At 58.7% G+C, this 57,671-nt stretch carries 43 protein-coding genes and 11 pseudogenes (1 of these 54 only partly in view); 29 read left to right on the forward strand and 25 right to left on the reverse strand.

The genetic code is table 11. The features are described 5' to 3' along the window. From ACVJGD_RS40450 to ACVJGD_RS40475, 6 genes are all read right to left on the reverse strand, one after another. On the reverse strand, nucleotides 1–372 hold the start of the coding sequence (locus ACVJGD_RS40450; protein ID WP_456639359.1) for an LLM class flavin-dependent oxidoreductase. The gene continues 657 nt to the left of window position 1, outside the view; only the first 372 of its 1,029 coding nucleotides appear in the window; it begins with the start codon at nucleotides 370–372; its stop codon lies off the left edge, out of view. A gap of 302 nt (nucleotides 373–674) precedes the next feature. After that, nucleotides 675–1,793: a histidinol-phosphate transaminase gene (gene hisC / locus ACVJGD_RS40455; protein ID WP_456639360.1), complete on the reverse strand. Its 1,119-nt coding sequence runs from the start codon at nucleotides 1,791–1,793 to the stop codon at nucleotides 675–677. Between the two features lie 462 nt (nucleotides 1,794–2,255). Beyond that, nucleotides 2,256–2,969, reverse strand: a complete 714-nt coding sequence (locus ACVJGD_RS40460; RefSeq protein WP_456639361.1) for a MerR family transcriptional regulator — start codon at nucleotides 2,967–2,969, stop codon at nucleotides 2,256–2,258. 137 nt (nucleotides 2,970–3,106) lie between these two features. Further along, nucleotides 3,107–3,319 carry a hypothetical protein gene (locus ACVJGD_RS40465; RefSeq protein WP_456639362.1) on the reverse strand — a complete coding sequence of 71 codons (213 nt, stop codon included), beginning with the start codon at nucleotides 3,317–3,319 and terminating at the stop codon, nucleotides 3,107–3,109. A 746-nt stretch (nucleotides 3,320–4,065) separates the two neighbouring features. Further along, a complete protein-coding gene (locus ACVJGD_RS40470) occupies nucleotides 4,066–5,010 on the reverse strand; it encodes a LysR family transcriptional regulator (protein ID WP_456639363.1) in 945 nt (314 codons plus the stop codon). Between the two features lie 776 nt (nucleotides 5,011–5,786). Continuing rightward, nucleotides 5,787–6,731 (reverse strand): LysR family transcriptional regulator, encoded by a 945-nt coding sequence (locus ACVJGD_RS40475; RefSeq protein WP_456639364.1) that lies wholly within the window; start codon nucleotides 6,729–6,731, stop codon nucleotides 5,787–5,789. 895 nt (nucleotides 6,732–7,626) lie between these two features. Here ACVJGD_RS40475 and ACVJGD_RS40480 point away from each other — a divergent pair. From ACVJGD_RS40480 to ACVJGD_RS40550, 15 genes and pseudogenes are all read left to right on the forward strand, one after another. Continuing rightward, nucleotides 7,627–8,253, forward strand: coding sequence for a NodA family N-acyltransferase (locus tag ACVJGD_RS40480; RefSeq protein WP_456640541.1), 627 nt, complete (start codon nucleotides 7,627–7,629; stop codon nucleotides 8,251–8,253). Next, complete coding sequence (gene nodB / locus ACVJGD_RS40485) at nucleotides 8,250–8,909, forward strand: chitooligosaccharide deacetylase NodB (protein ID WP_456639365.1); 660 nt, start codon at nucleotides 8,250–8,252, stop codon at nucleotides 8,907–8,909. The genes ACVJGD_RS40480 and nodB overlap by 4 nt, the downstream gene beginning before the upstream one ends. Nucleotides 8,910–8,924: 15 nt before the next feature. Continuing rightward, nucleotides 8,925–10,280 (forward strand): chitooligosaccharide synthase NodC, encoded by a 1,356-nt coding sequence (gene nodC, locus ACVJGD_RS40490; RefSeq protein WP_456639366.1) that lies wholly within the window; start codon nucleotides 8,925–8,927, stop codon nucleotides 10,278–10,280. Further along, the gene (gene nodS / locus ACVJGD_RS40495) at nucleotides 10,255–10,932 is read left to right on the forward strand and encodes a nodulation methyltransferase NodS (protein WP_456640542.1); all 678 of its coding nucleotides are present in this window, start codon (nucleotides 10,255–10,257) and stop codon (nucleotides 10,930–10,932) included. The genes nodC and nodS overlap by 26 nt, the downstream gene beginning before the upstream one ends. 19 nt (nucleotides 10,933–10,951) lie before the next feature. Next, entirely contained in the window at nucleotides 10,952–12,661 is a 1,710-nt protein-coding gene (gene nodU, locus ACVJGD_RS40500) for a nodulation protein NodU (protein WP_456639367.1), read from the forward strand. Nucleotides 12,662–12,670: 9 nt separating this feature from the next. Next, entirely contained in the window at nucleotides 12,671–13,585 is a 915-nt protein-coding gene (gene nodI, locus ACVJGD_RS40505) for a nodulation factor ABC transporter ATP-binding protein NodI (RefSeq protein WP_456639368.1), read from the forward strand. A 3-nt stretch (nucleotides 13,586–13,588) separates the two neighbouring features. Continuing rightward, nucleotides 13,589–14,377: an ABC transporter permease gene (locus tag ACVJGD_RS40510; RefSeq protein WP_456639369.1), complete on the forward strand. Its 789-nt coding sequence runs from the start codon at nucleotides 13,589–13,591 to the stop codon at nucleotides 14,375–14,377. Between the two features lie 458 nt (nucleotides 14,378–14,835). Continuing rightward, nucleotides 14,836–16,884 (forward strand): carbamoyltransferase family protein, encoded by a 2,049-nt coding sequence (locus ACVJGD_RS40515; protein ID WP_456639370.1) that lies wholly within the window; start codon nucleotides 14,836–14,838, stop codon nucleotides 16,882–16,884. Between the two features lie 367 nt (nucleotides 16,885–17,251). After that, a complete protein-coding gene (locus tag ACVJGD_RS40520) occupies nucleotides 17,252–18,244 on the forward strand; it encodes a nodulation protein NodZ (protein WP_456639371.1) in 993 nt (330 codons plus the stop codon). A gap of 406 nt (nucleotides 18,245–18,650) precedes the next feature. After that, nucleotides 18,651–18,794 carry a hypothetical protein gene (locus tag ACVJGD_RS40525; RefSeq protein ID WP_456639372.1) on the forward strand — a complete coding sequence of 48 codons (144 nt, stop codon included), beginning with the start codon at nucleotides 18,651–18,653 and terminating at the stop codon, nucleotides 18,792–18,794. 1,153 nt (nucleotides 18,795–19,947) lie between these two features. After that, nucleotides 19,948–20,775 carry an SDR family NAD(P)-dependent oxidoreductase gene (locus tag ACVJGD_RS40530; protein WP_456639373.1) on the forward strand — a complete coding sequence of 276 codons (828 nt, stop codon included), beginning with the start codon at nucleotides 19,948–19,950 and terminating at the stop codon, nucleotides 20,773–20,775. A gap of 300 nt (nucleotides 20,776–21,075) precedes the next feature. After that, entirely contained in the window at nucleotides 21,076–22,830 is a 1,755-nt protein-coding gene (gene nifA / locus ACVJGD_RS40535; RefSeq protein WP_456639374.1) for a nif-specific transcriptional activator NifA, read from the forward strand. A 635-nt stretch (nucleotides 22,831–23,465) separates the two neighbouring features. Further along, entirely contained in the window at nucleotides 23,466–24,308 is an 843-nt protein-coding gene (locus tag ACVJGD_RS40540; RefSeq protein WP_456639375.1) for an electron transfer flavoprotein subunit beta/FixA family protein, read from the forward strand. Between the two features lie 160 nt (nucleotides 24,309–24,468). Next, nucleotides 24,469–25,770 (forward strand): FAD-dependent oxidoreductase, encoded by a 1,302-nt coding sequence (locus tag ACVJGD_RS40545; protein WP_456639376.1) that lies wholly within the window; start codon nucleotides 24,469–24,471, stop codon nucleotides 25,768–25,770. Between the two features lie 27 nt (nucleotides 25,771–25,797). Continuing rightward, nucleotides 25,798–26,060 (forward strand): annotated as a pseudogene (locus ACVJGD_RS40550) (ferredoxin family protein). A gap of 486 nt (nucleotides 26,061–26,546) precedes the next feature. Here the strand turns inward: ACVJGD_RS40550 and tcuC are convergent. From tcuC to ACVJGD_RS40580, 6 genes and pseudogenes are all read right to left on the reverse strand, one after another. Then, on the reverse strand, nucleotides 26,547–27,902 hold the full coding sequence (gene tcuC, locus ACVJGD_RS40555) for a tricarballylate/proton symporter TcuC (RefSeq protein WP_456639377.1): 1,356 nt from the start codon (nucleotides 27,900–27,902) through the stop codon (nucleotides 26,547–26,549). A gap of 586 nt (nucleotides 27,903–28,488) precedes the next feature. Next, nucleotides 28,489–28,821, reverse strand: a complete 333-nt coding sequence (locus ACVJGD_RS40560; protein ID WP_456639378.1) for a hypothetical protein — start codon at nucleotides 28,819–28,821, stop codon at nucleotides 28,489–28,491. Between the two features lie 56 nt (nucleotides 28,822–28,877). After that, complete coding sequence (locus ACVJGD_RS40565) at nucleotides 28,878–29,408, reverse strand: hypothetical protein (protein WP_456639379.1); 531 nt, start codon at nucleotides 29,406–29,408, stop codon at nucleotides 28,878–28,880. A gap of 689 nt (nucleotides 29,409–30,097) precedes the next feature. After that, nucleotides 30,098–31,016: pseudogene (locus ACVJGD_RS40570) on the reverse strand (nucleotidyl transferase AbiEii/AbiGii toxin family protein). After that, on the reverse strand, nucleotides 31,003–31,854 hold the full coding sequence (locus ACVJGD_RS40575) for a type IV toxin-antitoxin system AbiEi family antitoxin domain-containing protein (RefSeq protein ID WP_456639380.1): 852 nt from the start codon (nucleotides 31,852–31,854) through the stop codon (nucleotides 31,003–31,005). Before ACVJGD_RS40575 ends, ACVJGD_RS40570 begins: the two are co-directional and overlap by 14 nt. Before the next feature lie 322 nt (nucleotides 31,855–32,176). Next, complete coding sequence (locus ACVJGD_RS40580) at nucleotides 32,177–32,473, reverse strand: LexA family protein (RefSeq protein WP_456639381.1); 297 nt, start codon at nucleotides 32,471–32,473, stop codon at nucleotides 32,177–32,179. 42 nt (nucleotides 32,474–32,515) lie between these two features. On the opposite strand from ACVJGD_RS40580, the pseudogene ACVJGD_RS40585 reads away from it, so the two are divergent. Then, nucleotides 32,516–33,064, forward strand: a pseudogene (locus ACVJGD_RS40585) (IS630 family transposase); the annotation flags it as partial. A gap of 498 nt (nucleotides 33,065–33,562) precedes the next feature. On the opposite strand, the gene tnpC (ACVJGD_RS40590) reads toward ACVJGD_RS40585, so the two are convergent. The 4 genes from tnpC (ACVJGD_RS40590) to ACVJGD_RS40605 form a co-directional block, all read right to left on the reverse strand. After that, nucleotides 33,563–35,161, reverse strand: coding sequence for an IS66 family transposase (gene tnpC, locus ACVJGD_RS40590; RefSeq protein WP_456632543.1), 1,599 nt, complete (start codon nucleotides 35,159–35,161; stop codon nucleotides 33,563–33,565). A 100-nt stretch (nucleotides 35,162–35,261) separates the two neighbouring features. Then, complete coding sequence (gene tnpB, locus ACVJGD_RS40595; RefSeq protein WP_259192484.1) at nucleotides 35,262–35,615, reverse strand: IS66 family insertion sequence element accessory protein TnpB; 354 nt, start codon at nucleotides 35,613–35,615, stop codon at nucleotides 35,262–35,264. After that, on the reverse strand, nucleotides 35,596–36,042 hold the full coding sequence (gene tnpA, locus ACVJGD_RS40600; RefSeq protein ID WP_456632542.1) for an IS66-like element accessory protein TnpA: 447 nt from the start codon (nucleotides 36,040–36,042) through the stop codon (nucleotides 35,596–35,598). Before tnpA (ACVJGD_RS40600) ends, tnpB (ACVJGD_RS40595) begins: the two co-directional genes overlap by 20 nt. 168 nt (nucleotides 36,043–36,210) lie before the next feature. Beyond that, complete coding sequence (locus tag ACVJGD_RS40605; protein WP_456639382.1) at nucleotides 36,211–37,383, reverse strand: IS110 family RNA-guided transposase; 1,173 nt, start codon at nucleotides 37,381–37,383, stop codon at nucleotides 36,211–36,213. 81 nt (nucleotides 37,384–37,464) lie between these two features. Here ACVJGD_RS40605 and ACVJGD_RS40610 point away from each other — a divergent pair. Then, nucleotides 37,465–38,076 (forward strand): annotated as a pseudogene (locus tag ACVJGD_RS40610) (IS630 family transposase); the annotation flags it as partial. Nucleotides 38,077–38,128: 52 nt separating this feature from the next. On the opposite strand, the gene ACVJGD_RS40615 reads toward ACVJGD_RS40610, so the two are convergent. From ACVJGD_RS40615 to ACVJGD_RS40630, 4 genes are read right to left on the reverse strand one after another with little or no spacing between them, the layout of a single operon-like run. Continuing rightward, nucleotides 38,129–39,031 (reverse strand): NAD(P)-dependent oxidoreductase, encoded by a 903-nt coding sequence (locus ACVJGD_RS40615; protein WP_456639383.1) that lies wholly within the window; start codon nucleotides 39,029–39,031, stop codon nucleotides 38,129–38,131. Nucleotides 39,032–39,049: 18 nt separating this feature from the next. Next, complete coding sequence (locus ACVJGD_RS40620) at nucleotides 39,050–39,730, reverse strand: HAD family hydrolase (protein WP_456639384.1); 681 nt, start codon at nucleotides 39,728–39,730, stop codon at nucleotides 39,050–39,052. 7 nt (nucleotides 39,731–39,737) lie between these two features. Next, nucleotides 39,738–39,962, reverse strand: coding sequence for a hypothetical protein (locus ACVJGD_RS40625; protein ID WP_456639385.1), 225 nt, complete (start codon nucleotides 39,960–39,962; stop codon nucleotides 39,738–39,740). Then, on the reverse strand, nucleotides 39,950–41,359 hold the full coding sequence (locus ACVJGD_RS40630; RefSeq protein WP_456639386.1) for a hypothetical protein: 1,410 nt from the start codon (nucleotides 41,357–41,359) through the stop codon (nucleotides 39,950–39,952). The genes ACVJGD_RS40625 and ACVJGD_RS40630 overlap by 13 nt, the downstream gene beginning before the upstream one ends. Nucleotides 41,360–42,493: 1,134 nt before the next feature. On the opposite strand from ACVJGD_RS40630, the pseudogene ACVJGD_RS40635 reads away from it, so the two are divergent. The 10 genes and pseudogenes from ACVJGD_RS40635 to ACVJGD_RS40680 all read left to right on the forward strand — a co-directional run. Continuing rightward, nucleotides 42,494–42,607, forward strand: a pseudogene (locus ACVJGD_RS40635) (transposase); the annotation flags it as partial. 23 nt (nucleotides 42,608–42,630) lie between these two features. Further along, a pseudogene (locus tag ACVJGD_RS40640) lies at nucleotides 42,631–42,972 on the forward strand (DDE-type integrase/transposase/recombinase); the annotation flags it as partial. Between the two features lie 132 nt (nucleotides 42,973–43,104). Then, nucleotides 43,105–43,635: a VirK family protein gene (locus ACVJGD_RS40645; RefSeq protein WP_456639387.1), complete on the forward strand. Its 531-nt coding sequence runs from the start codon at nucleotides 43,105–43,107 to the stop codon at nucleotides 43,633–43,635. Nucleotides 43,636–44,211: 576 nt separating this feature from the next. Next, nucleotides 44,212–45,292, forward strand: a pseudogene (locus tag ACVJGD_RS40650) (IS630 family transposase). A 34-nt stretch (nucleotides 45,293–45,326) separates the two neighbouring features. Beyond that, on the forward strand, nucleotides 45,327–46,304 hold the full coding sequence (locus ACVJGD_RS40655; protein WP_456640543.1) for an NADPH:quinone oxidoreductase family protein: 978 nt from the start codon (nucleotides 45,327–45,329) through the stop codon (nucleotides 46,302–46,304). A gap of 30 nt (nucleotides 46,305–46,334) precedes the next feature. Next, entirely contained in the window at nucleotides 46,335–46,739 is a 405-nt protein-coding gene (locus ACVJGD_RS40660; RefSeq protein ID WP_456639388.1) for a nitroreductase family protein, read from the forward strand. Between the two features lie 355 nt (nucleotides 46,740–47,094). Continuing rightward, entirely contained in the window at nucleotides 47,095–48,588 is a 1,494-nt protein-coding gene (gene ltrA / locus ACVJGD_RS40665) for a group II intron reverse transcriptase/maturase (RefSeq protein ID WP_456632680.1), read from the forward strand. Nucleotides 48,589–48,677: 89 nt separating this feature from the next. Then, nucleotides 48,678–49,982: an IS701 family transposase gene (locus tag ACVJGD_RS40670; protein ID WP_456639389.1), complete on the forward strand. Its 1,305-nt coding sequence runs from the start codon at nucleotides 48,678–48,680 to the stop codon at nucleotides 49,980–49,982. Nucleotides 49,983–50,178: 196 nt separating this feature from the next. Further along, nucleotides 50,179–50,274 (forward strand): hypothetical protein, encoded by a 96-nt coding sequence (locus tag ACVJGD_RS40675; protein WP_456640544.1) that lies wholly within the window; start codon nucleotides 50,179–50,181, stop codon nucleotides 50,272–50,274. Nucleotides 50,275–50,587: 313 nt separating this feature from the next. Then, nucleotides 50,588–51,004 (forward strand): annotated as a pseudogene (locus tag ACVJGD_RS40680) (enoyl-CoA hydratase-related protein); the annotation flags it as partial. Between the two features lie 485 nt (nucleotides 51,005–51,489). Here the strand turns inward: ACVJGD_RS40680 and tnpC (ACVJGD_RS40685) are convergent. From tnpC (ACVJGD_RS40685) to tnpA (ACVJGD_RS40695), 3 genes are read right to left on the reverse strand one after another with little or no spacing between them, the layout of a single operon-like run. Next, entirely contained in the window at nucleotides 51,490–53,232 is a 1,743-nt protein-coding gene (tnpC, locus tag ACVJGD_RS40685; protein WP_456632752.1) for an IS66 family transposase, read from the reverse strand. A 44-nt stretch (nucleotides 53,233–53,276) separates the two neighbouring features. Continuing rightward, nucleotides 53,277–53,624 (reverse strand): IS66 family insertion sequence element accessory protein TnpB, encoded by a 348-nt coding sequence (tnpB, locus tag ACVJGD_RS40690; protein ID WP_456632751.1) that lies wholly within the window; start codon nucleotides 53,622–53,624, stop codon nucleotides 53,277–53,279. Beyond that, nucleotides 53,621–54,142 (reverse strand): IS66-like element accessory protein TnpA, encoded by a 522-nt coding sequence (gene tnpA, locus ACVJGD_RS40695; RefSeq protein ID WP_456639390.1) that lies wholly within the window; start codon nucleotides 54,140–54,142, stop codon nucleotides 53,621–53,623. The genes tnpB (ACVJGD_RS40690) and tnpA (ACVJGD_RS40695) overlap by 4 nt, the downstream gene beginning before the upstream one ends. A gap of 349 nt (nucleotides 54,143–54,491) precedes the next feature. Between tnpA (ACVJGD_RS40695) and ACVJGD_RS40700 the strand changes: the two are divergent. After that, nucleotides 54,492–54,890, forward strand: a pseudogene (locus ACVJGD_RS40700) (type IV secretory system conjugative DNA transfer family protein); the annotation flags it as partial. A gap of 213 nt (nucleotides 54,891–55,103) precedes the next feature. Here ACVJGD_RS40700 and dctA read toward each other — a convergent pair. Together dctA and ACVJGD_RS40710 are read right to left on the reverse strand one after the other, a co-directional pair. Next, on the reverse strand, nucleotides 55,104–56,426 hold the full coding sequence (gene dctA, locus ACVJGD_RS40705; RefSeq protein WP_456639391.1) for a C4-dicarboxylate transporter DctA: 1,323 nt from the start codon (nucleotides 56,424–56,426) through the stop codon (nucleotides 55,104–55,106). A gap of 250 nt (nucleotides 56,427–56,676) precedes the next feature. Next, nucleotides 56,677–56,808, reverse strand: a pseudogene (locus ACVJGD_RS40710) (beta-ACP synthase); the annotation flags it as partial. Between the two features lie 329 nt (nucleotides 56,809–57,137). On the opposite strand from ACVJGD_RS40710, the pseudogene ACVJGD_RS40715 reads away from it, so the two are divergent. Continuing rightward, a pseudogene (locus ACVJGD_RS40715) lies at nucleotides 57,138–57,384 on the forward strand (LysR family transcriptional regulator); the annotation flags it as partial. Nucleotides 57,385–57,671 lie beyond the last annotated feature (287 nt).

The following is a 57,671-nucleotide window of genomic DNA, read 5'->3' on the forward strand; positions in this document are numbered from 1 at the left end:
AAAGTAACCCCATTCGATCGGAAGAGAGCCGCGCCCGATGCCAAGTTCGAGCCGACCGCCGCTCAAATGGTCGAGCATACAGATCTCCTCGAACGCGCGCAGCGGATGATAGAGGTTAAGCAGCATCACCAATGGGCCAACACGAAGTTGCCGGGTGCGCTGCACGACGCTCGACAAGAATAAGTTCGGCGATGGTCCTCTCCCATGCGGCGTACAGTGGTGCTCTGCCAGATGATATGCATAGAAGCCAAGGCGATCGTATGCCTCGGCCAGCATAAGGCGATCGGCGTATTGTCGCCCGATATCCCTGCCGTCCTCGTCCAGGTGATCGAAGATTCCGCAGGTTAGTTTCGAAGGAAAGACATCTTTCACTCGAGTGTCTCCAAGTGCAAGTGTGAAGGCGAGAGGTCCGCTCGTGTCCCGCCGCCCGGGCGGTCATGAACGCGAATATGTTTTGTATGGCCGAACATTGGTTCTCCTCTGTTGTGTTCTTCGCACGTTCACGATGCTACTGATCGCGAGGTGAGTGTCTCCGCTTCGACGCCGACACCTTGTGTTGGCAAGAAGGAGATCGATCCGTTGTCACTGCTCGCCAGCACAACAGATCTTTGCCGTTGACACCAGCCGCTCTCATCTTTCTCTGTACGATCGCCAGAATTGCGCAAAAGCAGACACTAACGCTGCGCAGCGAGCCGTCTTCGTGCGTCTGATTTTTCAGATATGTCAGTGACCGCCGCGAGAAACGCATCCATTTGGGTTGTTGTGCCGATGCTGACGCGGATGCAGCTTTCAAGACCTTTATCGGGAAAGCAGGCAACAAGCATCTTTTGCTCTTCCAAGGCGGCCTGCCACCATCTTCCATCTTGTCCCGCCGGCACACGCGCTAGCAGAAAGTTGGTCTGGGAGGGCGTTACAGAAAAACCAAGTTGCGTCAGTGCGGTCGCAACTCGCTGTCTTTCGTGCCTGATGTGTCTATGGTTCTCTTCGTAAGCGTCGCGATGCGCAAGAACGCTGATGCCAACCGCGTGGCCGATCACATTCATGTTGAAGACGTTCTGGATATTTCGAAGCCTCCCAATAAGCTCGGGATGGCCGAACCCGAAGCCTATGCGAAGACCAGCTGCAGCGTAGCTTTTCGAAAGTGTTCTTAGGATCAGGAGATTCGAATAGCGACTGACGAGACGTAGGCCGTTGTCGGGTGCAAAGTCGACATATGCCTCATCCAGAACGATTAAGCGGTCCGATTCTGCCAGGAGGCATTCGATCTCGGCGACAGGAACGAAGGTTCCGGTCGGATTGTTCGGATTAGCTAACAGAATGAACTTGGCATCTTTTGCCGGACCGAAGACCAGTTGTTCAATTGGCAAGGACTGAGGGTCTTGAGATCCGATTTCAATAAAGTGGGCGCCCTGCAACATGGCAAGTTTGCGGTTGAATGAGAAGCCTGGCGACATCATTGCCACCCTGTCGCCCGGGGCAAGGAAGGCTCTGTAGATCAGCCCGAGAAGTTCAGACGATCCATTGCCGGCGATCACATGATCCGTCGCAACGCCGTAAGCATTGGCAGCCGCTTCCCTCAAGCTGAGGTTGTCATCTTCTGGATAGAGGTGCTGCCGCTCAAGCGCAGCAACTGCGCCTTGCATTACGATGGCTGGCAACGGAAATGGATTCTCATTCGTGTTTAGCTTCACGTAACTCGCGTCCGGAGCTGGCCGGCCGGCCGGCAGAGCATCCAATTGACCCGCGACCGGAGAGAGAGAAGAGAGCACACTTCGCAATTTTGTATCCGACATAGTTTCCTCCCTTTGATCCGCCAAAGGTAGTTGCAGTTCTCACCGTGCGAGCCCGTTAGGCGGGCAACTGGTTCTGCCGTTCCTGACCATGCGAAGGCGTCGCTTAGTTATGAAATAGCGCAAGCCGTGAATGCTTGGAGGTGGCCTACAAGGCGCAGCTGGCCGAGCGATCCGGCGATCCACAGTTGCCCCCGGGTCGTGATGCCGGAGACTGTGGCTACCGAGTCGGATCGTACAATTTGACGCTACGTACGATTCAAGCCCCTCGAAGGGCACGTCCCGCGAATGTGTCCAAAATCTTGGCTCGAAGAAGTAGCGGTGATACAAGAACAGGAAGAGAACTGCGATTCCTCAAGCCATCAGGTGCGAAGCACTGCTGCGGTTAGCTGGCGCTGAGAGTCGCATTCATTCTCATCTGGATGAAGATCAGCGCCAGCGGTGCACGCAGTATCCACGGAAGCTTCAGCGTGACTCATCCTGCAAGGCGGCAAGTGCGAGGTCTAGATACTGCATTAGGCTGCGATCCCAGCCAGCCAGATTGCGTGGCGCGCTCAATCGCGCAAGAACCTTCAACATCGTTGAAACGGTCGGATCAACACCAGCGATTTCAGTAATAAGCGAAAGCGCTTGACGCGCAACAGCATTTGCCCGTTCGCTGTAAGGAGGCTCGCCCCGATCCACACAATCGCGCAGCTCGTCGCGAATCGTCCGCCACCGCTCCTCCCGATCTGCGCTTAGAACGCATGTGCATGGTAGCACCTGGGCGGGTCTCTCAACTCGCGACATTGCATCTAAAGTGGCCGGCAGCTCGTCCACGCTGACTTGCACTTCACCGTGCGTCGTCATGTTGCGCAGACGATCTCGTAACAGCGTCGTACGCGCAACTTGAAGTTCAATCCGCTCCAAATGACTCCGCAATAGGTCAGTCAGCGAAGTTCTGCCCTCAATCGCTCTGCGGATATCGTGAAGGGAGAAGCCAAGCTCACGTAGCGCTCGGATTTGATAGACTCGATTGAGGCTTTCGCCGTCATATATTCGGTGACCGCCGTCCGTGCGCTCAGACGCAATCAGTAAACCCGTATGCTCGTAGTGATGCAGAGTGCGTACCGTTACACCGGTCGCCTCTGCAAGTTCGCCAATGCGCCATCGACGCCTTCGTGGTGTAGGTTTGATCATGTGTCCCAATTGCAAGCCTACAACCTGACGTCGGGTAAGATTCAAGCTATTTCAATGATCTAGCTGAATCTTCTTTGATTCTGGAGCGAGGAAGATGGCTCTTCCAGCAAGGTGGCTCTCCTCAGAGCGCCGCTTCGTCAAGCGGCAGAGGCAATGGCGTCCATCAAATTGATCAGGGACGCCAACTCGGCCTCGCCCCCAGCTGCCCGTTCCAGAACAAGCTTAGCAATTGCCGTTCGGTTTTCAGGACTTCGCATGGATGGTGGTAACGCGGCGATTGCTTCATCAAACATCTTTCCCAACACCGAGAGGTCTTCCGAATCGTAGACACCACTGCATTGCTGCAACATTCGCTTCCTCGTTTATGGTTGCGCTATAGGCGCACGTGGCCAAGGTGTTTGGCTGCGGTAGGGCCAAAAGGAGTCAGACTGGCGGCGCGAAGCGACGAGGATGCGGTGCAAGTGCAACTGATGCCCTTGTACAACACAGCCACGATTTGTCTTGCCCCAGGCCACGCGGGCGATATCGGACCAACTTTCTCTGAGCAACGTGGGCGTCGATGTGCAGTCTGATAGGGTGCCGAGCCCAACACGGTTTCGGCACATACTGAGCACCACGCTGACTCCGAGACGTGGCCGGGAGGGATGCCGGTCACGAATGCCGATCAGCAGCAACGCTGAGCGAGGAATGCGAAATAACAGGTTTCCAGTGATTCTATTTAGTCTATCGGAAAGCGGTAGCTGCTCCTGGATTGCGTTTCTACATTTGTCGGACCACGGTAGATAAGACATGGCGAAGGGGTAGGCGATCGGGCAGCGAGGGCAGTGTCCGACATGCTCGCGTTCTCTTTCCTGCTACACATATTCAGTCAAACGGGCAACGCCCTCCGAAATAATACCAGTGCACTGAGCGCAGCCGGGCCATTCGCTGGTCCTGTTGTGCCTCGCCGCTGTCCTTGATGAGAGGGCGAACGTGCACGTCCGACTTGTGGCACGCCTTACGAATCCGCGATGACTTGGATGAGCGCCATTTCGAAGGATCCGGGGCGTATCCGGATCGATGCGAAGTGCCGGTGCTGAGGTTCTTTGAATGGATTCTAAGATCGTTTGGACCTTTGCGTGGTCTCACGCGGAGGGGCCATGCGGGACGCCTCTTGCAATAATATCTCCCGCATCCAGATGCTTGCCGGATCACTATTGTGGAAGGCGGGCCACTGGACCGCTTCGGTAAATGCGGGAAGTGACCGCGGAAGTTCGACGATCCGCAGGGGCGTCGTTTGTTCGAAATGCTTAACCAGCCTTAAGGGCATCGTCCCTATACGGCCAGTGTCCAATAGTAGAGGCGGGATCATGCTAAAACCCTGTACGACGACCTCAACGCGTCGCTTGAGACCGTGCTCGAGTAAGAACCATTCCTCGATGGAGGGCTTTCGCGTACATCGAGACTTGACCGCAACGTGCCCCATCGACAGGTATCTCTCGAACGTGAGCTGCTGCGATAGCTGCCTGTTCGCGGGGCATCCGACGCATACGAATCTCTCCTCGAACAGTATCGCTTTAGGATGCGCGCTCGACATGAACAAGTCCGGAAGGATAAGGAAATCGACTTCACCGCGGCGGAGAAGTTCATCGGGCTCATCGGCGAGTGGCAGCAACTCGAAGCGGACCGTGGGAGCTTCTCGTGCGATGCGTTCCACGATTCGTCGAAAAAAGACAACCGTCATGAAATCGGAAAGGATGATCCGGAAGCGGCGATTCGATTGGGCCGGGTTGAATGAGTCCTGGGAAATGATGGAGAGCTGGATGTGTAGTAGGCTCTCGCGAATTGGGGGGGCGAGCCCTTCCGCGCGCGGTGTTGGAACAAGTTCCCGGCCTCTCATCGTAAATAGCTCATCGTGGAAGTAGGCGCGCAGTCGGGCGACGGCCGCGCTCATGGCCGGCTGGCTCAGGTTGATGCTGCGTGCCGCCGCGGTGAGGTTCCGCTCCGTCATCAGAGCGTCGAGCGCAACAAGGAGATTTAGATCAAGGCCCTTGAAACGCATGTCTTCTTACTCCCGTCGAAAGCCTTTGCGTATACATTGAGCATCAAAGGTTAGCTCCGCGACGGTCTCACTCTCCCGTCGGAGTCGCCTCCTTACTTACGCGAACAAGGCTCTCGTACTCGGTCGCAAAGATGCTGGCCGACGCAAAGGAGTGTGCGACCGATCGGGCGCAGACGTCGACGCGGTTTTGAAGTAGGCCTTTGGCACGCTCCAGCAATCGCTCACTGATAACCGCGTTGCCAATCGGGCGCTACTGCGCACCGTTACGCCAACAGCGTCGCAGATGCGCTATTGACGTTGGCGTCGCGTGGTCATGGTTGCGAACCTACAACCTGACGCAATGTGCGATTCAAGAGATTTCATTAGCTTGGGTTGAATTTTAGCGCGAGTCCGCGAGATGCATCCTCTCGCAGCATCTGTGCGCCGCGTCGCGCGGACAGAGGCAAATGCAGTCCGCGCAATGCACAAGCGCAGTCCGCTGCGCGGTCTGGCTGGTGCCGGATGTATCTTGCGCGGCCAGCCCAAGATCCGTGTCCGCAGGCGAGATACAAGGTTGAATTGCTAGTTGATCAAACGGCAGCAAAGCATGCCAATTCGAGCTCGCTGCGGCTGACATCGAATTGCAGATCTGTATGTAGAAAATGGCATACGGGTCCACTACAGAGCATCTGGCCGAGACACGAGAGGCGAGCAGATCTGCTCGCGGAGCCAGGCGCTCTTGAAGGATCAAGAGTTTATGTGAGTCTCGTGGAGAGCAGGTGGTGAAGACGTCTCGACTAGCAGCGCCTCCGACTTCGGGTGGCGCCACGCGGAGATGCCATGCGGGAGCCCTCCTGCAATAGTATCCGCCGCATCCAAATGCTCGCCGGATCGGTATTGTGAACGGCGGGCCATTGGATGGCTTCGGTGAATGCAGGAAGAGGGAGCGGAGGTTCGACGATCTGCAGGGGCGTCGTCTTCGCGAGGTGCCGAGCCAGCCTTGAGGGCATCGTCGCTATACGCTCGGTGCCCGATAGCATAGACGGGATCATGCTGAAGCCCTGCACAACGATTTCGACGCGCCGCTTTAGACCGTGCTCAAGCAGAAACCATTCCTCGATATTGGGCCTCAGCGTCCGCCCAAACTTGGCCGCAACGTGCCCCATTGACATGTATCTCTCGAATGTAAGCTGCTCTGACAAATGCTTATTCGTGCGGCAGCCCACGCACACGAGCGTCTCCTCGAACAGTGTCGCTTTAGGATGCTCGCTCGACATGAACAAGTCCGGTAAGACAAGAAAATCGACTTCGCCGCGCCGAAGAAGCTCATCGGGCTCATCAACAAATGGCAGAAACTCGAAGCGGATAGCCGGAGCTTCCTGCGCGACACGATCCACGATCTTTCGAAAAAATACGATTGTCATGAAATCGGAAAGGAGAATCCGGAAGCGACGATCCGATTTGGCAGGGTTGAACATGTCCCGGGAAATGATGGAGAGCTGGATGTGAACCAGAGCCTCGCGAATCGGGGAGGCGAGGCGTTCCGCGCGCGGCGTCGGGACAAGCTCCCGACCCCTCATCGTAAATAGCTCATCGCGGAAGTAGGCGCGTAGCCGGGCAACAGCCGCGCTCATGGCCGGCTGACTCAGGTTGACGCTGCGTGCGGCTGCGGTGAGGTTACGCTCGGTCATCAGAGCATCGAGCGCGACGAGTAGATTTAGATCAAGGCCTTTGAAACGCATGATGTGGAGTTATCCATCGTGTGGATGTGTTCTATCGAAACAATCGATTTTACCAATTGTGAGGAATGCGGGATAGCAATACGTGGGTTTAAAAAGATGGAATTCGGACATACCCAGGATGGCTACCGATTGCCCTGGCGCCGAAAAAAGTTCTCAGCTGTACACCGAGCATCGACCGAGGCGCATGGGCATTGCAGCTACATCTTTCAGCGGATTGCTCAAGGTGGATCGCGCCGGGTCGACGCGGCAAGCCTCGCACGGCTCGCGCACGCTCATGCTACCGATAAACCTTGGTTTGGTGTTACCAACCCTTTCGATATCGGCCGCCTACCCCTGTAGAATTGAACCGACGCTCGACTTTGCCTTAGCTTCGCGACGCATGAAGAGCCGCCTGTTGCAGGTGCCAAATTCCTCTGCGACCTGGCCAAATCAAGTCGACGTGCGTCGCAGTCACATCGTGCGGAAGAAGTAGGGGGAGTCGTTGATGAATCTGATGCGGATCGAAAACACACTCGACGTAGTCTCCGCCTTGGATACCGATCCATCGGTTCGCGAAGCTTTGACGGACATGCTCTGTTCGGCAGCTTTCATCCCAGAACCGTTGCAGAGTGCAGATCACTTGCAAATCCGGCAAGCTTGCCAGCGCGTCCTTCTCGACCGCGGACATACAGTTGGCCGGAGGGACCAGGCGCTGCCTACACCAGCATCTGGTCGTATCGGGAAAGACCATTTTATCCGGTCTGCTCACGGCACGTTTTGCCGACGACCACTGGCTGCGCGCAATACAAGTAGGCGTGTCGTATCATCTGAGCAAGCCATTCAGCGATAGCGAACGCCTCGCGTCCATCAAATCGAATCTCAAATACCAAACGGTGCATAGGGGGCAGCCGTGAACATGATCGTGTCTGGATCTACTGGAGGTGTCTCCCTGCGCCCGCGGGTGCGGTGGAGGCTGGCTTGGGAAAACGAGCTGCGACTCGCTGACCACGTCGAGTTGTCTGATTTCTTCCGAAAGACCTACGGACCGACCGGGGCGTTTAATGCAAAGCCATTCGAAGCCAATCGAAGTTGGGCCGGTGCAAGACCTGAGGCGCGTGTGATTGGGTACGACGCGCGCGGCGTAGCGGCTCATGTCGGTATGCTGCGCCGCTTCATCAAGGTTGGCGGGGTCGATCTACTCGTCGCCGAGCTAGGCCTGTACGGGGTACGTCCGGATCTTGAGGGAATTGGAATCAGTCACTCAATGCGAGTGATGTATCCAGTCCTGCAGCAGCTTGGCGTTCCATTCGGCTTCGGTACGGTTCGGCATGCGCTGAAGAAACATCTTACCAGGTTACTCGGCCGGCAGGGGCTGGCGAGCCTTATCTCAGGGGTTCGCGTACGGTCCACCCTTCCAGATGTGTATCTCAACCTGCCGCCCGCGCGCGTCGAGGATGTACTCATCTTGGTTTTACCGATTGGACGGCCGATAAGCGAGTGGCCGACCGGGACGGTAATTGATCGGAACGGGCCAGAGCTGTGAGACATCTCGATTTCTTATCCGCGGTGCGTAACGAGTACGCTGACCCCGCCGGAAGTCGCAGCGTCTATTTGACCTTTGACGATGGTCCTAATCCCCTTTGCACCCCGGATGTCCTCGATGTGCTGGCAGAACACCGGGTGCCGGCGACGTTCTTCGTCATCGGCGCGTACGCGGCGGACCATCCGAAGCTAATCCGGCGAATGATTGCAGAAGGGCATGAGGTCGCAAACCACACGATGACTCATCCGGACCTGTCCAGATGCGAACCCGCCGAAGTGCAGCATGAAGTGGCCACGGCAAACAGGGTCATCAGGCTGGCCTGCCCCCAGGCCTTGCTGCGGCATATGCGTGCACCCTATGGCATGTGGACCGAAGAGGTGATCACTACGTCAGCAAGGGCTGGGCTGGTCGCCGTCCACTGGTCGGTAGACTCGCGAGACTGGTCTCAGCCCGGCGTCGACGCGATTGTCAACGCAGTGCTGGGCTCTGTCCGGCCAGGCGCAATTGTGCTCTTGCACGACGGATCTCCTCCCGACGAGTTAGGACTGGGCACTCATGCTGCTCTGCGCGATCAGACGGTCTTGGCGCTTTCGATCCTGATTCCAGCGTTGCATGACCGCGGGTTTTCAATCCGCTCGCTTCCTCAACCTCACTGAGCAAACCGACATCCTATGAGCCTGCTTGCCACAACCAGCACTGTCGCTATCTCGTGTTATGCGCTGCTCTCGACTGTCTATAGAAGCGTGCAGGTGCTTTATGCTCTGCCGACAAACGTGTCATTGCCGTCGGGTCACGTGGTCGAATCCGACGCCCCGCCGAGCGTGGACGTCATCGTCCCTTGCTTCAACGAGGATCCGCGCACGCTGTCGGCGTGCCTCGAATCCATTGCAAGCCAAGACTACGCCGGAAAACTGCAGGTCTATGTAGTTGATGACGGTTCTGGAAATCTCGACGCTGTGGCACCCGTCCACGACGCCTACGCGGACGACTCGAGGTTCAGCTTCATTCTGCTCCGGCAGAACGTTGGAAAGCGGAAGGCACAGATCGCCGCGATACGCCAATCATCTGGAGATTTGGTGCTCAACGTCGATTCGGACACGATAATCGCCGCCGACGTGGTCACAAAACTTGCATTGAAGATGCACGACCCAGGGACCGGTGCGGCCATGGGTCAATTGACGGCGAGCAACCGGAGCGACACGTGGCTAACCCGGCTGATCGACATGGAGTACTGGTTGGCTTGCAACGAAGAGCGCGCCGCACAGGCCCGCTTCGGCGCCGTTATGTGCTGCTGCGGCCCATGTGCGATGTACCGCCGCTCCGCGCTCCTGTTGCTGCTCGATCAGTATGAAACGCAATTTTTTCGGGGAAAGCCAAGCGACTTCGGTGAGGATCGTCATCTCACGATCCTGATGTTGAAAGCAGGGTTTCGAACCGAGTACGTTCCCGACGCTATCGCGGCAACAGTTGTTCCGGATAGGCTAGGGCCGTATCTGCGCCAACAACTTCGTTGGGCAAGGAGCACTTTCCGGGACACGTTGCTTGCGCTGCGCCTGTTGCCCGGACTTGATCGCTATCTCACGCTCGACGTAGTCGGACAGAATCTCGGTCCGCTGCTTCTCGCCCTGTCATCGTTAACGGCGCTTGCCGAGCTCGCACTCACAACCACAGTGCCGTGGTGGACTGGGCTGATAATCGCATTAATGACCATGGTTCGTTGCAGTGTGGCAGCTTTTCGTGCTCGCCAATTTCGATTTCTAGGCTTTTCTCTGCATACACTCATCAACATCTTTCTCTTACTCCCCGTGAAAGCCTACGCATTGTGTACATTGAGCAATAGCGATTGGCTGTCGCGTAAGGCTGCGAACCTACCAAACGAAGGTGAAAAGCACGTCGTCATCCGAAACCCGATCCCCGGACCAAACGCTACAGGAGGGGCGTTAGTTGCGGGGTCAATTCGCAAGTCGGATCTTTCGAGCGGTTCTTCGAGACTGGTGACGTCTGACAGCATTTGCAGCGGCGAGTGATCGTGCACATTCCGTAGGTGGACAAGTCGTGAGCCTGGATAAGAAATATCAACTGTTAGAGCGGGAATTGGCTAGCGAAGATCCGTGGCGGCTCGACGGTAATCCGTTCGAGCGCGAGCGTCACACGCAAATGCTCCGTCTGTCGCTTTCTCAAGGGGTGATTACAAATGCCCTTGAGGTCGGGTGCGCGGCCGGCGCATTCACGGAAAAGCTAGCGCCTCACTGTCAACGGATCACAGTGATCGACGTCATGCCGCGGGCGATTGGTCGCGCGGGCCAACGGACGAAACGGTGGTCGCACATCACGTGGATGGCCTCCGACATTCAAGAGTTTTCGACCGCGGAGCTGTTCAACCTGATCGTGGTGGCGGAAGTTCTCTATTTCCTTAAAGACGTGACTGAGATGCGCGCAGCCATCCGGAATTTGGTGAGGATGCTTGCGCCAGGTGGACATCTGCTGTTCGGATCCGCGCGTGATGCGCTTTGCAGGCGTTGGGGGCACCCTGCTGGTGCTGAGACGGGCATCGCTATGTTGAACGAAATGTTGGTCGAGGTCGAGCGCGTACAGTGCCGGGGTGAATCGGCTGACGAGGACTGTTTGCTCGTGTGCTTTCGCAATCCGATTCGATCTTCAAGTCAAACAAATTGCTGACCTTTGAGATGGAGACTCTATGCGCATCTGCGGCATCAAGCTGACGCATGACGGGGCGATCGCTCTTGTAGAGGACGGGCGGCTGGTCTTTTGTGTCGAGCAGGAGAAACGGGACAATAATCTACGGTATCAAGCCATCGACAATCTTGAGGCCATTGCTGTCGCTTTGGCGGAGCACGGTCTGGATCCGCGGGATGTTGATCAGTTCGTCATCGACGGTTGGGACGGGGAGGTCGAGTCGCAATTCCAGGTTCTTGGTGGGCCGGCAACTATCACGCTCAAAGGCGCGCCGTACGTTGAACGCCATGCCGAGGGTGTTCTCACGTCGCACGACGGATCTGGCCTGATGCTCGGCAGCAGGGACTTCTCTTATAGAAGCTATCCGCACGTCACAGGCCATGTGGCCGCCGCATACTGCACCAGTCCCTTTGCCAAAGACGGACAACCCGCCTTCTGCCTGGTATGGGACGGCTGCATCTTTCCGCGCCTCTACTATGTAGAACGCCGGGGCGCTCGGTTCATCGAATGCCTGTTTCCGATAATAGGGCATGCCTATGCTGTCGCTGGCCAACACTTCGGACCTTACAGGCAGGCGAACCGCGTCAGCTGGGACCTCGGTATTGCCGGCAAGCTGATGGCCTACATCGCGCTGGGGTCTGCTGACGAAGAGATCGTGGCGGTGTTTCAGGAGCTCTACGAGCAGCGCTTTGCGGCCGACACAGAGCAGGCTCGTCGTTACCGCGCGGACATCAATAGCGCGGAGTCGTCACTTGCGGCTATGCATGACTTCTTCGACGCGAGCGCGCGCCGATTGAAGGCCGAGCGAGCCGAAGATGTACTTGCATCGTTTCATTTGTTTCTCGAGCGTCTACTCATCCGGGAAATGGCCATTGCTTTGCAGCGCCATTCGTGTTTTTCGGGACCGCGCAATTTGTGTATAGTCGGTGGCTGCGGTCTCAATATCAAATGGAACAGTGCACTACGTGCTACCGGCCTGTTTGATGCTGTCTGGGTCCCGCCCTTTCCGAATGACAGCGGCTCGGCAATCGGTGCCGCTTGCGCCGCAATGGCGGCGGACAAAGGCTTTGTGCCGCTGGAATGGTCGGTCTACAGTGGCCCGGCGTTGATGGGCAGCGATGTGTCGTCCGAATGGGACGCTGCGCCGTGCAGCATGCGTGAGCTTGCTGCCATCCTCGCGAGCAACAAGCCTGTGGTTTTCCTCGCCGGCCGCGCCGAGCTTGGACCACGGGCGTTGGGCGGCAGAAGCATTCTGGCAGCCGCGACATCGGCGGGAATGAAGGATCATCTCAACGAGATCAAACTTCGCGAACACTTTCGGCCAGTCGCGCCGATATGCCTGGAGGATCGTGCGCCCGATATTTTCAGTCCTGGAACGCCGGATCCCTACATGCTTTTCGATCACCAGACCCGGGCAGAATGGCGGGACAAGATTCCTGCTGTTGTACATCTCGACGGATCTGCGCGATTGCAAACCATTCCCAGAAGCTCTCAGCACAAAATCGCCGAGCTCCTCGTCGAATATGAAAAACTCACGGGCATTCCGCTGCTTTGCAATACAAGTGCCAACCACCATGGACGTGGGTTTTTTCCGAACGCCGCAGCGGCCTGCCAGTGGGGACGCGTTGAACACATATGGTGCGACGGCCTGCTGCGGACCAAAACAGTCGTAAGTGAGCGATCGCCGGCCGAACGGCTTGCTTCAGGCTAAGATAAACCTATGTCCACTGCAGCAATCGACCTTTTCGGCGTAAGGAAGTCGTTTGGCAACAAGATCGTTGTCGACGGGCTCTCGTTCACCGTTGCGCAGGGAGAGTGCTTTGGCCTGCTGGGACCGAACGGCGCAGGCAAGAGCACGATTGCGCGTATGGTTCTCGGCATGACATCGCCTGACGCGGGCAAGATCACAGTGCTAGGCAAGCAAGTGCCGGCACACGCTCGCTTGGCCCGCATGCGCGTCGGGGTGGTCCCCCAATTCGACAACCTTGATCTCGAGTTCACAGTGCGAGAGAACCTCCTGGTTTTCGGACGCTATTTCGGCATGAGCGGACGCGAGGTCGAGGCGGTCACGCCGTCACTGCTTCAGTTCACTCGGCTCGAGAACAAGGCGGATGTGCGCGTCGCCGAACTGTCCGGCGGCATGAAGCGGCGCCTGACGCTGGCGCGTGCGCTCGTCAACGACCCGCAGCTCCTTGTAATGGACGAGCCGACCACCGGCCTTGATCCGCACGCGCGCCATCTGATCTGGGAACGGCTGCGCCAGCTGTTGGCGCGCGGAAAGACGATTCTTCTGGCCACCCACTTTATGGAAGAGGCCGAGCGGTTGTGCGACCGGCTATGCGTGCTTGAGGAAGGGCGCAAGATCGTCGAAGGCAGGCCTCACGCGTTGATCGACGAGCAGATCGGCTGCCAGGTGATCGAAATTTACGGCGGCAATCCGCATGAACTGCGTACGCTGATCAGGCCGTACGCGCAGCGCATCGAGGTGAGCGGCGAGACGCTCTTTTGCTATGCGCCCGATCCAGAAAAGGTGGGCGCACAGCTGCGCGGGCACACGGGTCTACGCCTTCTGCAGCGCCCACCGAATCTTGAGGATGTCTATTTGCGACTGACCGGGCGGGAGATGAAGGACTGAACGATGTGGAAACGTTATGCGGCGGCTCTGCCTGCCAATGCGTGGAACTGGGTCGCGGTATGGCGCCGCAACTATCTGATCTGGCGGAAAGTCGCACTCGCATCGGTTCTCGGGAACCTTGCCGATCCCATGACTAATCTGTTCGGCCTCGGATTTGGCCTCGGAATGATTGTGGGGCGGGTTGAGGGCACTTCGTACATCGCGTTTCTGGCGGCTGGCATGATGGCGACTAGCGCGATGACCTCCGCGACCTTTGAAGGAATCTATGCGGCTTTCGCCCGCATGCATGCTCAGCGCACCTGGGAAGCGATCCTGTGCACACAGCTCACGCTGGGCGACATCGTTCTCGGTGAAATGGCGTGGGCAACCAGCAAGGCCGTTCTGGCCGGAACAGCAATTGCAATTGTTGCCACCACGCTGGGCTATGCAGCGTGGCCATCCACCCTCTACGCGTTGCCAGCAATCGCCCTCACTGGCCTGGTCTTCGCGAGCTTAGCGATGGTCGTCATATCGCTTGCCCCAAGTTACGACTATTTCGTGTTTTACCAGACGCTCGTCGTGACCCCCATGGTGTTCCTCTGCGGCGCAGTCTTTCCGGTGAACCAGCTGCCCGGCGCATTCCAGAGCGTAGCTGGCTTACTGCCGCTGGCACATTCGGTCGACCTCATCCGCCCAGCGATGCTTGGCCGGCCGGCTGACGGCGTCGCCCTGCACATCAGCGTGCTTTGCATATATGCGGTCCTGCCGTTCTTCCTGTCTACGGCGCTGCTTTGTCGGCGCCTGATGCGCTAACGCTGTGTTCCGCACAAGCGAAGGAGATAACCGATGCAGTACCGCAAAGTCGGCCCCAGCGGCTTGAGGGTGCGCAGCGTGCGGCAGCACCTACGACGTGTTATCGTGAACATGACATCGGTACGGTCCACGGCGCGTGATCATTGGCAAGCTGGCCATTCGATGCAGGCACCCTCGGAGCGCCACTTCCGTGCCGCAGCTGAAGAACGACACCCCCAGCGTGGAAGTCAGCCTGTCTGTCACGGAAAGTCCTTGATGGCATCAGCCGATCTCTCCGGTTATCGCGCGCCGGCACATGATCGGCTGATCTGATGTCGCTGATTCAAATGGACCTTACGAAAATTGTTTCAAGCGATGACGCCTGATCGGCGTTCGTGCAGGCGCGCCACCATGCAACCCAGCCAGGTGAAAGCGTCTTGGTCAATTGGGCCTTCGTGTCACGATAAATGGAGAATAAGATGTTGTGTCTAGGAGTGAGCGGCGGGCTAGACAAAGTCTATGAAAATCCACTTGAGCTTCCGAAAACATTCTTGCACGATGGCGCTGCCGTGCTCGTTCGGGACGGACGCGTGATCGCGGCCGTCGAAGAAGAGCGCCTCAATCGCATTAAGCATTCCAACAAATTCCCAAGCAGCGCGATTCGATATTGCCTTGCAGCTGCGGGGGTTCAGATCAGCGACATCGATCGTATCGCATTCTACGCGACCGAGGCCTATTGCAATGCCATGCTGGAACGCCTGTTCATTTCCCAGCCGGACATCTCCGTTCCGCTGGATGCCAAACTGCTGCTGCGGAAGTTACTAGCTCAAGAGTTCGGTACCGAGGTCGATGCGTCGCGCGTCTCATTTGTAGGTCACCATCAGGCACACGCGGTGAGCACTTTTGCGATGTCCGGTTTCGAGCAGAGCCTGATCTTCGCGATCGATGGAGGTGGTGATTTCCTCTCCGGCCTCTTGGCGGTCGGATCTGGAACCGAGTTCACACAACTTGAGACCTTCTCAGAGACTAATTCGCTAGGTCTGTTGTATCTCGAGACGATCCGATATCTCGGCTACGGCTTGTTCGATGAATACAAGGTCATGGGGCTTGCCCCGTACGGGGATCCCGCTCCCCATCGCGAACTCTTCGAGCAGTTTTATGAACTCACCCCAAATGGGGGCTACCGCATCCACCTGGATCGCATCGGTCCGACGTTGCTCCGGAGCATCGAGGTTCGGCGCAAGGGAATGCCATTCACGCAGCAGCATCGGGATGTGAGTGCTTCATTGCAGGAAGCGCTGGAGCGGATCGTGTTTCACATTGTCCGGCACCATCGCGAGGCCACCGGTATGAAGCGGTTGTGCCTGGCGGGAGGGGTAGCCCACAACTGCACCATGAACGGTAAGCTGCTGTATTCAGGGCTCTTCGAAGATATCTTCGTACAACCCGCGGCGCACGACGCCGGTTGCGCATTAGGCGCTGCACTCATGATGTCTAACGAGCTGGGCCGGCCGGCGCCGCGTGAGCGACTGCAGGAGGTCTATTGGGGTCCTGATCTCGGGAGCGACCGCGCCGTGGAGCAGGAATTGAATGCATGGGCTGGACATCTTGACATTGAACGAAGTGATGACGTGGCAGGAAGGGCTGCCGATTGGATGGCTGACGGCGCCGTGATCGGCTGGGTGCAGGGGCGTTCTGAGTTCGGGCCGCGTGCGCTTGGCAACCGGAGCATTCTTGCCGACCCTCGCCCTGCTGCATACAAGGACCGGATCAATGGGATGGTCAAGAAGCGCGAGGGCTATCGACCGTTCGCACCATCAGTGCTGGAGGAGGATGCACCCGAATTTTTCGATCTTCCGGATGGTGCGCGCGAATTTCCCTTTATGAACTTCGTCGTTCGCGTCCGTGACTCCAAGCGAAGCGTGCTCGGCGCGATCACACACATTGACGGTACGGCGCGGCTGCAAACAGTATCGCGAAAGGCAAATCCCGCCTATTGGGAGGTTATCGATGCGTTCAAGAAGCGGACGGGCATCCCAGTTCTGCTCAATACCTCCTTTAACAACAATGCCGAGCCGATCGTGGATTCGGTCGCAGACGCGGTCGCCACATTTCTGACGACAGAGTTGGATGGGCTTGTGGTTGGGCCGTTTCTCGTGAAAAAGCGCTCTGCAACACTGGAGGATTGGACTGCGCTTGCGGTTTCGTTGCCGCCGTATGCATCCCTCTATCGAGTCCGTGCTTACACTGCGAAAGATCACCAGGAGACGCTGTGCGAAATCCGTACGGGCCACTCTAGCCATAACGGTGTGCGTATTTCACATGACTTGTTCGATCTGCTGATGCGGATCGAGGGCGAAGCCGTGCTTGGGGATCTCCTCGATACATTTACGGTCGATCTGAAGAGGCGTGAAGCTCTCGTGAAGGAGCTGCGGGGATTGTGGGAGCAGCGCCGCGTTCGGCTGCATCCTTCACACGCTGCTCGCGCGCACGACTACGATCAAACGCTGGACGAGGCATACGCATGAGCATGCGCCGTGTGCATATCTCGGAAATACAGCAGTTCACCAGGCCACTGACACCGGCCTGCCCGATAAGCCGGCTCATCGTTATAGCCCGAGCGCAGCAGCACAGCAGGAGCAACTCCGCAGGACAAGATGCTCCTGTACCAGAAGTGCTGTTCAACATGTGCATGATGGAGAGCCTCTGGAGGAGCCGTTGCAAAAGGTGGGTTGCCATCCGAGCGGCAACCGTTGAGAGCCCATCACCTGCATTGCGGTGCAAAGAAGGATCTACCAGCCCAATTGGTTTAGATCACGCTGACAATATCGGGCGAGACCATAGTAGTGTCCGTTACATCCGATCCATGCGGTATCCCGGAGCGAGGCAAAGAAGATGCTTGTTGATGGCTTGATGAAGGATCGAGTTGTTGTCTCTCGACGACGTACTGGTTTCGGTGATTGCCTGTGGTCGCTGGCGGCAGCTTGGCGCTACGCGCAGCGCACAGGGCGGGCGCTAGCCATTGATTGGCGTGGATCCTGTTATCTAGATCAACCCTTCACCAACGCCTTTCCGGTGTTCTTCGAGCCAATTCAACACATCGCTGGCGTGCCGGTTGTTTGCTGCGACGACCAGATCAACCAGCTCTCATTCTCGGGTCCCTTCTTCCCGCCGTGGTGGAATAGGCCATCGATCGACTGCGTTTACCGCCCAGATGAACAAATTTTCCGAGAACGCGATGAGCTGAGTCAACTTTTCGAAACTCAAGATGATTGTGAAGCCAACACTGTGGTGTGTGATGCGTGTTTGATGTGGCGCTGCGATCAGGAAGCCGAACGACAGATATTTCGGAGCATCAAACCGAGGTCTGAAATTCAAGATCGGATTGACGCCATCTATCAGGAGCACTTTAGGGGGCACAGCGTGATCGGCGTTCATGTTCGGCATGGCAACGGCGAAGATATTATGGGGCACACGCCTTACTGGGCCGATCCGGAGCTCGCCTTGCAGCAGGTATGCACCGCCATTCATAAGGCCAAAGCGCTACCGCATCCAAGACCTGTGATGGTGTTCTTGTGTACAGATAGCGCGCAGGTGCTTGATCGGGTATCGGGTATGTTTCCCGATCTTTTCACGATCCAAAAACGCTTCCAGGCGGATCAGGCAGGACCGCTACATAGTGCTGCACTGGGAGTCGAGGGCGGCTTTTCCGCTCTCATCGAGATGTATCTCCTTGGGCGATGCGATACCGTGATTCGTTTTCCACCGACTAGCGCCTTCACGCGCTATGCCCGCCTCTTCGCGCCGCGCACGATTGAGTTCAATTTGAAAGACCCCAGTCGTTTGATTTTGATTGATAAATCATCCGAACATTTCCCGGCTTTATGAAACGCGTGACCCGCCCCTCACTGATGATATCAGCACTCGCTGCAGTTAGGCGGCATTGCCGTTCGTCCTGTCAGGGCGTGTTCCTTCGTCAACGCCTAATGCGTTGAAGCGTCTAAAAAGACCAACGAGAGACAGCATGCATCACAATCTGCTAAACGTCAGCTTCCAGAAGGGCCTCGCCGATTGAAGGCGCGCGAACGGGTGGAGTGCTGCCGGCTCGTTCGCTCGCGATGTGAACGCTGGCTGGCAAGCATTTGGTGAGTAGCGGGCGGCGGGCTTACGGGGTGAATTTGGGTTCGGAGGAGTCTTCCGCTAACCGCAATGAGACGGTGCGGCATGGGGGGCTCGCAGACACGGCAGCCATTCGGAAACACGGCTTTGGCGCACAAGCGCATTCTCAGCCTCAATGGCCGACTATTCGTCGCAAGCACTCCTCGAAGGTGCCGAGCCGGTGACGCTCAAGCAGGTCGTCCGGGTGGAAGTCGCCCTGTCACGGAAAGTCACCGATGGCATAGTCAATCTATCACCCTATGGAACGCCGGTGCCATGATGCGGCTAGCCTCGCGTCATTGACTCAATCCAAACCGTCGCAACCAGTGTTTCCGCAAACATCTGGCATGTCGGGTCCGCACGGTCGTCCCAAGCCATTTGGATAATTATGATGTCCGAAGAACTGGCTCGCGTTGCCTGGAAACATTCTGAACGAGCATTCCGAATTGGGAGCAACGGTGAGTCCTTCAATGGGGCCATGCGGATTGGCCCATGAACGATCATCTTTCCTCGTGCCTCGCAGAGCACAGGCGTCCCAATTTGATCGCTTGGGGGCAGACAAGGGAACCAGCTCAGTTGTTGAAGTTCAGTTCTGCCGACGACCCGGCTCGGCCGCAGCGCGTCAAAGCGTCAATTGACGCATGCAAGGCCTGGCGCCTGCGCGTCGATCAACATGCTTGTATTGATTACATGGGGAAGTCCAGTGCTTCGGCTTTTGTTTGCGCCGTCATTTAGCGGCAGATAGCCGACCGCTGGACCAAATGCTGCAGAGTGTCACGCTTGGCCGCCACTTCGCAGATGAACCTTACGTAAAAGGTTGGTGACGTCAGATTTGCACTCGCAGACATGTGTGCGACAGCGCGGCGTGCCATCCTTTTTTGTTTTCTTCGGCAAGAGGTGCTCGTTATCGTTGTCCATCGGCACGCTCGCGCGATCAAGCGGACCCATTCGATCAGATAGGGATAAAGTGGAATGACGTAGGCGGTAGTCTGGTTCTCTGGAGCGCGCAGATCGCCAAGCAGCAACGCATCCTTGCCCTTCGCATCGAATGGTCTGAGAGCGAGCCAAAAGAACTTGCCAGCGGCTCTGATGTTTGCAATTTGTCTGACGACATTCGCCCGACCGCATTGGCGCGTTTGCGACAGCGCGCCGATGTTCGGGGGGGGGGCACGTAGCGTGGTTGCGGCCAGGGAAGCAGTTAAACGAGAGCAAATGAACAGCTGCGTGCGTGCCGAGGAGCTTATGGGAATTCTAAAAATCGGCAGGTCTGCATCGCGCGGTGCTACTGTCGGAAAGCAGACGCGCTTGGTGTCTGAAACCTGCCAAGCTGTTTGCGAACAGACATTGGACCGCAAGACGTGCGAGCGTTCCTCTGAATCGCACTGGCCCAAATCCTGCATCGGCTTTGGGGGGCAAGAGAATGGGAGCCGGGTTTGAGTCTCAATCTGAGAAACGACGATGCGGTTGTTGGTCCACCATTGGCAAAGGACGGTGGCTGTCCGTTTCACGACGATAGACCCCAGGGAGAACAGAAAACGTTGGTGTTAACCGGCGGCTCGCGCGGCATTGGTCACGCCACCGGAAAGCTGTTTTCAGAAGCGGGCTGGCGCATCATTTCTTGCGCGCGCCGACCGTTCGATGGCCGGCGATGCCCGTGGGAGTCAGGGGCCGACGACCATGTCCAGGTGGACCTCAGCGACCATCGGACGCTGCCGCGCACGATCGCCGAGATCAAGGAGCGTCTCGCGGGTGCACCGTTGCACGGATTGATCAACAATGCCGGCATTTCGCCAAAGACGCCGGACGGCGCACGGCTGACATCGTTGACGACCTCAGTCGAAACCTGGATGCGCGTGTTCCACGTCAATCTGGTTGCGCCAATCCTGCTCGCGCAAGGCCTGTTCGACGCTTTGAAATCGGCGTCGGGATCCGTTGTCAACGTGACCTCAATCGCAGGCTCGCGAGTGCACCCGTTTGCCGGCAGCGCCTATGCGACATCGAAAGCTGCGCTCGCGTGTCTCACGCGCGAGATGGCGCACGACTATGCACCGCATGGCATTCGCGTCAATGCGATCGCGCCCGGCGAGATCAAGACAGACATTTTGTCGCCGGACACGGAGGTACGTCTTGTGCCCAGTATTCCGCTGCGCCGGGTGGGCACGCCCGAAGAAGTCGCTAGGGTCATCTTCTTCTTATGCTCTGATGCGGCAAGTTATGTCACGGGCACCGAGGTGCCGATCAATGGTGGCCAACATCTGTGATCCACTAGTCGTGGAGTAGACAATTCGCGGGCTGATTTGAGATACATCGAGCGAGCTCGTGTTCTCGCCAAATCCGCGCGACGATGTCTCCAAAGGCAGAAATAGGCAATCAAGGCACGGTAAGTTTACCGTCGTGCCATAATCAAGGCGCTATAGGTTTACCGTGGTGCCATGAAAAGGCAGTATGTCTCGCTGTCATCCCGCGAAATTGGGCGCTCAATCAAGGATGACATGCAGCACAATGCGCGCAAATCCGAACAAGGTGCCAGGGAGGATGATCATAACAACGGAGACGTCGTCATGGTGCATATCGCGTCGCTACGCGAACGGCCCAACTCAAACTCCGAGACGGACCACGAGATGCCCATTGAGGGGTTGCACGAGAGCGCGCTGACCGGCATCTTCGAGATATCGAAAGTGCTCGCCGCTCCCTGCCGGCTCGAAGTCACATTGGCCAATGTTGTCGATCTTCTGCAATCATTTGTGCAGGTGCGGCACGGCATCGTCTCTCTTTTCGACGATGATGGCGTGCCGGAGATTACCGTGGGCGCCGGCTGGAGCGAAGGCAGCGACGAGAGCTACCGGATGCGCCTGCCGCAGAAGGCAATCGACCAGATTGTGGCGACGAACAGCCCCCTCATGGCCGAAAACGTAGCAGTGCATTCGGCCTTCAGTGCTGCGGACGCGGACGTGCTCGGGGCCTCCGACAACATGCAAGTGTCGTTCATCGGCGTTCCGATTCGCACCGATGCGAAAGTCGTTGGCGCGCTGACTATCGATCGCATCGCGGACATCGGGTCGAACGGCCGGCTCGATTACGACGTCCGGCTGCTGACCATGATCGCCAACCTGGTAGGGCAGACAGTGAAACTGCATCGCCTGTTCGTTCGTGACCGCGAGCGACTGATGGCGGAAAAGGACCGGCTGCAAAAGCAATTATCCGAACTCAAGCACCCTGCGCGGGAGCGTAAGAAGGTCCATGTCGAGGGGATCCTTGGCGACAGCCCGGCGTTGCGCGGGCTGCTCGAGAAGATCGCGGTGGTAGCCAAGTCGAACAGCTCGGTTCTGTTGCGCGGCGAATCCGGAACCGGGAAGGAGCTGGTCGCCAAAGCCATTCACGAGCGATCAGCGCGCGCCAAGCGGCCCTTCATCAAGCTCAACTGCGCAGCGCTTCCTGAGACTGTACTGGAGTCCGAATTGTTCGGTCATGAGAAGGGTGCCTTTACCGGCGCGTTCAGTTCGCGCAAGGGGCGCTTTGAGCTTGCAGACAAAGGCACCCTGTTTCTGGACGAGATCGGGGAAATCTCGGCCTCGTTTCAGGCAAAGCTGCTACGGGTCCTGCAAGAGCAGGAATTCGAGCGCGTCGGCAGCAACCAGACCATGAAGGTTGATGTTCGTGTGATTACCGCCACCAATCGCAATCTTGAAGAGGCGGTGGCAAGGAACGAGTTCCGCGCCGACCTCTATTATCGCATCAGTGTGGTTCCCTTGGTCCTGCCGCCGTTGCGCGAAAGGCGCAGTGATATTCCGCTCCTCGCCGATGCGTTTCTCAAGAATTTCAACAGCGAGAACGGCCGCACGCTGACCTTCGATGCGAGTGCGATCGAAGTGCTGATGAACTGCGGTTTTCCCGGAAACGTCCGCGAACTCGAAAATTGCGTGCAGCGGACGGCGACCCTTGCGTCAGGATCATCGATCGTCAGAGACGACTTTGCCTGCTGCCACGGCCAATGCCTTTCCGCGATGCTGTGGAAGAGCGGATCGGATGAGACGGCACGGCAGCCGGAGCCGATCGTACCAGGGTGCGTGAAGCCGGCATCGCCGGTGGCAGACGCTGCTATCTCGGTCCCGCCTGTCGGCAGCGAGCTGGCGCCGCTAACGCCTGCCGGTGCACCCCTCGTAAGTGGTGCGAAGGTGACCGATCGCGAGCGTGTTATCGCGGCCATGGAAAGGTCTGGCTGGGTGCAGGCGAAGGCGGCACGCCTGCTTGGATTGACGCCGCGCCAGATTGGCTACGCCCTCAGGAAATACGGTATCGAGATCAAGCGCTTCTGAAAGGACTACCGGGCTTGGGCGTGTCGGCGCCGCGACCATCGCGCAAGGCGGGGATGGAGCAGGCTTGTGCTGGTCTCATAAGATCGATCGCGGATCGGCCACCCGTCCTCAAGCTTTTGAAGGGTGGCGCCGTGCCGCCGATTTCATCGCACTGAGCGCGCTGAGGAAGGCCCCGCGCGATCTGAACGTGGCCTGCCCGTGCGCACGAGCGTTGCCTTTGCCGGCTTTAGATCAAGGAGAGCAGCCATCATGACAGAGATCCCGCTACTCCGGAACGATGTCGATGTGCTCCTGGCGATCTGAAGCCCCGTCCAGTGAGAAATTGCAGGACCGACGGTCTCGTGAACGCTTAGGCCCCGCTGCAGAGAGATACAATCCGCGTGGATTGACTTGAGCAAAAACGCGTCCCGTCCTAGGCCGCGCTTTCCTTGATCCCGGGTTAACTACAAATCACACCGCTTGAGCTGCGCTGTCGCAGTCGCGACGAATGTCGGACTTCCGCCGTCGGCGAACGTCAGGCGACAATGATATGAGGCTCGTATAAGCCATTGTATTGCTGCCAGAGTCCTAAATTCGGGGAAATGGTACGACAATTGCTGTTCTCTTCGCCAGCCGTCGTATTTTGTGGAAAAGCCATGCACAATGTTGTCTGCATCAAGCAGGTTCCCGACTCCGCGCAAATCCGCGTGCACCCCGTCACCAACACGATCATGCGCCAGGGCGTGCCGACCATCATCAACCCATACGACCTCTTCGCGCTCGAAGCCGCGCTGGAGCTGCGCGATAAGTTCAGCGGCGAGATCACCGTCCTTACAATGGGGCCGCCGTCAGCCGAAGACTCCTTGCGCAAGGCGCTGACCTTTGGCGCCGATCGCGCCATACTGCTCACCGACCGCTGCTTCGCTGGCGCCGATACGCTGGCAACAACTTACGCACTGGCGACCGCCATCCGCAAAATCGGCAAAGAATATGGCCCGCCTGATCTCATCTTCACCGGCAAGCAGACTATCGACGGCGACACCGCCCAGGTTGGGCCCGGCATCGCAAAGCGGCTCGGTGTGCTGCAACTCACCTACGTAGCCAAGATTAGCGCCCTGGATCTCACCGCACGCACTATTGAAGCGGAGCGGCGCGCCGAAGGCGGCGTTCAGGTGCTGCGCACCAGGCTACCGTGTCTCATCACCATGCTTGAGGCGACCAACCAGATTCGTCGCGGTGCCATGACCGATGCATTGCGTGCCGCCCGGTCGCCGATCGTGAAATGGAGCGCACAGGACGCCGGCGTCGAAGACATCTCCAAATGCGGTCTCAAGGGCTCGCCGACCATCGTCAAGCGTGTCTTCGCGCCCTCTGCGCGCGCTGAGAAGGCGATGCTGGTGGAAGCCGCCGAGCAGCCGGCGCAAGCGTTGATCGATGCCATCTTCAAGCATCAGCCCAAGCTTGAAGCCGACCTTGCGGCGCTCGCCCGTGACGTCTGATCTGGAGAGTCCTAACCATGAGCAGAGCTCTTGTGTGGATCCGACTATTGCCGGCGCTCACAGGCCCATTTTCGCGGACGGCTATCGCCGCATTCACGTGACCGCGTCTCAAGCTAGGACAGGATCCTCAAAGATGCGCCGCTGAACGAAGGAGAGGCCCATGATCGAAGAGAGGTTCGATGCCATCGTGGTCGGCGCCGGAATAGCCGGCAACGCGGCAGCGCTGACCATGGCCAAGCGAGGCATGAAGGTGCTTCAGCTCGAGCGCGGCGAATATTCCGGATCGAAGAATGTGCAGGCTGCCATTCTCGATGCGGACGTGCTGGAACAGCTGATCCCGGATTTCCGCGAGGACGCACCGCTCGAGCGCCATTTTAGCGAGCAGCGCTTCTGGAGGATGGATGACCACTCCCATATCGGGCTGCGCTACCGTTTCAACGACAAGCGACCGGACCGTTATATCGTTATCCGCGCCCAGTTCGACAAGTGGTTCTCCTCCAAGGTCAGGGATGCCGGTGCTAGCGTCTTGTGCCAGACCACCGTTACGGAGCTAGCGCAGAACCGCCGTGGCCGCGTCATTGGTGTGCGTACCGACCGCCAAAAAGACATCATCCGTGCCGATGTGGTGGTGCTCGCCGAGGGCGTCAATGGCTTGCTCGGCACGCGTGCGGGCTTGAGCGAGTGCCGGAAGCCCGACGAGGTTGCATTGGCGGTCGAGCAAACGCACTTTCTGCCGCGGGAGACTATCGAAGCCCGTTTCAAGCTCAAGGGCGACGAGGGCGTCGTGATCGAGGCCGCCGGCACCTTCTCTCACAGCATGACCGGCATGGGTTTCATCTATGCGAACAAGGAGAGCATCTCACTCGGCATCGGCTGCCTTGTTTCCGAGCTCCAGCGCACCGGCGAAACGCCGTACAGCCTACTCGATCGGTTTAAGCGCCACCCGGCGATCGTAAGGTTGACCGAGAGCTCGGAGGTCAGGGAATATTCCGCGCGCCTCATTCCCAAAGTCAGCTACAAGACCATACCTCAGCTCTATGGCAAGGGCTGGGTGGTAGTCGGGGATGCCGCCCAGCTCAACAACATCATCGATCGCGAAGGCCCAAACGCTGCTTTGACCTCGGGGAGGATTGCCGGGGAAGCGATCGTCTGGGCGAAGTCGGGCGGCGACCGCACAAAAAAGAATAGGCTTTCCTTGTACAGGACGATGTTGGATGAGTCCTTCAAGGGTTCGAAAAAGAATGTGCCAGCGCTACTGCATACCGAACCGCAAAACTTTCTCCTCACGTATCCGCAGCTCATCTCGAAGGCGATGCAGAACCTCCTTCGCGTCAACGGCATGCCGGGGGTGAGCGAGGAGAAATCGACCCTAAATACTTCGCCAATTGCGTGGTTATGGAACGGGCCGTTTCGCGATTCTTTCCGCTTTACGCGCGCCTTGCGCTGGCGCAGCACCAACTGACGCGGGAAAGGTGGAAGGACCAAGAACATAGGTGCCGAGTGTTCGGTGCGCTTTGGGGACAAGCCGTTCTACGACAGTTATCTCATCGACATTGGAGTTCCATATCAAGGGCGGCCTCGCGAGAGCCCGTCACTGCAACTCCTTGCCGCTGTTGATAGCTTGCCCGGCTCGCTGCTACGAGCTCAATATCAAGGGCCCAGGCCGTGACGAAAGTTGACGACTACGTCGAATGTAGCGCCTGCGGCGTCATCGGCGAACCCACCGGCGACATCGAATGGAGTCATCCGTAGGACGGCTGCGACGAGCCATCCAAGTTTGGCTGACAATTGGTGAGCTGCCATGGCGCCTGCACATTGACCATCAATCCACCTGGCCCGCGCACTCAATGCCGCTCCCCTTGGGCAGGAGGCGTCGCGGAAACGACCTGACCATGCCGCGCGACTACGTATGCTTGGGACGGAGGCAGACGATCTCATGGCGCCAACGCTCAAACGCTCCTTAAGGGGCTTCAGTTGCAAGGACCACACAGATGATCGTAGGTCCGGAAAGCTAAATCTAAGTAGGATGCTCGACGATAATTTGAGCTTGGGGCGAGCTGCCAAGACGGCAGATCATCTGCAGCCATGAGCGTGTCAGCTATGGCGAGCTCTTCGCTCGGGTATGCCGATTGGGGACAGCGCTGCTGAGAATAGGGGGTTCGCCCTGGTGAACGAGTGATGCTCGTCGTCGGCGATACCCCACTTCTCGCAGTGGGCCGCTAACGGTGCGGCTGCTGGCTAGCGCGGTGTGGATTGCACGCTTAAAAGGCCGTTTGGCCGCTCAGGCCGCGATGGCTTTGCAACTCTCGACGGCTTGGCGCTCCCGGGATAGACGGTGAGTGCCGCGATGATGCCGAGCACAGCTGCTAACATCAGCCAAAAGGCAGGCGAAGCCTTGTTATCCGTCCGATCGATCAGCCAGGTCGAGGCGAATGGCGTAAAGGTGCCAAACAAGGCGGCCGCCAGTGAGAACGCCAGAGAGAAGCAGGTTGTGCGCACATGTTTCGGTACGATCTCAACAAGAGCGCCCAGCATAGTGCCGCTATAGATGCCGAAGTAGAGCGAGAACATCATCTCCACCGCCAGCATCTTGCCGAAAGTGGGGGCGCTTACCAGCCAGTCCAATGCCGGATAGACGGTCACTAAGGCAAGGCCGGCAATGGTTAGCAGAACCGGTTTGCGGCCGATTCGGTCAGAGACCGCGCCACCGATCGGATTCCAGATGAAGTTGGTTACAGCAACCAAGACCGTCACCAAGAGCGCGTCCTGGGAGGACAGCTTCAACACGTTCCTACCGAATGTGGGCGTGTAAACGGTGACAAAATAGAACGTCGTTGTCGTCAGGATCGCGATCATCATGCCGAGAATGACGATGCGCCAGTTGGCGAGTGCCGAGGCAAAGACTTCGCGGGCCGTGGGATGGTTCTTCATGGCCAGAAATTCCGGCGTTTCCTCCAGCGTCCGGCGCAGGAAGAAGATAAGCGGAATGATCAGGCAGCCGAGAAAGAACGGGATACGCCAGCCCCAGGCGGCTACTGTTTCGAATGGCATCGATTCGTTCAGCAGGTAGCCCACGATCGCCGCGACCAAAATCGCGACCTGCTGGCTGGAGGACTGGAACGAGGTGTAGAAACCACGCTTCCCCGGGGTTGCGATCTCCGACAGGTAGACCGAAACGCCTCCGATTTCGACGCCGGCGGAAAAGCCCTGCAGCAGCCGTCCGATTAGCACGATGACGGGTGCCGCAATGCCGATCGTCTCGTAACTGGGACAGAAGGCGATGATCACGGTGCCGATCGCCATGATTGAGAGGGTGACGATCAGGCCTTGCCGACGGCCAATTTTGTCGATATAGGCGCCGAGCATGATCGCGCCGACCGGACGCATCAAGGCGCCGAGCCAGAACACGCCGAAGGTGTTGAGCAGCGAAGCGGTTTCGCTGTGCGACGGAAAGAATGCCTTCCCAATGGCGCTGGCGTAGAAGCCGAACAGGAAAAAGTCGAACTGCTCGAGGAAATTGCCGCTGGTGGCGCGCAAAATCGCGCCGATGCGCGATTTGACCGTCAGCGTATGCGTTGTGGATGCTTGTGACATTGTGAGTTTCCTCCCCGTCTGAAATGGCCGGTTGCGGAAAACCTCACGCCAGCCAGAACTGCAACTCCGGCCGGCAATCTGCCACCAGAGGCATTACCGACCGACCGGAAAGCGCCTCATCTTTTCGGCATATTTTCGGCGGCTGGTGCGCGGAAACACAGATTTCCAGGATTTCTTTGCACCCGCAGTGAGGTAGTAGTCGTGTAACACGCGAACCTTGCAAATTCTCGACGACACAAATGCCTCTCGGGAAGAAACACGACGCTTGCTCCGACACTGCGACAAGCTGGAACTCATATGTCCGTTGTAGGAGTTCTATCATTTTCGGCGTGCCCTAGCGGGCGGGGCAAGCGAACGTCTGTCCCGACATCAAATCGACAAATCTCGACACCCGGCGCACGGCCTGCAAGAGCGGGCCTGCAAAGAGCGGAGTAGGCGTCCGCGTCCACGACAAACATGAAGCGGTGATCGGCCTTGAACGCGGCAAGCCTTTCCAGGTTTTTGATGATTGAAGTGCGCTGCGCCGAAGCCGGGCTGATAGGGCTTGGTCGTTTTCAGTTCACCCACGATGCTAAGGCCGGCAGGGTCAGTGCCTCAATATCGATGCCCGACGCCCCTTGCGGCTTCCCGCTGCATCGAAGTCCACGATGCCAAAGCGTCGTTCCAGGTAGCGTTTGACCAGCAATGTGGCGACAAAGCCAAAGCGGCCCGGATTCCGCAGAGCCAAATCGTTCAGGGGGATCGGCTCATCCGGGGGTATCGCGACAATCGCGGTCTTGTCGATGGGAGGCGATTGCAGGGCCGCCACGAGTCCCAGTCTCTCGATTGCCGCATTCGGCGACGCATTCGGCGGCAGGGCACGATAGAGACACGCTTCTTCGTTGATCCCGGCAAAACTCGCATTGCCGAGCGCGGCCACGGTGCAGTTGGCGCGTCCATAGAGAACATGGTCAGCATGAGCCGTCTGGACGAAAATCAGTTTCGCATGGATGAAGCGGTTCTCATCTGGGCTTTGAAGCTTCGGAGGCTGACCGGACGCTGCGGGTCGAGCGCGCCGGGCGGAAAAATGTGTCGGCCCTCATCAAGCAGAATGATTGCTTCGGTTACGAGCATCGCATCGACGAGATGGTTGATCGCGGCCAAATCCTCATCCCAATACGGACTGACGAGCAGAAGCAGCAACATCTGACAGTGAGACAGATCGGCAGGGCGTTGCAGCGGCCGCGCCGCAAAGAGCAGGTCTTGGTGGAGCCGCCGCTCGACGCCGTCGCCCGGTATGAACGATGGCGTCAGTGCACAGAAGTCATTGAGGTCGGCGCGCGTGACAATTGCGTTTTGGACCGTGTCGAAGAAGCGCGTCGCCAGCGACCCGGCCGATTCTTCAAAGGCATGCGCAAGCGCCTCTCCAAATTCGGGGCTGGGGGACAGGAATCTGATGATCCTTCGACGGCATAGACGCCGATCTCGAAAAGCTGACTGGCGTAGGCTGCGCCGTAAGCGCCCCATGCCTGCTGCAGACAGGACGCGCCCTCGCTGTCAGGGTCGGCGTGGCGCGCAAAATCCACCGCGGACCCCTGGTTGGAATCGAGCTTCCGCTGCGCCCACAATACGGCGGCCATGCCACCCCGCGCTTCTGAGCGGCAAGGGCGTATACCGCTTCGGCGCGCCGCACGAATTTCTGCCATGTCTTCGGGGGGCGTGTCGCCGCCACGATGAGTGTGGTTCGATGCGAGCCAGCGTAGAGGCCGTAGTAGCGGATGCGCAGCGTCTCGTTGCTGATGCCGGGCACCAGGCTCTGATAGAGATTAATGCTGCTATTTTGCATCCCGAGCGGATCAAGCCCGCTCTTTTGTTGTATTCGGTCCAATCGGGATAGGCGACGAATTCCGCAGGTACGTTACGGCCTTGCCGTCTGCGCGGTCTTGCAGGCGAGTTATAAATTCGTCATTCAGCGAGTCCCCTCAAGCTATGTAAAATAGCTAATTATAAATATATTCAACAGGTAATCACGGAACGGCCGCCTGCTGCAAAATGTACTAGCGGTTTCTATTCCTGTGAAGGCCAAAGACGCGGTCACTCGGGCTCGATGCGTTGTTTCTCGAGCTCCGGTTCACCGGTAACGGCGCGCAAGAAATTTGTCCCGCCGCGCTCCTGTGTTCTTTTCAGATCGGCGCCCCATTGGTCGTGTCCGGCACTTACTCGAAAAGCTTCTTTTCAAGCTGAGCGACAAGTTGTGCTCTTACCTTCGCGCTCAGCTTATCGAGATTGATTTGTTTCCATTTCACGGCGGGAAGGTCAGCGGCACCGGAAACACCGAGGAGGTTCCAGTCAGGCTCTCCGCGCTTGAATCCGAGCAGAAACTCCCGATGCTCCTTGGGCATCTTGCCCGATACCTCGGCAATCAGATCCTCGCGCGCCTCAAGAAGCTCTTCGAGCGTAACCGGCTTTTCGGTCATCCCCTCGAAACCCTGCTCGAACTCTTTGCGAATATCCCTGCGACGCGGGACAACAACCTCGGAGATCGGGCGGTCGTGGCTGATCAGGTATACGATAAAGGCCTGCCGCAGATCGTCGCTGATGCCCTCGTTTGCAAGTAGATCGCGCGCATCGAACAGGTCTCGTGGATGCTGCCGGTCCAGCGCGGCAACGATTTTTCCAGCGTAGAGATCGGAGAACGAGACAACCTGGGTCTCGGCGAAACCAAACTCCTCTTCCACTTTCGGTGAGACCGACCGCAGCTCCGGATGAAATACACACCCCCTAAGGACCGGAGTAACCTCAATCTTGATCTGCGCGTCACCTCCTTGAACGGTCAGCTTGGTGACGATGCCTTCGGCTCGGTTCACAACTTCATTGACGTGTCCTTTCGCCCAGTCCATCACGTATCGCGGCTGCCATCCGTTTCATGGCGGCATCAATCGCGGCCAATGACTCGGGCCGAGGGTCCACGGGCAAATACGTCAGGTCGATATCGACCGAAAGGCGAGGCATATCTCGTACGAAGAGATTGATGGCCGTACCGCCTTTGAGGGCGAAATCCTTCTCCTCCGCCACAAACGGCAGAGTTTCGATCAGCAGCGCGACCTGGTGCTGAAATCGCTCAGACAGGGGCACTCAGGTCCTCCGGCACGGTGATCATGTATTTCGGATCGAGCTTCCCGCCCTTCACCAGCATGCGCTTGCCTTTCCCCAAGTCGACCTGGCTACGGTCTATTTGCTTGAGCCACGCATGATTGTGACGTTCGGCGAACCAGAAGAACAGGCGTTTGACTTTGACGCTCTTGCAGTCTTCCAGCAGCTTTTGCAGTCGCCGGGGACTGAGGTTACGCAAGCCCTCGACCAGCATGTCGACCTGATGAAAGCTCTCGTTGTTCGGCAACTCGCCGAGCAGTTCGAGCAGCGCCCGTTCGGGTGACGAAACGGTCAATGGCCACTCGGCTTGGCCCCAGACCTGCTTGAATGGTCCCGCCTGAAGTTCATCGGCGGAAACGCCAGTGTTGTCCTGAACATTCCAGGCATAGTTCCTCAGTCCTTTGGTAACGGGGTCGGACTTGAAGAGCACCTGGCTTTTCCGGAAGGTAAATCGCTCTTTGAGCGGCAGCTTGAATAACCAGCCGGGCGGAGCATCATGACCGTAAAGGTAAACGACGGCTGGTCCCGTAGCCCGCAGATAGTGCGAGAATCCTTGCAGTTCGAGCGCGGTCCGTCCTCCAACTATAAGGGGGCGCTGAAGCAGGGTCTGGAGCGATATGACGACCTTCTGCCAAGTCAGGGTGCCGAGTGGGCGCTTGAAGGTTCCGCGGGACGGCTGAACAAGCCAGCCTGACGCGACGTATTGGCTACGCAAGCCCGTCGAGTATCCATGCTTCGTCATCCATGCGGAATCGACAAGGAGGCCCTCAGGAAGGGTTCGTTCGAGACGGTTTAATTTACCGCTGAAACGCTCAGTCATGCTTAGCAAACTATTAGATCTTCAAACCCAACACAAGTTTAAAAATGTCGCTTTTTGCTAAACTAAACTTAGCAAATTGCGTCATTTTCAAACCAAGCTTAGGCGGGCCGCTCAGTCCCTTGCCAAGACTAGCAGATGTAACATGCACGAAATCCGCCCTTGGAGCGGATTTCGTGCATGATTTTCCAGCCTCAGCTTCTGACGCGACCAAGAGACAACGCGGCAAGCCATCTCCAGCTGTGGATCGGCCATGAGCCGTCAGTCTCATCCTCGACTGTGAGGTGAAATCCTAAGGATTGCAATTCCCATTGCGCGCCTCCTCCTAGTACCTCGTCACAGAGGTTTTGACGGGTTGGATTTGAGTTTGCAAGACGGGTAGTTCGTCAGGAGGAACGAGCACCTCGATGCTGCGCGGCACGCCCGCTTGGCGGCGAATGAAGCCTGCGCGTTCGAGGGTCAGGATCATTTGGTGGACCGAAGGCGGGGTCACGCCAAAGTGGCGTTGCATCTCCCATTCGGCGGGCGGGCGGCGATGCACGCGCGTATAGGCGTCGATAAACGCCAGATACTGGCCCTGCTTGGGCGTAAAGGTTTTTGCGGTTCGACTCACGTCGGCCATCCGATTCAGCTGTTCATCCGTGCCTCGATTAAGGAGGCACGGATGAATGTACGCTATCGGGTCGAACTCAGCCAAACCGAGCGGGGAGAGCTGACGGAACTTCTGAGCGGCGGCAAGCATGCGGCGCGTAAGCTCAAGCGCGCGCAGATTCTGCTGGCGGCCGATGCCGGCGCCAGCGACGAGGCGATTGCGAGAAGCGTCGGCGTGGGCGGCTCCACCCTGTACCGGACCAAGCGCCGTTTCGTGCTCGGCAACCTGGAAGCCGCGCTCAGCGAAGAGCCGCGTCCGGGGGCGAGCCGCAAACTGTCCGGCAAAGAGGAAGCGCTGCTGGTCGCAACCGCCTGCGCGAGCCCGCCCGCAAGGCGCGCGCGTTGGACACTGGAGCTGTTGGCCGGTGAACTGGTCCGGCTCACCGAGCACGCCAGCCTCTCTCGGGAAACCGTGCGCCGGCGCCTGGCCGAAAACGACTTGAAGCCCTGGCGCAGGGACATGTGGTGCATTCCGCAGGTCGATGCGGATTACGTCGCCCGCATGGAGGACGTGCTCGATCTCTATGCCGAAGCGCCTGATCCGAAGCGGCCGGTGGTCTGCTCACATGGGGATTGAGTGTGTCAAGGTGGTTGGTCAGCTCTTTGTTCGATTGCAGGCCAGCTCTTCGTCCCGACCTTGGAGCTTTTGGAGATGGCGCGCGCAGATCAAGTCAAGGCCGGCCCGTAGGGCCGCCGCGCAGCGGCTTGACCTTGACTTGATCGAGCACGCCATCAGGCTGATGTGGTCGAGTGTAGGCTGGCCAGATAACTCCTTTTTCGATGGCGATCCAAGGTCGAGCCGGTTTTTGGCAATCTGGTTTACTTGCCAGATCAAACTCACATTCGGTCGTCGCGCGAGGCAACTGCACCAACATTCCGCTTGCGGCGGGCAGGCTCGAGAGGACGAGACCATTCTTCGATGCGGCTTTTTGAGGCCATGCAGACCATCGGTAAGCGCGCATTTTACTGCACAGGCTGCGCGCAGGTGGCCGCGGCGTGGTGTGACGCCGGGCCGCGGCGGGATCATCGGAACGGCTTGGTTGACCTGAGCGTTCGAACGTCAGCCGTTGTTCGCAGCTGGCAGGTGTTTTTGAGCGGTGCAGTTGAACGGCAACAGATCTTCGATATCGGCGTCGGGCGCACGCTGAGGCAATTCAGTGAGCGCGTGACGTAGCCATGCATAGGGATCGACGTCGCATGCCCGGCATGTCAGCACCAAACTGTAGATCACGGCGCTTGCCTTGGCGCCGGCAACGGTGTCGCTGAACAGCCAACTTTTTCTTCCGGTGCAAAACGGCCTGATGTCGCGCTCCAGAACATTGTTGTCGATCGGGGCAAGACCGTCACTGGTGTAGCGGGTCAGATAGTCCCATTGGTTGCGCGCATAGGCGATCGCCTTGCCGGTCAAGCTTTCGGGCAGGACCTTCGGCGCCTGGTCGTCGAGCCACGTCTTGAAGGCGGCCAATACCGGCAGGCTATGCTGCTGGCGCAGCCGCAAGGTGTATGCGGCGCGCGTTTCGCCGTCGGGCGGCGTCAGGCGCGCCACCCTCTCGACCTCATACAACGCCTCGAAGAACTTGAGCGCTTGCAATGGCGGACCGCCGGGCGTCTTCCTGGCCTTGAGCGCATCGGTAAATTTCCTGCGCGCATGCGCCATACAGCCGAGATGGGTCGCGCCTGTCAGTGTGCGCCAGGCGTCATAGCCATCGCTCATCAACAAGCCGCGATGGCCGGCCAGGAACGCCTGCGGATACTCCTGACCGCGACCGGGCTGGTAATCGAACAGCACGACCGGCTGCGCGCAGTCCTGGCCGCTGCGGTAGGCCCACATGAAGGATTTGGCCTGCGCGTCCCGGCCTTCCTCTTTCAGAACCTGGACCCAGGTTTCGTCACCGTGGACCAGGGGCTGTGCCCTGAGCTTTTGCTGTAGCGCGTCATAGACCCGATGCAGATGCAACTCGCTCGCCCGGATCACCCAGCTGCCCAGCGTCCCGCGGCCGATGCTGACGTCGGCGCGCCCCAGCGCGTCCGCCACACGGTACAGCGGCGTGCCGTCGACGTATTTGTTGGCGAGCACCAGCGCCAGCGTCGATGGCGTGGCGACGCTACCCGGCAGCGGCTGCGCCGGCATCGGCGCGGTCACAATCGGGGTGTTCAGCGCGGTGCGCTCGCAGTGACGGCAGGCATATTTGAACCGCACATGTTGCAGCACCGACGCCTTCACCTCGACGTGCAACTGCTCGGTGACGGTCTCGCCCATCCGATGCATCCGATTTTGGCAGCACGGACAGTTCTTTTGATCCTCACCCAGATCATATTCGACGCGTTGGCGCGGCAGATCGTCAGGCAGCGGCTTGCGGCCGCGTGTCTTCGGCGCCGGCTTTGGAGCCTCCGGCAATCCCGTGTCCGGCACGGCGACCGCCTCGACATCGCCGTCGTCCCGGCTTTCAGCGGCGGCCTGCTCGGCTTCGTTGAAGATGCGCTCCTTGAGCTTTTCGCTCTTCGGCGCGTAGCGGTGCAAGCGCTCCAGGCGCAACTGCTCCTCAAGATGCAGGACGCGTTGCGCGAGTTTCTCGTTCTCCGCCTTCAGCGCCGCGATCTCGGCCGCGTGCGCCGCGATCAGGGCTTCCAGCTCGTGCGTCGTGGGCTTGCGACTCATCGTAGTCTTGAATCGAAGTCATGCCGCCGCGTCAACCGGGTTCCATGTAGTTGGCGGCGTCATCCGATCGCGCCGATGACGCCGCGCGCATCGAACACTGTCAGCCCACGCTCTGATATTGCCGCACCGGATGGCGCCGCACCGCCGCGATGTCGATGCCGTCAAGCAGCCAGTGCAGCTCCTCCGTCGTCAGCGTCAGCACCGCCTCCTGGCTTCGGGGCCAGTGGAATCGGTCCGCCTCCAGCCGCTTCAGCAGCATCCAAAATCCCGACCGATCATAAATCAGCAGCTTGACCCGGTCGCGACGGCGATTGCAGAACGCGAACACGGCGCGCTGGAACGGATCCAGCCCCATCGACTGCTCGACCACGATCGCCAGGCTGTTGATCCCCGCCCGGAAGTCAATCGGCGCGCGGTGAAGGTAGACTCGAAGATCAGACGCCAGCCGGAACATCGCAACGCCCCAGCGCTTCAATCACCGCCGACAACAACTGCGCGTCGCCGCCTTCCAGCGAAAGCGTCACGCCGTTGGGCATCGATGCCGTCAGCCGCCCAGCAGAGGATCGCTCCGTAGCGCAAAGGGCGATAGCGCCGGCAGATCGGGTTGGCGACCGCGACGGCGCGCTCACCGGAATAAACGCCGGCGCAATCGCCGCCCGCGCCTCCGGCTGGCCATTCCCGTTCTGAAGTTGTCGCTTGGCAACCCACTTCCGCAGCAGGTTCGCGTTCACGCCGTGTTGCAACGCCAGCCCCGCCAGCGACACGCCAGGCTGCAGACAGGCCTCGACCAGCCGCTGTTTGCTCGCTGGATCATAGCGACGCCGGCCATTCCGCAACATGCCGAGCGTCTCAAGCTTAAAAGGTTCTTCTGCAGTGATCATCGATGGTGTCCACCTTGTTCATGGTGGACACCTCATCCCATCCGGGTTCTCAATTGCACAGGTGCGTAGAAAAAAGCGCTTACGACCATCGGTTCGTCCACCCGGATCGGCCGAGGCTGATCGAACCTCGGCAGATTGGTTTTGAGTTTGCGGGGGAGAGTGCTTGTGTTAGGCGACAGACTTCATCACGGCTCCCTCAATCACGACGCCAGCGGTTACGTACTTCCACAGAGCTACGAGCAGCTTGCGGGCCAGCGCCACGATCGCACGCTTGCGGCCGCGCTGGCTGTGCGCCTTGAACCACTGCGTCAGAGCCGATTGTTCCTGGTGGCGCACCCACAGCCAGGCGAGCTGGACCATGGTTGTGCGCAGCCGCGGATTGCCGGCCTTCGACACGCCCTGCTCGCGTTCGATACCGCCACTCCGCCATGGCGTGGCCGCAAGACCGGCATAGGCAGCAACCTGACGACGGTTGGCGAAGTGGCGGTAGAAGGCCTCCGACCAGAGAACCCCGGCGAAGTTGGCGCCCATTCCCTTCAAGGCGAGCAGCATTGTGACCGGGGCCGGTGCGCCCTTCTTCTCGCCCGCTGGCTTTCCCGCCTCGACCAGGAGAGCATCCTGCGCGGCCTCCACTGCCTTGATCTGGTCGAGCAACAGTTCGAGCCGATCGAGTTCGCGACTGACCTGCGCTTTGAGATGCGGCAGCAGTGCGCGCCCGTCCCCCGTACGCAGGGCCTCAAGGCGCGCCCGCCGGTCGCGCCGCAACGGCGCGTAATCAGATATCCCTTGCGCGAACAGAAGGCCTTTGATCCGGTTCACATGCTCGATCTGCTCGGCGATCAATGTCCGCCGCTCGCGGCAAATCCGGCGGTGGTCCTCTTCTTCCGGAGAGGGAGCAACGACCATCGCGCACACCCGCGGCTCGCCGCGCTTGTAGGCCAAAAGCGCCCGCAGCAGCGTCTCGCCATCCAGCCTGTCCGTCTTGGCCCGCCTGCGCCGGCGCGGAGTCGCGATCGAGGCCGGATCCACCACGTGGCTCTCGATGCCCTCGTGCTGCAGACTGCGGTGAAGCCAGAACCCATCCAGCCCCGCCTCCTGGATCGTAATGATCGGATAGCTCTCACCCGTTCGGGCCCGCGCCTTGCGCTTTAGCTCCGCGAACAGCTTCAAGAGTTCCGCAATATCGCCGGCCTTGACGCTGTGTTTGGACATCTTCTCGCTCTTGCCGGGCGACAGCGAGGTAACCAGCCAAGCCGAACGGCTCAGTTCCAACGACACAAAAATTGCCCCAAACTGCGTGCGGATAGCGGCCGGTCCGTCGGAATGATAATCGAGCAACATCGTCGTCTCCAGGTTGAATGGATTCAGCAACCAACCTCAGTCTGGCCTCAGACCTGGTCGCTATCCACTCCCCATGGAATCTTCGACGAGAGTCCGATCCAGCTCATCGGCGAGGTGCGTAAGCCGATCCCGGCCAAGCCAGGCCAGCTCGAGCGCTACGACTGCGAGTACAAGCGCAACGGCACCGCCAACCTGTTCGTCTTCCTCGACGTGAACCGCCCCTGGCGCAAGGTCAAGGTCACCGAGCGGCGCGCCGCAGAAGACTTTGCCGCCTGCATGCGCGAGCTCACCGATGTTCATTATCGCAAAGCGGAGCGCATCCGCGTGGTGCTCGACAACCTGTCGACGCACTCGGCCGGCGCGCTCTACCAGACCTTCCCGGCGGAGGAAGCGCGACGGGTATTGCGCCGGCTGGAGTTCCATTATGTCCCCAAGCACGCCAGTTGGCTCAACATGGTGGAGATCGAGATCGGCGTCCTGGCCGGCCAATGCCTCGACCGGCGCATCGATAGCTACACGCGCCTCGTCGCCGAAACCGCCGCCTGGGAGAAGCGCCGCAATGCCGAACGCGCTCGTATCAATTGGATGTTCACAACCGAAAAGGCTCGCGCCAAAATGCGCCGTGCATATCCGAAGCCTGCCGGCAAATCAGACAAGCGGCAAAGAGTCAAAACCTCCGTGCAGAGGTACTAGCATCAAGGATGCTAGAACAGCCGGTTGCCCGTTGCGCTATCATCGGTTGTCTTCAGCGAAGCGCGAGATGAGGTAAGGTCAGTTCACCTTTCCCCTCGGCAACACAGGTATGTAATTTCTGCGCGGCGGCAGTCAAAACCGGCGCGGGTATCGCGGTTTCGCCTGCTAGTCGCATGCCGCAATCAATATCCTTTGCGGCATTGGTGATGGATATTGCCAAAACATCGGGTCGTTCGCCCAACAAGAACGCTGCGAAGTTCTGGAATATTCCGCTGTTGGTCGCGCCGCGACTGACAAGAGAGCGTAAGGTTGCAAGATCAACGCCAAGGCCGTTGGCAAGCTGGCAAGTTTCTGCAGCTACCGCCGCTATGCCCATTGTCATGCTGTTATAAACCAGCTTGAGCTTGTGACCTTGCCCAACAGCGCCGACATGGACAATGTTCTCGCAAAACGCAGCAAGCACGTCGGCAGCGGCATGAAAGGCGTTCTCATGCGACCCAACAATGGCATTGAGGCGCCCTTGCTCTGCATGTTCAGGGCTTCGTGTTACGGGAGCATCTATGAAGTGCAAGCCACGCTTTTGGGCGTGTTCGGCCAGAGCGAGTGTTGAAGCAGGATAAGACGTTGTGCAGTCAACTACCAAGCTTTGTCGGGGTAAATGAGCAAACAATCCATATTGTCCAAGACAGACTGCCTCAACCTCGCGGCTTGAAGGCAAGGACAAGACGACAGCATCTACATGCCGGGCCAACTCAGCAATGGAAGCGTGTTCATGAGCACCCATGCCGATTAAACGGTCCGCGCCGGTACGGCTCTTGTTGGCCTTGATATGCAGTTCGGTGCCATGACGCAAAAGACTGATTCCCATGCCGGTCCCCATGCGTCCTGCTCCGATCAGGCCGATCCTTTGTCCCGCCGCCGTACGCGTTGCGGTTGATGATGGAATTTCAGTCATGCCTCTTTCATAACTCGTTCATGCATCCCGAAAAAAGCCGTGCCTTTGCAAAATGGGCAGCAGCTTATGATGATCATCAATGATGTAGTCTGGCTGCGCCGCCTGCAAACGCCACTCAGAAACAAATCCGCCTGTAACGGATATACTGGTAAGCCCAAGATTGCGTGCAATATCCGTTTCAACCGGCATGTCGCCGATGATGAAGGTTGAGCCGGGGCTCAAATTGTGTGTCTGCATATACACACGAAGCCGTTCGCCTTTGCTCATGCTCTTGTATTGAGTAGCACGGCTTTCAAAGGCCAGAACTTCGCTGATGCAGTCCTCGATTCCAAGCCTTCGCAATTGGGTGCAAAGGGGTTCGACTATATGGTTGCTGAGAATGATGGTTGAACCGGCGTGTTGACGTGCAGTTTCCAAGATGCGGCGTGCGCCTTCGCGCAGATCGGCCTTGCTTGCAAGCGGTTCGTAGGTATCGTGAAAAATAGCGCTGCCATCACGATCCACTGTTTCGACTTCGCCTTCCGACAGTCCGAGATTGCGGTAAAGCACGGAAAGCGGAACATCGCTCTGGTCGCGAAAAGTCTGCATGTCGATGGGAGCACGACCGAAGCGATCCAGAATGGTATTCGTTGTTTGCAGCAACGCATCGGCATCATCGAGCAGAGTGCCGTTCCAGTCGAATACAAGGGTCGGTTTCATGGTGACCTCAGGCAGCGGATAGTTTTGCGAAGGCGAGATCGGCGATCAATCTCTTCAAGTTCTCGTTCGCGCGTCTCTGACCCGCAGGGGTTGGCATCTCGAACGTAAACGGAGATAGATCGATTCCATCATGCCCATGCGGCAGCAATGACACGAGAGCTTGAAAAGGCAGGTAGGTGATAGCTGCAGCGTTGATGGATAGAGCAATTTTGCTCTCGATCACCTTGAGCATCTGCGGCTCGATCTTGTGAAAACATAAACTTCCTGCCGCGCTTCGATTGGCAGGGTTTTCCATACTTTCCAGAACGCCAACTCGTCCATCGTGTCGATACCCATGCCGTAATAATTTGGCGCAACGATAGGCGGCGAACCGATTGCCCAATGCACAGCCTTGGCCCCGGCGGCGAGGAGCATCTCCGTCACTGCCCGGCTTGTATCGCCGCGAATGAGTGCTTCATCGGCCATGATTATGGTTCTGTTCGTGACGTCTCCTGCCACGCGGTACTTTTGCGCGATGAGCGATTTGCGCTCGCCGACGATGCCTATCAGCGTGCGCTGAGAAAATTGCCGTGCGACTATCTCGCGCCGTTGAACGAATGCGTCTTGCCTCTCGGCTAGAGCTGCGAACAACCCATCGGCATACGGTCTTCCTGTGCGCGGCATGGAAGAAACGATAATGGGGGCGGAGCCTATTTCTGCTGTCAACGTCGGCGCAATAATTCTGCCCAGAGTGACGCCTATGTTATGACGGGTGGCACGATGAGAGTGGCCTCGGATCGACGTCTTCGGATTTCCTAGATACAGCGTTTCGTAGGCGCAGAGCTTGGAGTTATGTCGAGCAACGCCTACGAAGCGATCAAGGCAATGTCCCGTTCTTCCGTCCACATACCTGATGTGGCCTGGCAAAACTTCGTCCGTCTTGCCTTGTAGTCCGGAAAAAGCACAATCTTCCGAGGCAAAAAGCAGAAAGCCGTCGTCGGTTTGCATAAATTCCAAAGGCCGCAAACCACTACGATTGCGGAAAGCAATCAGATTTCCAGTGTCATCCAATAGGAGTGCACTGACGGCTCCATCAATACGGGCATCAATGTCATGGAAGGCCTTTTCGTAATTGACCGGCAGAGCATGCTGCCAATAATCTCTCTGACAAATGCGCCCGATAAGCTTGAGCAGAAGCTCTGCATCCGTCTTGCTGACAAGGCTATGGCCTTGGGCGAGTAGTTCCTCCCTAAGTTCATCAGCGTTGGCCAAGGCCCCGTTTAAACCAACGGCCAGATGCCGGCAGCCGTCTTTCTGGTTGTCGAGAGGCTGGACGTCACTGTCACTTTTCTCCCTGGAAGATGGGTTACGGATATGTGCAATCGCGACATGAGGCGTGAAATTCGCATCCTGTTCGTCATAATCAATCGTTGCTAATTCGCGTGGTGGCCGACGCGACTTTGTATATTGAAAGCCTTTTGCATGCATGAACGCGGCAACACCGAACCCCGCCTGTCCGCGATTTTCAAGCTTCGGAACCATGTGCTTGAGCCGATCATAAACCGTCTCCTGTGAACGGCTTGAAGGCAAAAGAAACGCGCCAGCAATACCCGACATGCTATCTCTCTTTTCAACGACAACCGTCGTCATTTGATGCTACGTGTTCAACCCTGTCCGGTTGAAGACATCCATGCCTGGAGGCCGACACAAGGCGGAAGTAATCTGCCAGCTTGGCGCGAGGCACATGGCCTTATTCTTCAAGCAAGGCTCGTACCAAGGTTTTTGTCGGCACAGCTGAATGGCGCGCCAGATCGGCTGCGTGCTTCGAGAAGTACGAGATTGAACAAGTCGGCCCTGATTCGGAACTGCTGGACGAAGGGAGACGCTGTCTTGTCGCGACACGTTGGTCACGCAAATACCACTACAGCTTGGATTCGTGGTTGGCAGAGCGCTTGATGTTTGTCCGCGAGTTGAGCCGATATATCAGCCGCGAGCGATCTCGATGGCCTCGCAGTAGCATTCGACTATCATGAAGCGCTCAGGTGAAGACAGACGTTGCATCGTAGAGTATGTGCTCGCGCGCGGCAACGCGCGTTATGATCAACGGCGCACTACCCGGCGGGTTTGCTGGTAGTTCTCGTTGCTTATTCGATCGGCGTTTCGGCGATTTCTTCCCGCTCGCGAATGGAGATGTAATTATAGAAACTCTGCATCCAGCTCCGCCGGAAGGAGGCCTGGCTTTGGAACAACGCACATTGATCCGCCACTACAACGCGAACGACCAACCAATGGATCCGGCGGTAGCAAAGTAGAACAAGAAAGAGGGACTCGGCGTCCTGGCAGCGTCACCCAGGATCTTCAATGTGAAAGACGCCGCCGACACGGCCAGATCGCGCCGGAGCCTGGCTGCAAAATCTTGCGCTCGTTGTGCCACTTTCTGGGGTTCATCAATGACGCTCTTGCGGAGATCAGCGAGCGCCTTCAGGGTCTCGCGACTCGAAGATTGGACGTGAGCTTCATAGCTAGCTTTGGCGGCCTCAAGCGCTTGGTCCAATGTCGTTGCGAGATATTGTTGAGGACGGTTCGCTCGAGCCAGCTCACCGGAAAAGAGCAGATGGTTTGCCTCGATATCAGTCTCTGAAAGACCCAGTTGGCGGCTTCTGAAGTGGACCCCGAAGATCGGACCGGTTGAATATTTGGATTTTGGGCCGTTCCGTCGCAACCGACGGAGCGGAGAATGACGCAGAGGACGAGACGGAAGATTGACGCGCGCGGAAGGCGAAGATCGCGCTGGAGGCGTTGCGCGAGCATGCGACGGTGGCTGATCTGGCGCAGCGTTATCAGGTTCATCCGAACCAGATTTATGCCTGGAAGAAGCAGCTGCTGGAGCAGGCTGGGCGGGCCGTTGAAAGCGGCAGCCGAAGCCGCGCACCACGAAGCCGACGCCGGGGCACAAGAGTTTCCCTTATCTGCTGCGCGGTCTTGCGATTGAGCGGCCGAATAAGGTCTGGTGCGGACATCACCTGCATCCTGATCGGCCGCGGCTTCCTCTATCTCGGGCGCTGGGCAAGCCGGGCGGTGCGGGAGTGGCGGTGTCGAACACCACGGACGTCTCGTTCTGCCTCGACGGGCTCGAGGAGGCGCTCACCCGCTTCGGCGTCCCGGAGATATTCAACACCGACCAAGGTAGGCAGTTCACCAGCTCGGCCTTCCCCGGCATGCTGGCGGCAGCTGGCGTTCGCATCTCGCTGGACGGCCGGGGCCTTAGTGCAGGGGGGCACAAATTGTGACGCCAATTCGTAAATCTTACGTACGAGGTTGTGACGTTAGATTAGCCTTCGCAACCACTTGCGCGCGATTGCGGCACGTGTTGTGTCTGAAGGCGAACGCGCCTGATGTCTGGAATCCGCCAAGCTGTTTGTGAATACGACATCGGGCGGTTGACGCTTGCGCGGCCTGTGGTTCTTGTGGAGGTGAAGAGCATTATGCAGTTCAGTGACAGATGCCTGTCGATCCTGTTGTCCTTGCTGTGGGCTGCGAGCGTGAGCACGATCGCCAAGGCCGATGAGCCCTCGTCGAAATACGCCGAGGTACTCAGTGCCCTGCAAGCCGGCAAGAATGTGAGGGTCATACTGGACCTGAACCGCTGCACCAGCGTCGATGGCGGCAAGCCCGGGCCGGCCGTGCAGGGCGGGCTGGTTATCAATGCCTTCAGGGTGACCGCCCAGAACGGCATCAGCTTCGCCAATGCGCATCAAACCGTGGACAGCTCGGGACACCCAGTGACGGAATACATTCGCCACAGCCTCAGCCACGAAGGCAAACTCACGGTGCGGGCGTCCAAGCTGGCCGCCGGGGCGGCCGAAGTCGTGAACCAGGGCGAATTCGTCTGCGAACTGCCGGACGGCGCGAAGTTCGTCTGGTAATCGGAAAAAGCACTGCGCACGGCCGGGGCGCGGTTTGGCGTGGTGACCATTGCTCCAGCCCAGGCGGACGCCGCAACACACGTGGTGCCCGCAGGCGGCTGGCTAATCGCTGAGATTTGAATCGATCACACGATCGGCAGTTGGGACAGAACGCCGTATTGTGATGGATTGGAGCGAGAGTTCAAGTTTTTCAACCGGTTAGAAGGCGACGCGTGTGCACGGGGGATCAAGAAAAATCCGTTGAAGACAAGTGTGGCGGTCGTTCTTTGGAGTGACGCCCGCCGAAGTCCGGGCGGCCGAGAGAGTGGCGCGGCGAAGGGCAGGGCGCCCGCGTATAACTTGGAAGCTGATAGCGCCCCTCACGAGCAGAGCTGAGTGTTCGGCCGATCGCGAAGGGCTATTCAAACTGCAGTGAAGACAAAAAATTGGTGTCGGGGTTCGAGTCGCTCCCCGCTACGCTTTCCCACTATTTTTTACGCCAATCTACGATTGCCCGCCATTTCGTATACTTGATGGTAGCGTACATGGCACTAATACCCACTTTTCTTGGATCGTGAGTCGTGATTCACGATATGGATGATACCCGAAGCAAGAGAAGTCCACCTTTCGAGGAAAGATCGCAAGGTGCTTAAGGCGTGTTGTCGCTCACCGGTGACGTCGCAGCGCGATTTGAAGCGGGCGCGGATAGTTCTGTTGGCGGCGGACGGGCGCAGCACCCGGTCGATCGCCCAGGAGGTTGGGTCCAGCCGCGAATTGTCAGCCTTTGGCGGCATCGCTATGCCGATCATGGCCTTGAAAGGCTGCAAGACTTGAAGGGCTGCAAGACAAGCCGCGGCCTGGCAAGCAGCCGATCTATGCGAAGACGACCGACAAGCGGATTCTGAAGCTCTTGGATAAGCCGCCCCCGACAGGGTTTGCGCGCTGGACCGGCCCTCTGCTGGCCGAGGCGCTGGGCGATGTTGACGTCCAATATGTCTGGCGGTTCCTGCGTAGCCACAAGATTGACCTCGCGGCTCGCAAGTCCTGGTGCGAGAGCACCGACCCGAACTTTACGGCCAAAGCCGCCGATGTTGTTGGCCTCTACGTCGCCCCGCCCGCGAAGGCCATTGTGCTATGCGTGGACGAGAAGCCCTCGATCCAGGCTTTGGAGCGAGCGCAGGGTTATCTGAAGCTGCCCAATGGCCGCGCCTTGACCGGCGAGAGCCGCGATTACAAGCGGCATGGCACCACACCATTGTTTGCGGCGCTCGAAGTCGCCACCGGAAAGATCATCGCGGCTCATTCAAAACGACGTCGCCGCGTCGAGTTTCTCGACTTCATGAACAGCGTCACCACGGCCTTTCCGGGCCGAAAGTTTCACGTCATCCTCGACAACTTCAACACCCACAACAACAACGAACATTGGCTCAAGGCCAACCCCAAGGTGCGATTTCATTTCACGCCGACAAGTGCGTCCTGGCTCAATCAGGTCGAGGTATGGTTTTCGATCCTGCAGGGGCAGTCGCTCAGCGGCACCTCCTTCACAAGCCTCAAGCAGCTTCAGGACCATATCGATGCCTACGTCAACGCGTACCACGACAAAGCCGAGCCCTTCGTCTGGACCAAGAAAAAGGTCCGCCAACGCCGGTTCAAAGGTCGCCGTATCCCTCAGCTCTGATTCCGGTATTAATCGGCTCGCTCGAGAGGATGTCATGAAAGCAGTCTTGGTTGAGAATTACGACCGTATCGAAAATATCACCATCAAGGAGGTGGCTAAGCCGGAATTCTCAGCGGGAATGGTCCGCGTTCGAATTCAGGCCGCTGCCGTTGGCTTCGTCGACGGCTTGAAGGTGCAGGGCCTGTACCAGATCAAGGACCCGTTGCCGTTTACACCCGGCTCGGAGTTTGCGGGGGTCGTCGACGAGGCGGCCGCTGATGTTGCGGGCTTCGCGCCTGGCACGCCGGTCATCGGGATGGTCAGAAATGGTGGCCTTGCCGAATATATTTCCGTGCCGGCCGCGGACCTGTTCGTTACGCCTGAGGGTATAGAGCCGGAGGTCGGCGCCTCGTTCTTCGCCAATTACCTGACGGCGCTGTACGCGCTCAGCGCTCGGGGAAAGCTGCAGAGCGGCGAGACACTCCTGGTCCTGGGAGCCGCCGGCGGCGTTGGAATAGCTGCGGTTCAGGTTGGAAAGTTGCTGGGCGCCCGCGTCATTGCGTCGGCTTCGACTGAGGAGAAGCGACAATTCGCAATCAAATACGGTGCAGATGCGGGCTTGGATTACACGCGCGAAGGATGGCGCGACGAGCTTAAGGAACTCACCGGCGGTCATGGCGCGGACGTGATCTATGATCCTGTCGGAGGAGATCTGAGCCTGCAGGCGTTCCGCTCGATCGCCTGGAATGGACGGCACTTGGTGATCGGCTTTGCTTCCGGAACGATTCCGGCGCTGCGGTTCAATCTGCCTCTTCTAAAAGGGGGCGCGCTGCTGGGTGTCGACCTGGCGCAGATCGGTCGTCGTGAACCGGATGTGCGAGATCGAGTCATCGCCCAGCTATTCACTTGGTTGAGCGAGAAGACGCTTGTTCCCGTCGTGGGAAAGGTCTTTGCATTCGAGGAATTCCACGAAGCGTTCAAAGCGATGACTACGCGCTCGGCCCTGGGAAAAATGGTCGTCCGGATCGGCTGACGATCCGCCTGGCTCTTCGGAGAAATCCTCATGAAAGTTTCGGACGCGCTGAATTGGCGGATATCCGTGCGGGCATTCTTGGACAAGCCCGTTTCCGGAGAGATCGTAAAAGACATCCTACGCGCGGCGAGCAGCTCACCTTCCGGCGGAAATCTACAGCCATGGCACGTCCGGGCGCTAGGCGGCCAAGAACTCGCACGTTTCAAGGCGCTCATGGCCGAGCGGATCAAGAACAACCCAATAGGCGAGCCGTCGGAATACAATATCTATCCGCCGGAGCTGAAAGAGCCGTATAGAACTCGGCGATTCAAGAACGGCGAAGATCTCTATCGCACAATTGGCATTCCGCGCGAAGACAAAGCTGCACGCCTTAATCTTACTGAGTGTGCGCCGGGAGGCCGGCAAGGAATAGATGGTGAGAGTCCATTACGATGAAGGAGTAGCGCCCCACATCGGCCCCGAGCCGTGCGGCAGCGTCCGTGAGGGCGCTGGTGAAGCGTCGGTAGGGGAGCATGCAGGCCAGCCATTGAGCCGCGAAAGAAGATTGTCCCGGGAGTCGACGCTGTACTCAGAGCGGAAGGCGACGCGGACGGGTGCGATAACGCGAGCACCTGGACGTCCCGGCGTGGTCGTAGACCCTGGCATGTATGGACGTTCCTTGCGCGGAAACCGGGAGATCTCGAGTCTGACCGGGGGACGGCCTGGCCGCCCTGGCCCGCACCGGGAAGGCGAGGAGCCGTAGCCGGTGATGCACGGACACGAGAAGTCAGACCCCGCCATACTAGCAACGATGCTGACGAACAAAGCCGGGCTACCGGCGGCGGAGTCGGTGGAGCGAAGGGCCGGGGCCAAGGGGAACGCGAACCAGCTCAGCACGCGCCGGGCGCAGGACCGGGAAAGCGTGTCACAGGCGCTGGAGCGTGTACGTCAAGCCGCAAGGCAAAGGAAGAAGGAACGGTTCACCGCGCTCTACCACCATCTCAGCCTGCCTATGCTCAGGACGGCGTTCTTCGCGCTTAAGCGGGAGGCGGCGCCTGGAGTGGATGGGGTGACGTGGCGGGACTACGAGGCCGATCTCGATCGCAAGATCGCAGACCTGCACGTACGGGTCCATCGGGGAGCGTACCGGGCACAACCAAGCCGCCGCCGGTATATTCCGAAGGCGGATGGCCGCCAGCGCCCGCTCGCAGTGGCTGCCCTGGAAGACAAGATCGTCCAACGCGCAACTGCTGCCGTGCTGAACGCGATCTTCGAGGAGGATTTCCTCGGATTTAGCTATGGTTTCCGGCCGGGGCGCGGCCAGCATAATGCGCTGGACGCCTTGGTTGTCGGGATCAACAGCACGAAGGTGAACTACATCCTGGACGCCGACATTCGGTCGTTCTTCGATCGTGTCAGTCAATCCTGGCTGGTTCGCTTCGTTGAACATCGGGTCGGCGACAAGCGCATCATCCGCCTGATCCAGAAATGGCTCAAGGCGGGCGTTCTTGAAGACGGGATCGTCACGACCACCAATGATAAGGGAACGGGCCAAGGCTCGGTGATCTCGCCGCTCCTTGCCAACGTTTACCTTCATTTTGTGTTCGATCTCTGGGCCGAGCGCTGGCGACGGCGCGACGCTACGGGCGATATGATCATCGTGCGCTTCGCCGACGACATCGTCGTCGGCTTCGAACATGAGGACGACGCCCGTCGCTTCTGGGATGCAATGCGAACGCGACTGCAGGAGTTCGCACTGTCGCTCCATCCGGAAAAGACCCGCCTGATCGAGTTTGGCCGCCGTGCTGCGGCCAACCGCGAACGGCGCGGGCTCGGCAAACCGGAAACCTTCAATTTCCTCGGGTTCAGCTTCATCTGCGGCACATCGCGCCGAGGCGGCTTCCTGCTCAAGCGGAAGTCGCGGCGCGACCGCATACAAGCGAAACTCAGCGAGATTAAGGATGAGATGCGACGACGGCGGCATCAGCCGATCCCCGACCAAGGGAAATGGCTGAGGCAAGTCGTCATCGGCTTCTTCGCCTACCATGCCGTGCCGACGAATGGGCGCGTACTGGAGGCTTTCCGCTACCACGTCATCGACCTATGGCGGCGCTCGCTGAGGCGACGCAGCCAGAAGGACCATCTGACCTGGGCGCGGATCACGAAGCTGTCGAACGATTGGCTCCCGAAAGCAAGGATCCTTCACCCTTGGCCAGAACAGCGCTTCGCCGTCAAACACCCGAGGTGGGAGCCGGATGCGGGAAAGCTGCATGTCCGGATCTGTCCGGGGGGCGCTCAGCAATGAGCGTCCCTACCGGGATCAGAGTGTCGCGGCCTTTGTCGACAGGAATCATATATTTGAGAAGACTCACTTTTCAGCGTGGGGAGGCTGAGATGGGTCTGATAAAATCGGGGGACGTAGCGTCGCGGTTTTCGGCATATATTGAGGGTCTTGCGAGCGTGATCGGGCATGCGGGACGGGCCAAACCGCTTCGCGATTACTGCACTGGGCTGATGATGCCGTGCGATCGCAAGAGTGTCGAGCCGATGGCGGCGATGACGGCTCCTGAGCGGACAGCAGCGCAACATCAGTCGTTGTTGCATTTTGTCGGTCAAGGCGATTGGTCGGACCCGCAGGTTTTGGCCAAGGTCCGCGAGATGGTGCTGCCGGAGATCGAACGCCACGGGCCGATCGAAGCTTGGATCATTGATGATACGGGCTTTCCCAAGAAGGGGCGGCATTCAGTCGGGGTTGCACGTCAATATTGCGGCCAGTTGGGCAAGCAAGACAATTGTCAGGTCGCCGTGACCCTTTCGCTTGCAAATCATCATGCGAGCTTGCCGGCGGCGTATCGTCTGTATCTGCCAAAGGAGTGGGTGACGGACCGTACACGTCGGCGCAAAGCCGGTGTGCCCAAGGAGATCACCTTCAAGACCAAGCCGGCAATTGCTCTCGATCATTTGCGCTGGGCCTGTGCGGCGGGCTTGCCACGCGGCGTGGTACTGATGGACGCCGGCTATGGCACCGACACCGCTCTGCGTGGGAATATCACCGCACTTGGCCTGAGCTATGTGGCCGGCATCCAGCCACAAACGTCGGTCTGGGCGCCTGGAACTGGGCCGCGGCCGCCGAAGAAATGGTCGGGGAATGGGCGACCTCCAAAGTTGCTGCGGCGTGATAGCAAGCACCGACCGATTTCGGCCAAGAAGCTCGCAATCGGCCTGCCATCGCATGCTTGGCACAAGATCACGTGGCGTGAGGGTACGACAGAACGGTTGTCCTCGCGCTTTGCCCGTGTGCGCGTCCGTCCAGCGCATCGAGATTACTGGCTCGCCGAAAGCCGGCCGGAGGAATGGCTGCTGATCGAGTGGCCAGAGGGCGAGGAAGCTCCGACCAAATATTGGCTTTCAACGCTTTCCTCCAACATTGGATTTCGTCAGTTCGTCGATATCGTCAAGCTGCGCTGGCGCATTGAGCGCGACTACCACGACCTCAAACAGGAGATTGGCCTTGGTCACTTCGAGGGGCGGGGGTGGCGCGGCTTTCACCATCACGCAACACTGTGCATCGCCGCTTACGGATTCCTGGTCTCGGAGCGAGAAACGATTTCCCCCTCAGAAGCAGCCTCCACCAAAATCTTCAAGAAAGCTGCTATTCCCGAAAATTATCGGCCGAGGGGGTCCGCCATTGCGGCCTGAACGGCACGTTCCAAATTCGATTGCGACCGTCCGAAGAAGAATGAGTGCTGCTCTCGTCTCAACACTATCTCGATGCCCTTGTTGCATCAGGGCAATCTCAAGTCAAAGTAGCTATCGAACTCTATGACGCAGTAAGATTAATCAGCTTGCAAAGAACTTCACCTTTTTCGGTGCGCCTGTCGGCCTGTTTTTCGCCATCGATCGCCAGATGGAGCCTGGGCAATGGGCCGATGTTGGTATGTACATGCAATCGATTATGTTGCTCGCTTTGGAGAAGGGGTTGGGTACCTGACCGCAAGAGGCTGGGCGCTCTGGCACACAACCGTTGCGGAATTCATCGGACTGCCTTCCCATCTCATGCTCTTTTGCGGCATGGCTCTCGGCTACATGGATCGCGAACATCCGATCAATAGCCTGCGTGCAGATCGAGCCGACTTGTCGGAGTTCGCAACCATCAGCGGATTCTGATCCCGAGGGTGCAGAGAATCCTGCGCAGTTCGCGGAATTGCCGAATCTCAATCGTATGCAAATACGGATCGTCAGGACAGCGATCCAGTCTCTCCAGCTTGTCATCAAGCATACCCACTTCGAAAGGCTAAGCGGTAATGACGTACGAATATGTCAAGGTCTCCCGTGGGGGGCACTGCACAATCGTCACGATTAACAGGCCCGAGGCATCCGAACTTGAAGAGGTCTTCGACAAATTTGCTGCCGACGACGAACAGTGGGTCGCGATCATCATGGGAGCCGGACCAAAAGCGTTCTGCGCGGGGCACGATCTCAAGCAGCAAGCTGCGGGCGGGGGCTAACAACTCCGCCCAAGGGTTTCGGCGGTAACCAAGCGCTTTGATCTGGCGAAACCGGTCATCGCGGCGGTCAACGGGGTGGCGGATTCGAGATCGCGCTGGCGTGCGACATCGTGCTCGCGTTCGAAAACGAGGTGTTCGCTCTGCCGCAGCCTCGCGTCGGACTAGACTAGCGGCGCTCGCAGAGGAATTCAGCGACTGCCTCGAGACATCGGTTCTCCGAACGGGCGCGCGGACAGATGGTCAGTGGCAGCGTGGGCGGCGAGGGAATATGCTCGGCGATCGGAATCACGCGCGGTCTCGGACGCTGATTGCGACGCCTGCGCTCTGCGGCATCACCGCGCGGCCCTACTTTTCGATCGATATTTTCGCGCGTCCTGTGCTTCCGATCCGGTCGCTCAGCCAGCTTTCATAACCCCAGAGCCCAACCACGGGCTTGTTCAGGTACACGAACAGCTCGCCATCTCGCTTCGGCGTCAGCCCTTCAGCTCGGACTTACCGGGAACGGCAAAGTCCTTCTCATCTGGAAGGAGACTATCGCTCTGCTTCGGAGGGGCGCGGTCAAGGAAATCCTCCTCATTGCGCCCATCGCACCGATCCGTAGAACAATGTTGCCCCACGGACGATCGTACGCATCAGAGGAAGGCCGCGTAACGGTCTCTCGCGCGAGCAGTCGTGACTGCGTTATGATGGAGGACAGTTCAGGCTGCGACGGGCCGCTGATCGGCGGGCTTTTCGACCTCGCGCAGCCTTTTCCATTCCCAGGGAAGCAGCTCGTGCAGGCGCGAAGCAGGCAGATCGGCGATGCGCGCGAGGATGTCGGCGAGCCAGGCTTGCGGGTCAACGTCATTGAGGCGTGCGGTTGTGATGAGTGTCAGCATGACGGCGGCACGGTCAGCACCGCGCTGAGAGCCGGCAAAGGTCCAGTTACGTCGTCCAAGAGCGATACCACGCAGCGCTCTTTCCGCCGCGTTGTTGGTCAGGCAGATTCTGCCGTCATCGAGGAAGCGGGCGAAGTCGGTCCAGCGCTTGAGCATGTAATCGATCGGCCCGCGGACCTCGGAGGCGCGAGAGAGAGTAGCGCGTTCCGTGGTCAACCACTCGTGCATCTCATCGAACAGCGGCTTGCTCTTTTGCTGTCGCACGGCAACTCGCTCGGCGGCGGTCAGGCCGTTGATCTCGCGCTCGATGGCGAAGAGTGCATCGAGGCGCTTGACGGCCTCCAGCGCCATCGGGGAGATCGGCTTGCCTTTCTTGCCCTCCCGCGCATTTTTTCCGATGTCGGCCAGCTCGAAGAACTTCCGTCTCGCATGCGCAAGGCAAAATCCCGGCGTGATCGGCAACACTTTTTTCTTCGGATCGAACAGTGGCTCGAAGCCGTTATAGCAATCCGCCTGCAGGATGCCGTTGAACAGCGCCAGATGTTTCTGCGGGTGCTCACCCCGCCGGTCGCCGGAGGCGTAATAGACCGCCGCCGGCGGCGCGGTGCCACCGAAGGGACGATCGTCACGCACGTAGGTCCAGATCCGTCCGGTCGTGCACTTGCTCTTCGCCAGAATGCGGATGGTGGTGTCGTCACCGTGAAGCCGCTCGGCGGCGAACACATGGCTCTTGATCAGCTCGAAGAGCGGCATGACGGCGAAGGTTCCGTAGCCGACCTGATCGGCCAGCGTTTGCGTCGACAGGTCGATCCCTTCGCACTTGAAGCGCGTGCTCTGACGATTGAGTGGCAGATGCTGGTTAAATTTATCGACGAGGATCATCGCCAACAGACTGGGACCGATGAAGCCGCGCGGCGTGGCGTGGAACGGCGCCGGCGGCTGCGTGATCGCCTCGCAATCCCGACAGGTGAACTTCTCGCGCACCGTCTCGATCAGCTTGTAACGGCGCGGGATCGCTTCCAATGTCCGGGTCACATCCTCGCCCAGCTTCGACAGCCGCGATCCGCCGCAGCAGGCGCAGGCGGCCGGGGGATCGATGACGACGCGCTCGCGTTCGATGTCATCCGGCCAGGGCTTGCGGATCGGTCGCTTGCGCGTGAAGGCGCGCACGGTCTGGGTTTTCGCCGCCGCGGCCTGTGCTGCGAGCTCATCCTCGGTCGCTGACGTCACCAGGTCTTCCAGCTGCAGCTCCAGCTGCTCGATCAGCCGTGCCGTGCGTTCGGAGCGCGGCCCGTGCAACTCTCGTTTCAGCTTCTCGATCGTGAGCTGCAGATGCGCGATCAACGCTTCGGTGTCGGACAGCTTCGCCTGCGCACTGGCGGCTTCGACCTGCCAATTGATGGCCTCGACCTGTACCTTGGCGGCTTGGGCCACGGCCGCATCGCGCTCAACCTCAACCTTCAGCCGCGCTTCGCGTTCAGCCCGCAACGATTCACGTTCGACCAGCAGTGCGGCCTGGGCGCTGGCAAGGTCCAAGGGAAGATCATCCGGCTTCAGACTCATGAAGCCAATGAATCATATTTGCTGGCAAGTTCAACCGCAAATCGCTATCCAACTCGCGTTGGACGCCACGTTTCTTGAGGATTGCGCCAGTCGATTCCGGACAAGAGATAGCTCAATTGCGCCGGAGAGATCGTCACTGCTTCGCCTGCCACCGAAGGCCAGACGAACCTTCCTCTCTCGAGTCTTTTTGTAAACAGACATGCCCCCTGGCCATCGTGCCAAATGACCTTCAAAAGATCGCCGCGCTTCCCCCTGAAGCAAAAAAGATTCCCGCCGAGCGGATTTTGCTTGAGCACTTCCTGCACGCGGAGAGCCAAACTCGGAAAGCCGCACCGCATGTCGGTGTAGCCGGTGGCAAGCCAGACACGAACGCCCGTCGGAATCGGGATCATCGCCCCTCCAGCACTCTCAAGACGCGCGACAAAGCGGCGGTATCGACATCCACGCCAACGATCAGACGAACACCGCTGCCGAGCACGATCTCCATCCGTCCAACAGTCTGCTCGCAGCGAGCGTCGTCACGGCTCCCTTCGCTTCTCGTTGGCTCCGGCTCAATCAGCGCCGCGACAAACCCGTAATCGCCATCTTTGGCGTTCAGCGCTGCAAGAGTGCCCTGCCGCGCCAGGCGTCGCCACCCGAACAGTTGACCAGGAAAAAGTCCGTGGCGGCGAGCAACGACAGAAACAGGATCGCCACAGCAATAACTCTCCTCCACAATCCGCTGCTTCGCTTCAATGCTGAACCGTCGGCGCCGTCCTGTGTCGACGATCTCCATAACTTTCGCATTATTGGCAGTCGATATGGTGTCCATACTGCCTGTAATCATGCGATAGCCAACCTCTGCAAGGCGGCCGCCCTCGGATGAGTACGGACGATCGAAGCTGCGGCGAAATGGAAGCAACACCGTCATCAGGACAGACTTCCAGCCAGACAGACGTGATACAGGCTGACCGCCCATATAGGAATCTTCGCCAAAGAAGGTCCATTTGCCCGAAGGCGGATCGGTCTCAGCCTCAGGGAGGCGCTTGACAACGATACGATACCGCGTGCCGGTCTCGAGGAAGACGCCGGTCGACGCACAGAGATTGTTGGGCTTGTCGGCGGCACCTTCCGACGAATCGAAGATCAGCTCGGCCAGCTGCTTACCCCGACGTTCTTGAACCCGTTATGGTTGGTCGCTCAGCCCGAGTGTCGACAACCCTTCTGACTATGCCGGCGCGACCGTTCTTCAAGAAGGGCCAACCCGAGTCGGTCTCAGTGTCATGTGCTTCGCCCCCGACCCGCTTGGGCAAGGAGTGCGGCTCGTGCTGCCGACGTTGTTGTCCTGGACATCGTCTGCGGTGGTTCACGACATCAAGGACGAAAACTGGGAGCTCACGGCCGGCTGGCGTTCTAGCTTCTCGCATTGCCTGCTGTTCAATCCGACCGACCCAAGGAGCGCCCGTTACAATCCGTTGCTCGAGGGGCCCAAGGGAGCGGCCGAGGTGCGCGATGTCCAGAACATCGCCGACATCCCCGTCGACCCGGAAGGCGCGCTTGAACATCGTACTTATTGGGAAAAGACCAGCCATTCGCTGCTGGTCGGCATTATCCTCTACGCCGAAAAGCGGAAGACGCTCACCCGCGTAACGGAACTCCTCGCCGATCCCGCGCAGTCCCGCTGGCGCCATGCTTTGCCATGCGGAACCCCGCAACCACCACCGTCCGTATCGGACTATGTCAAGGTGCACATTGCTTCGACATAAAGCCCCACCGGGTCATGCAGCTTCTCGACGAAGTTGGGGCACGGCTGCTCTCCAAGCTGCTTGCCGAAATACCGGAAAAGTCCTTGCCGGGAAGCGCCATATATGACGGATAGAAATGCAGCCGACCTACCCCGCCTTGTTCGCGGTCTCGACATCGGTGGGATCGATTTCCTGGTTGAGCCGCGCATGCAGCGTGGCCTGGTCGAGTTCGCCTTCCCACCAGGACACGAGCACCGCGGCAATACCGTTGCCGGTGATATTGGTAAGGGCGCGCACCTCGCTCATGAATTTGTCGATCGAGAACACGATTGCCATGCCCGGCACCAGCGCCGGATTAACCACTGACAGCGTCGCCGCGAGCGTGATGAAGCCGGCTCCCGTGATACCGCTTGCCCCTTTCGAGGTCAGCATCGCGACGATCAGAATCGTGAGCTGCTGGGTGAAGGTGAGATCGACCCCGAGCGCCTGCGCGATAAACAGCGTTGCCAAGGTCATGTAGATGTTTGTGCCATCGAGGTTGAAGGAGTAGCCGGTCGGCACCACGAGGCCGACCACCGGCTTGGAACAGCCCAGCCGCTCGAGCTTCTTCATCAACTGCGGCAGCGCGCTCTCCGAGGACGAGGTGCCGAGCACGAGCAAGAGCTCGTCCTTGATATAGGCGATGAACTTGAAGATCGAGAAGCCAACCAAGCGCGCGATCAGACCGAGCACGACCACCACGAACAGCGCGGCCGTGGCATAGAACAGCGCGATGAGACCGATCAGATTGCCGAGCGCCGACGGCCCGAACTTGCCGACCGTGAAGGCCATGGCGCCGAACGCGCCGATCGGCGCTGCCTTCATGACAATGGCAATGACGCCGAACACCGCGTGCGCCGTGTCGTCGATCATGCCGCGCAACTTCTCGCCGCGCTCACCCAGCGCCATCAGCGAGAAGCCGAATAGGATGGCAAACAACAGCACCTGCAGGATGTCGCCGCGCGCCAGCGCGCCGACCACGCTGTCGGGAATGATATTGAGGATGAAATCGACGCTTTTCGAGGCTTCCGCCTGCTTGACATAGTTGGCGACGGCTGCCGCATCGGGCTTGGCCGCCAGGCCGTGGCCGATCTGGAAAAGATTACCCATCACCAGGCCGAGCACCAAGGCAAAGGTGGAGACGATCTCGAAATAGACCAGCGCCTTAAGACCGACCCGGCCGACCTTTTTCGCGTCCTGGATGTGCGCAATCCCCGAAACCACAGTGCAGAAGATGATCGGCGCGATTACCATCTTGATCAGCTTGATAAAGCCGTCACCGAGCGCCTTGACCCAGTCGTTGGTCGCGAGCGACGGCCACAGCCAACCGACGACGACGCCGATCAGGATCGCGATCAGCACCTGAACGTAGAGGATTTTGTACCAAGTTCTCGAGACCGGCGCGGGCGCCGCAGTTGCGATGGTGGTCATGACGCTCCTTCCCAATACGAACTCGAACACTCAGCCGCCGCCGCTGAGAGGCGACGGAGTGAGACGAGCCTTGTCATGCCAGCCGTGTCCGATTGAAGACGGCGATGTCGGAACTCCGACAGCCGGCAGCGCGATTGCAAAGGCAGGCTGGCAGTTACGTTTTCTTTTCTCTCGTTAAGCAAGGCGCGCACCACGCGCCGAAGCCATGCGGCCGTTCAACCGGCCAGACCGTGGACCGACTGTCTCCTAACTATGCTTGGCTGAATGCCAGAACTGCGTTTGTTCCGCTGAAGGCAGAGGGGTTGTTCAGCGCTAAGCGCACCTTGCGCTTGCGCGGCAAATTGGGCGTGACGTCGAGATCGCAACCGGGGTCCGGCTCACGCTAATTGACTTGAGCGACTGGATGCCACGCAAGGTCAGTTCCGTGGCGGTTGTTATCTCGCGGCCGCCCACGGCGTATTCCTTGATTCTAGTGATGATTCCTTCGTGAGTTGATCTGCCATCCTGTTGCTTCCCGTCAGGGGTTTCGACGCGAACGTGGCGCCATCCCTCAGTTCAGCCGCGTCGCGCGATAGACGCAGTGACGTGGTGCGCGTCAGGTGCTGCTGTTGTCGATGCAGCATTCCGTAACAATGGTAAAATTGATTGTTTGGATGGCAGGCATCCACGCCATGGACATGTGGAGACATGCGCTTTGAGGGGCCTTGACAAAATCTTCTCGTCGCGCTTGATGCTCTAACGACCGAGCGTGACCGCGGCGGCACGCAGCATCAACCTAGGTCAGCCGGCCACTAGGCAGCCGTCGTCCGCCTACGCGCCTATTTCCGCGATGAACTATTCACGATGAAAGGGCCTGGAGCTTGTCCCGACACCTTGTGCGGAAGAGCTTGCCGAGCCTATGGCTTCGGTCGCAAGGCTGAGAATACGACCGCGCCCCGTCTTTAATCCCTATCCGAGTTTGTGTTCGCCCACGCGGCTTCTGCTTGGCGGACGCATTGGGCTTTGCAGGGCTGTTGCTCGGATGGCTTCCCGTCGATCCTGTTTTCCGGCGGCGTTTGTGGCTTCGATTATGGAGCGCCAGCCGTCCTCTCTTCAGCCGTATCAAAGGCATCCGATGCGTTATCCGCTGCCACAACCCGCACATTCCATGTTGGGTCCTTGTTGTTGTCACCTTCGCTTGCGTGTCTCTTAATAGTCGCCGGTTGTCCCGCTCCAGCTTAACGCCGAGATCATTCATCGGCTTCT

This window comes from Bradyrhizobium sp. USDA 10063 (assembly GCF_054063735.1).

Bases quoted from the DNA above. Each gene is read 5' to 3' on its own strand.
- ACVJGD_RS40660 (WP_456639388.1), top strand. From the start codon at position 46,335: ATGAAAGTTTCGGACGCGCTGAATTGGCGGATATCCGTGCGGGCATTC.
- tnpB (WP_456632751.1), bottom strand. From the start codon at position 53,624: ATGATCCCGATTCCGACGGGCGTTCGTGTCTGGCTTGCCACCGGCTAC.
- dctA (WP_456639391.1), bottom strand. From the start codon at position 56,426: ATGACCACCATCGCAACTGCGGCGCCCGCGCCGGTCTCGAGAACTTGG.
- tnpC (WP_456632752.1), bottom strand. From the start codon at position 53,232: ATGAGTCTGAAGCCGGATGATCTTCCCTTGGACCTTGCCAGCGCCCAG.
- ACVJGD_RS40655 (WP_456640543.1), top strand. From the start codon at position 45,327: ATGAAAGCAGTCTTGGTTGAGAATTACGACCGTATCGAAAATATCACC.
- ACVJGD_RS40525 (WP_456639372.1), top strand. From the start codon at position 18,651: ATGGCCGACTATTCGTCGCAAGCACTCCTCGAAGGTGCCGAGCCGGTG.
- hisC (WP_456639360.1), bottom strand. From the start codon at position 1,793: ATGTCGGATACAAAATTGCGAAGTGTGCTCTCTTCTCTCTCTCCGGTC.
- tnpC (WP_456632543.1), bottom strand. From the start codon at position 35,161: ATGAGTCGCAAGCCCACGACGCACGAGCTGGAAGCCCTGATCGCGGCG.
- nodC (WP_456639366.1), top strand. From the start codon at position 8,925: ATGAGCCTGCTTGCCACAACCAGCACTGTCGCTATCTCGTGTTATGCG.
- tnpA (WP_456632542.1), bottom strand. From the start codon at position 36,042: ATGATCACTGCAGAAGAACCTTTTAAGCTTGAGACGCTCGGCATGTTG.
- ACVJGD_RS40645 (WP_456639387.1), top strand. From the start codon at position 43,105: ATGTCTGGAATCCGCCAAGCTGTTTGTGAATACGACATCGGGCGGTTG.
- ACVJGD_RS40465 (WP_456639362.1), bottom strand. From the start codon at position 3,319: ATGTTGCAGCAATGCAGTGGTGTCTACGATTCGGAAGACCTCTCGGTG.
- ACVJGD_RS40480 (WP_456640541.1), top strand. From the start codon at position 7,627: ATGATCGTGTCTGGATCTACTGGAGGTGTCTCCCTGCGCCCGCGGGTG.
- ACVJGD_RS40630 (WP_456639386.1), bottom strand. From the start codon at position 41,359: ATGACGACGGTTGTCGTTGAAAAGAGAGATAGCATGTCGGGTATTGCT.
- ACVJGD_RS40520 (WP_456639371.1), top strand. From the start codon at position 17,252: ATGCTTGTTGATGGCTTGATGAAGGATCGAGTTGTTGTCTCTCGACGA.
- ACVJGD_RS40510 (WP_456639369.1), top strand. From the start codon at position 13,589: ATGTGGAAACGTTATGCGGCGGCTCTGCCTGCCAATGCGTGGAACTGG.
- ltrA (WP_456632680.1), top strand. From the start codon at position 47,095: ATGCTGACGAACAAAGCCGGGCTACCGGCGGCGGAGTCGGTGGAGCGA.
- nifA (WP_456639374.1), top strand. From the start codon at position 21,076: ATGGTGCATATCGCGTCGCTACGCGAACGGCCCAACTCAAACTCCGAG.
- ACVJGD_RS40580 (WP_456639381.1), bottom strand. From the start codon at position 32,473: ATGGCCGACGTGAGTCGAACCGCAAAAACCTTTACGCCCAAGCAGGGC.
- nodU (WP_456639367.1), top strand. From the start codon at position 10,952: ATGCGCATCTGCGGCATCAAGCTGACGCATGACGGGGCGATCGCTCTT.
- tnpA (WP_456639390.1), bottom strand. From the start codon at position 54,142: ATGACGGTGTTGCTTCCATTTCGCCGCAGCTTCGATCGTCCGTACTCA.
- ACVJGD_RS40625 (WP_456639385.1), bottom strand. From the start codon at position 39,962: ATGCTCAAGGTGATCGAGAGCAAAATTGCTCTATCCATCAACGCTGCA.
- ACVJGD_RS40470 (WP_456639363.1), bottom strand. From the start codon at position 5,010: ATGCGTTTCAAGGGCCTTGATCTAAATCTCCTTGTTGCGCTCGACGCT.
- ACVJGD_RS40475 (WP_456639364.1), bottom strand. From the start codon at position 6,731: ATGCGTTTCAAAGGCCTTGATCTAAATCTACTCGTCGCGCTCGATGCT.
- tcuC (WP_456639377.1), bottom strand. From the start codon at position 27,902: ATGTCACAAGCATCCACAACGCATACGCTGACGGTCAAATCGCGCATC.
- ACVJGD_RS40460 (WP_456639361.1), bottom strand. From the start codon at position 2,969: ATGATCAAACCTACACCACGAAGGCGTCGATGGCGCATTGGCGAACTT.
- ACVJGD_RS40515 (WP_456639370.1), top strand. From the start codon at position 14,836: ATGTTGTGTCTAGGAGTGAGCGGCGGGCTAGACAAAGTCTATGAAAAT.
- ACVJGD_RS40545 (WP_456639376.1), top strand. From the start codon at position 24,469: ATGATCGAAGAGAGGTTCGATGCCATCGTGGTCGGCGCCGGAATAGCC.
- ACVJGD_RS40540 (WP_456639375.1), top strand. From the start codon at position 23,466: ATGCACAATGTTGTCTGCATCAAGCAGGTTCCCGACTCCGCGCAAATC.
- ACVJGD_RS40615 (WP_456639383.1), bottom strand. From the start codon at position 39,031: ATGACTGAAATTCCATCATCAACCGCAACGCGTACGGCGGCGGGACAA.
- ACVJGD_RS40575 (WP_456639380.1), bottom strand. From the start codon at position 31,854: ATGACTGAGCGTTTCAGCGGTAAATTAAACCGTCTCGAACGAACCCTT.
- ACVJGD_RS40565 (WP_456639379.1), bottom strand. From the start codon at position 29,408: ATGGGGCGCTTACGGCGCAGCCTACGCCAGTCAGCTTTTCGAGATCGG.
- ACVJGD_RS40605 (WP_456639382.1), bottom strand. From the start codon at position 37,383: ATGTTGCTCGATTATCATTCCGACGGACCGGCCGCTATCCGCACGCAG.
- tnpB (WP_259192484.1), bottom strand. From the start codon at position 35,615: ATGTTCCGGCTGGCGTCTGATCTTCGAGTCTACCTTCACCGCGCGCCG.
- ACVJGD_RS40620 (WP_456639384.1), bottom strand. From the start codon at position 39,730: ATGAAACCGACCCTTGTATTCGACTGGAACGGCACTCTGCTCGATGAT.
- nodI (WP_456639368.1), top strand. From the start codon at position 12,671: ATGTCCACTGCAGCAATCGACCTTTTCGGCGTAAGGAAGTCGTTTGGC.
- ACVJGD_RS40670 (WP_456639389.1), top strand. From the start codon at position 48,678: ATGGGTCTGATAAAATCGGGGGACGTAGCGTCGCGGTTTTCGGCATAT.